56 protein-coding genes (2 of these 56 running past the window's edge) are annotated in these 54585 nt (G+C 73.1%); 34 read left to right on the top strand and 22 right to left on the bottom strand.

Features of this window, described 5'->3' with window-relative positions; translation table 11 throughout:
- From C4T42_RS20970 to C4T42_RS20950, 5 genes are all read right to left on the bottom strand, one after another.
- Positions 1-2872 carry the 5' portion of a CusA/CzcA family heavy metal efflux RND transporter gene (locus tag C4T42_RS20970; RefSeq protein WP_103985820.1) on the bottom strand. 368 nt of this gene lie to the left of the window's left edge, so only the first 2872 of its 3240 coding nucleotides appear in the window; the start codon lies at positions 2870-2872; the stop codon falls past the left edge of the window.
- Between the two features lie 11 nt (positions 2873-2883).
- Positions 2884-4275, bottom strand: a complete 1392-nt coding sequence (locus tag C4T42_RS20965; protein WP_103985819.1) for an efflux RND transporter periplasmic adaptor subunit — start codon at positions 4273-4275, stop codon at positions 2884-2886.
- 134 nt (positions 4276-4409) lie between these two features.
- A complete protein-coding gene (locus C4T42_RS20960; RefSeq protein ID WP_020095104.1) occupies positions 4410-4781 on the bottom strand; it encodes a hypothetical protein in 372 nt (123 codons plus the stop codon).
- 63 nt (positions 4782-4844) lie between these two features.
- Positions 4845-5885, bottom strand: coding sequence for an AraC family transcriptional regulator (locus tag C4T42_RS20955; protein ID WP_103985818.1), 1041 nt, complete (start codon positions 5883-5885; stop codon positions 4845-4847).
- Between the two features lie 276 nt (positions 5886-6161).
- Positions 6162-6341, bottom strand: a complete 180-nt coding sequence (locus C4T42_RS20950) for a hypothetical protein (RefSeq protein WP_020095106.1) — start codon at positions 6339-6341, stop codon at positions 6162-6164.
- A gap of 208 nt (positions 6342-6549) precedes the next feature.
- On the opposite strand from C4T42_RS20950, the gene C4T42_RS32015 reads away from it, so the two are divergent.
- From C4T42_RS32015 to C4T42_RS20935, 4 genes are all read left to right on the top strand, one after another.
- Positions 6550-6726 carry a hypothetical protein gene (locus C4T42_RS32015; RefSeq protein WP_020095107.1) on the top strand — a complete coding sequence of 59 codons (177 nt, stop codon included), beginning with the start codon at positions 6550-6552 and terminating at the stop codon, positions 6724-6726.
- Positions 6727-6762: 36 nt separating this feature from the next.
- Entirely contained in the window at positions 6763-7005 is a 243-nt protein-coding gene (locus C4T42_RS20945; protein ID WP_056530693.1) for a hypothetical protein, read from the top strand.
- Between the two features lie 173 nt (positions 7006-7178).
- On the top strand, positions 7179-7553 hold the full coding sequence (locus C4T42_RS20940; protein ID WP_042671492.1) for a hypothetical protein: 375 nt from the start codon (positions 7179-7181) through the stop codon (positions 7551-7553).
- A 336-nt stretch (positions 7554-7889) separates the two neighbouring features.
- Positions 7890-8150 carry a hypothetical protein gene (locus tag C4T42_RS20935; RefSeq protein WP_091681441.1) on the top strand — a complete coding sequence of 87 codons (261 nt, stop codon included), beginning with the start codon at positions 7890-7892 and terminating at the stop codon, positions 8148-8150.
- 19 nt (positions 8151-8169) lie between these two features.
- On the opposite strand, the gene C4T42_RS20930 is transcribed toward C4T42_RS20935, so the two are convergent.
- Positions 8170-8349 (bottom strand): hypothetical protein, encoded by a 180-nt coding sequence (locus tag C4T42_RS20930; protein WP_103985817.1) that lies wholly within the window; start codon positions 8347-8349, stop codon positions 8170-8172.
- Between the two features lie 222 nt (positions 8350-8571).
- On the bottom strand, positions 8572-9054 hold the full coding sequence (locus tag C4T42_RS20925; RefSeq protein WP_020095112.1) for a DUF2721 domain-containing protein: 483 nt from the start codon (positions 9052-9054) through the stop codon (positions 8572-8574).
- 1009 nt (positions 9055-10063) lie between these two features.
- On the opposite strand from C4T42_RS20925, the gene C4T42_RS20920 reads away from it, so the two are divergent.
- The gene (locus tag C4T42_RS20920) at positions 10064-10894 is read left to right on the top strand and encodes an outer membrane beta-barrel protein (protein WP_103985816.1); all 831 of its coding nucleotides are present in this window, start codon (positions 10064-10066) and stop codon (positions 10892-10894) included.
- Between the two features lie 178 nt (positions 10895-11072).
- Here C4T42_RS20920 and C4T42_RS20915 read toward each other — a convergent pair whose 3' ends face one another.
- On the bottom strand, positions 11073-11666 hold the full coding sequence (locus tag C4T42_RS20915; RefSeq protein WP_103985815.1) for a hypothetical protein: 594 nt from the start codon (positions 11664-11666) through the stop codon (positions 11073-11075).
- A gap of 192 nt (positions 11667-11858) precedes the next feature.
- On the opposite strand from C4T42_RS20915, the gene C4T42_RS20910 reads away from it, so the two are divergent.
- From C4T42_RS20910 to C4T42_RS20875, 8 genes are all read left to right on the top strand, one after another.
- Positions 11859-12074 carry a hypothetical protein gene (locus tag C4T42_RS20910; RefSeq protein ID WP_170855188.1) on the top strand — a complete coding sequence of 72 codons (216 nt, stop codon included), beginning with the start codon at positions 11859-11861 and terminating at the stop codon, positions 12072-12074.
- 41 nt (positions 12075-12115) lie between these two features.
- Positions 12116-13120, top strand: coding sequence for an SDR family oxidoreductase (locus C4T42_RS20905; RefSeq protein WP_103985814.1), 1005 nt, complete (start codon positions 12116-12118; stop codon positions 13118-13120).
- A 156-nt stretch (positions 13121-13276) separates the two neighbouring features.
- On the top strand, positions 13277-13543 hold the full coding sequence (locus tag C4T42_RS20900; protein WP_103985832.1) for a hypothetical protein: 267 nt from the start codon (positions 13277-13279) through the stop codon (positions 13541-13543).
- Positions 13544-13737: 194 nt separating this feature from the next.
- The gene (locus C4T42_RS20895; protein WP_244603250.1) at positions 13738-13965 is read left to right on the top strand and encodes a hypothetical protein; all 228 of its coding nucleotides are present in this window, start codon (positions 13738-13740) and stop codon (positions 13963-13965) included.
- Between the two features lie 165 nt (positions 13966-14130).
- Positions 14131-14673, top strand: a complete 543-nt coding sequence (locus C4T42_RS20890) for a sigma-70 family RNA polymerase sigma factor (RefSeq protein ID WP_020095120.1) — start codon at positions 14131-14133, stop codon at positions 14671-14673.
- Positions 14670-15512 (top strand): anti-sigma factor, encoded by an 843-nt coding sequence (locus C4T42_RS20885; RefSeq protein WP_103985813.1) that lies wholly within the window; start codon positions 14670-14672, stop codon positions 15510-15512. Before C4T42_RS20890 ends, C4T42_RS20885 begins: the two co-directional genes overlap by 4 nt.
- A 70-nt stretch (positions 15513-15582) precedes the next feature.
- Complete coding sequence (locus tag C4T42_RS20880; protein ID WP_103985812.1) at positions 15583-16275, top strand: helix-turn-helix transcriptional regulator; 693 nt, start codon at positions 15583-15585, stop codon at positions 16273-16275.
- Between the two features lie 137 nt (positions 16276-16412).
- Positions 16413-16640 (top strand): DUF1127 domain-containing protein, encoded by a 228-nt coding sequence (locus tag C4T42_RS20875; RefSeq protein WP_042675160.1) that lies wholly within the window; start codon positions 16413-16415, stop codon positions 16638-16640.
- Positions 16641-16688: 48 nt separating this feature from the next.
- Here the strand turns inward: C4T42_RS20875 and C4T42_RS20870 are convergent, their stop codons facing one another.
- Positions 16689-17708 carry an NAD(P)-dependent alcohol dehydrogenase gene (locus C4T42_RS20870; RefSeq protein ID WP_103985811.1) on the bottom strand — a complete coding sequence of 340 codons (1020 nt, stop codon included), beginning with the start codon at positions 17706-17708 and terminating at the stop codon, positions 16689-16691.
- A gap of 214 nt (positions 17709-17922) precedes the next feature.
- On the opposite strand from C4T42_RS20870, the gene serA reads away from it, so the two are divergent.
- Positions 17923-19143: a phosphoglycerate dehydrogenase gene (gene serA, locus C4T42_RS20865; RefSeq protein ID WP_082558002.1), complete on the top strand. Its 1221-nt coding sequence runs from the start codon at positions 17923-17925 to the stop codon at positions 19141-19143.
- A 114-nt stretch (positions 19144-19257) separates the two neighbouring features.
- On the opposite strand, the gene C4T42_RS20860 is transcribed toward serA, so the two are convergent.
- From C4T42_RS20860 to cysE, 3 genes are all read right to left on the bottom strand, one after another.
- Positions 19258-21252, bottom strand: coding sequence for a family 2A encapsulin nanocompartment cargo protein cysteine desulfurase (locus C4T42_RS20860; RefSeq protein ID WP_103985810.1), 1995 nt, complete (start codon positions 21250-21252; stop codon positions 19258-19260).
- Positions 21239-22636, bottom strand: a complete 1398-nt coding sequence (locus C4T42_RS32765) for a family 2B encapsulin nanocompartment shell protein (protein WP_103985809.1) — start codon at positions 22634-22636, stop codon at positions 21239-21241. The genes C4T42_RS20860 and C4T42_RS32765 overlap by 14 nt, the downstream gene beginning before the upstream one ends.
- A 428-nt stretch (positions 22637-23064) precedes the next feature.
- On the bottom strand, positions 23065-23937 hold the full coding sequence (gene cysE, locus C4T42_RS20850) for a serine O-acetyltransferase (protein WP_020095129.1): 873 nt from the start codon (positions 23935-23937) through the stop codon (positions 23065-23067).
- Positions 23938-24577: 640 nt separating this feature from the next.
- On the opposite strand from cysE, the gene C4T42_RS20845 reads away from it, so the two are divergent.
- The 3 genes from C4T42_RS20845 to C4T42_RS20835 all read left to right on the top strand — a co-directional run bounded on the left by C4T42_RS20845 (position 24578) and on the right by C4T42_RS20835 (position 26506).
- Positions 24578-24856: a hypothetical protein gene (locus tag C4T42_RS20845; RefSeq protein ID WP_020095131.1), complete on the top strand. Its 279-nt coding sequence runs from the start codon at positions 24578-24580 to the stop codon at positions 24854-24856.
- Between the two features lie 55 nt (positions 24857-24911).
- Positions 24912-26186, top strand: a complete 1275-nt coding sequence (locus C4T42_RS20840; protein WP_103985808.1) for a hypothetical protein — start codon at positions 24912-24914, stop codon at positions 26184-26186.
- Between the two features lie 98 nt (positions 26187-26284).
- On the top strand, positions 26285-26506 hold the full coding sequence (locus tag C4T42_RS20835; RefSeq protein ID WP_103985807.1) for a hypothetical protein: 222 nt from the start codon (positions 26285-26287) through the stop codon (positions 26504-26506).
- A gap of 27 nt (positions 26507-26533) precedes the next feature.
- Here C4T42_RS20835 and C4T42_RS20830 read toward each other — a convergent pair whose 3' ends face one another.
- Genes C4T42_RS20830 through C4T42_RS20810 form a run of 5 tightly spaced genes read right to left on the bottom strand, consistent with a single transcriptional unit; the run spans position 26534 to position 31624 of the window.
- Complete coding sequence (locus C4T42_RS20830; protein ID WP_103985806.1) at positions 26534-27334, bottom strand: ABC transporter ATP-binding protein; 801 nt, start codon at positions 27332-27334, stop codon at positions 26534-26536.
- A gap of 7 nt (positions 27335-27341) precedes the next feature.
- Entirely contained in the window at positions 27342-28709 is a 1368-nt protein-coding gene (locus C4T42_RS20825; RefSeq protein ID WP_103985805.1) for an ABC transporter substrate-binding protein, read from the bottom strand.
- A gap of 33 nt (positions 28710-28742) precedes the next feature.
- Positions 28743-29756, bottom strand: coding sequence for a branched-chain amino acid ABC transporter permease (locus C4T42_RS20820; protein ID WP_244603252.1), 1014 nt, complete (start codon positions 29754-29756; stop codon positions 28743-28745).
- 27 nt (positions 29757-29783) lie between these two features.
- Positions 29784-30677, bottom strand: a complete 894-nt coding sequence (locus tag C4T42_RS20815; protein WP_042675144.1) for a branched-chain amino acid ABC transporter permease — start codon at positions 30675-30677, stop codon at positions 29784-29786.
- Entirely contained in the window at positions 30674-31624 is a 951-nt protein-coding gene (locus C4T42_RS20810; protein ID WP_103985803.1) for an ABC transporter ATP-binding protein, read from the bottom strand. Before C4T42_RS20810 ends, C4T42_RS20815 begins: the two co-directional genes overlap by 4 nt.
- A 424-nt stretch (positions 31625-32048) precedes the next feature.
- Between C4T42_RS20810 and C4T42_RS20805 the strand changes: the two genes are divergently transcribed.
- Entirely contained in the window at positions 32049-32780 is a 732-nt protein-coding gene (locus tag C4T42_RS20805) for a Crp/Fnr family transcriptional regulator (RefSeq protein ID WP_103985802.1), read from the top strand.
- A gap of 56 nt (positions 32781-32836) precedes the next feature.
- The gene (locus C4T42_RS20800) at positions 32837-33556 is read left to right on the top strand and encodes an HWE histidine kinase domain-containing protein (RefSeq protein ID WP_042675139.1); all 720 of its coding nucleotides are present in this window, start codon (positions 32837-32839) and stop codon (positions 33554-33556) included.
- A gap of 3 nt (positions 33557-33559) precedes the next feature.
- On the opposite strand, the gene C4T42_RS20795 is transcribed toward C4T42_RS20800, so the two are convergent.
- Both C4T42_RS20795 and C4T42_RS20790 read right to left on the bottom strand, forming a co-directional pair.
- On the bottom strand, positions 33560-34339 hold the full coding sequence (locus tag C4T42_RS20795) for a Crp/Fnr family transcriptional regulator (RefSeq protein ID WP_020095141.1): 780 nt from the start codon (positions 34337-34339) through the stop codon (positions 33560-33562).
- A gap of 235 nt (positions 34340-34574) precedes the next feature.
- Positions 34575-34793, bottom strand: coding sequence for a hypothetical protein (locus C4T42_RS20790; protein ID WP_020095142.1), 219 nt, complete (start codon positions 34791-34793; stop codon positions 34575-34577).
- A 325-nt stretch (positions 34794-35118) separates the two neighbouring features.
- On the opposite strand from C4T42_RS20790, the gene urtA reads away from it, so the two are divergent.
- The 7 genes from urtA (at position 35119) to C4T42_RS20755 (ending at position 41735) form a co-directional block, all read left to right on the top strand.
- The gene (urtA, locus tag C4T42_RS20785) at positions 35119-36414 is read left to right on the top strand and encodes an urea ABC transporter substrate-binding protein (RefSeq protein WP_103985801.1); all 1296 of its coding nucleotides are present in this window, start codon (positions 35119-35121) and stop codon (positions 36412-36414) included.
- A 175-nt stretch (positions 36415-36589) separates the two neighbouring features.
- Positions 36590-38161: an urea ABC transporter permease subunit UrtB gene (urtB, locus tag C4T42_RS20780; protein ID WP_103985800.1), complete on the top strand. Its 1572-nt coding sequence runs from the start codon at positions 36590-36592 to the stop codon at positions 38159-38161.
- Positions 38162-38166: 5 nt separating this feature from the next.
- A complete protein-coding gene (gene urtC, locus C4T42_RS20775) occupies positions 38167-39321 on the top strand; it encodes an urea ABC transporter permease subunit UrtC (RefSeq protein ID WP_103985799.1) in 1155 nt (384 codons plus the stop codon).
- Positions 39322-39410: 89 nt separating this feature from the next.
- On the top strand, positions 39411-40121 hold the full coding sequence (gene urtD, locus C4T42_RS20770) for an urea ABC transporter ATP-binding protein UrtD (RefSeq protein WP_042675143.1): 711 nt from the start codon (positions 39411-39413) through the stop codon (positions 40119-40121).
- A 2-nt stretch (positions 40122-40123) separates the two neighbouring features.
- Positions 40124-40819, top strand: coding sequence for an urea ABC transporter ATP-binding subunit UrtE (urtE, locus tag C4T42_RS20765; RefSeq protein WP_020095147.1), 696 nt, complete (start codon positions 40124-40126; stop codon positions 40817-40819).
- Between the two features lie 312 nt (positions 40820-41131).
- Positions 41132-41338, top strand: a complete 207-nt coding sequence (locus C4T42_RS20760) for a hypothetical protein (RefSeq protein ID WP_020095148.1) — start codon at positions 41132-41134, stop codon at positions 41336-41338.
- Between the two features lie 100 nt (positions 41339-41438).
- Positions 41439-41735 carry a hypothetical protein gene (locus C4T42_RS20755; RefSeq protein ID WP_103985798.1) on the top strand — a complete coding sequence of 99 codons (297 nt, stop codon included), beginning with the start codon at positions 41439-41441 and terminating at the stop codon, positions 41733-41735.
- Between the two features lie 15 nt (positions 41736-41750).
- Here the strand turns inward: C4T42_RS20755 and C4T42_RS20750 are convergent, their stop codons facing one another.
- From C4T42_RS20750 to C4T42_RS20735, 3 genes are all read right to left on the bottom strand, one after another.
- Positions 41751-43397, bottom strand: a complete 1647-nt coding sequence (locus C4T42_RS20750) for a hybrid sensor histidine kinase/response regulator (protein WP_103985797.1) — start codon at positions 43395-43397, stop codon at positions 41751-41753.
- Positions 43398-43822: 425 nt separating this feature from the next.
- Positions 43823-44677, bottom strand: coding sequence for a hypothetical protein (locus C4T42_RS20740; protein WP_244603249.1), 855 nt, complete (start codon positions 44675-44677; stop codon positions 43823-43825).
- 79 nt (positions 44678-44756) lie between these two features.
- A complete protein-coding gene (locus C4T42_RS20735) occupies positions 44757-45389 on the bottom strand; it encodes a response regulator transcription factor (protein WP_042671988.1) in 633 nt (210 codons plus the stop codon).
- Positions 45390-45663: 274 nt separating this feature from the next.
- Between C4T42_RS20735 and C4T42_RS20730 the strand changes: the two genes are divergently transcribed.
- From C4T42_RS20730 to C4T42_RS20695, 8 genes are all read left to right on the top strand, one after another.
- The gene (locus C4T42_RS20730; protein ID WP_042671987.1) at positions 45664-46257 is read left to right on the top strand and encodes a hypothetical protein; all 594 of its coding nucleotides are present in this window, start codon (positions 45664-45666) and stop codon (positions 46255-46257) included.
- A gap of 3 nt (positions 46258-46260) precedes the next feature.
- Positions 46261-47361: an AAA family ATPase gene (locus C4T42_RS20725; protein ID WP_091926785.1), complete on the top strand. Its 1101-nt coding sequence runs from the start codon at positions 46261-46263 to the stop codon at positions 47359-47361.
- Positions 47362-47434: 73 nt separating this feature from the next.
- The gene (locus C4T42_RS20720; protein ID WP_056530780.1) at positions 47435-49390 is read left to right on the top strand and encodes an AAA family ATPase; all 1956 of its coding nucleotides are present in this window, start codon (positions 47435-47437) and stop codon (positions 49388-49390) included.
- Positions 49391-49412: 22 nt separating this feature from the next.
- Positions 49413-50774: a hypothetical protein gene (locus C4T42_RS20715; protein ID WP_091926784.1), complete on the top strand. Its 1362-nt coding sequence runs from the start codon at positions 49413-49415 to the stop codon at positions 50772-50774.
- Positions 50771-52213, top strand: coding sequence for a peptidoglycan-binding domain-containing protein (locus C4T42_RS32760; protein ID WP_107491590.1), 1443 nt, complete (start codon positions 50771-50773; stop codon positions 52211-52213). Before C4T42_RS20715 ends, C4T42_RS32760 begins: the two co-directional genes overlap by 4 nt.
- 9 nt (positions 52214-52222) lie before the next feature.
- Positions 52223-53578: a hypothetical protein gene (locus C4T42_RS20705; RefSeq protein ID WP_091926782.1), complete on the top strand. Its 1356-nt coding sequence runs from the start codon at positions 52223-52225 to the stop codon at positions 53576-53578.
- 52 nt (positions 53579-53630) lie between these two features.
- On the top strand, positions 53631-54395 hold the full coding sequence (locus C4T42_RS20700) for a hypothetical protein (protein WP_091926781.1): 765 nt from the start codon (positions 53631-53633) through the stop codon (positions 54393-54395).
- A 67-nt stretch (positions 54396-54462) separates the two neighbouring features.
- Positions 54463-54585 carry the 5' end (the start) of a hypothetical protein gene (locus C4T42_RS20695; protein ID WP_091926780.1) on the top strand. Its footprint extends 681 nt past the window's final position, so only the first 123 of its 804 coding nucleotides appear in the window; the start codon lies at positions 54463-54465; its stop codon lies beyond the right edge, outside the window.

Below are 54585 nucleotides of genomic sequence, written 5' to 3'. Positions count from 1 at the left end.
CGGCCGGCACCGAGAGCGGCATCCCCCGCAGCCACAGGGCCGCGATGCCGCCGGTGAGCGCCAGCGGCACCGCGCTGAACACCAGGAGCGCGTCCCGCGCGCTGCCGAGCGCCGAGGTGAGCAGCAGGAAGATCAGGAAGAAGCACACCGGCACCACCACGGTGAGCCGCGCCTGAGCCGAGGCGAGGTTCTCGAACTGGCCGCCCCAGGTGACGTACGAGCCCGCCGGCAGGGTCACCTGCGCGGCGACCTTCGCCTGCGCCTCCGCCACCAGCGAGCCGATGTCGCGCCCGCGGACATTGGCGGTGACCACGACCCGGCGCCGGCCGTTCTCGCGGCTGATCTGGTTCGGCCCCTCGCTCACCGAGAACTGCGCCACCTGCCGCAGGAGCACGGAGGCGGCCTTGCCGTTCGCGCCCGGGGGCAGGGGGACCGGCAGGTTCTCCAGGGCCTCCCGGTCCTCGCGGACCTGATCGGTCAGGCGCACGACGATCGGCACGCGCCGGTCGCCCTCGAACACGACCCCGGCGTCCCGACCGCCCATGGCGGCGCCGATCACGTCCTGGATCGCCCCGGTGCTGAGGCCGAGCCGGGCCGCCTCGGTCCGGTCGATCCTGATCTCGAAGACCGGCAGGCCGGTGATCTGCTCGACCTTCACGTCGTCGGCGCCCGGGATCCCGCGCAGGATCGCGGCGATCCTGTTGGCGGTCTCCAGCATCGGCTCGAAGGCGTCGCCGAACACCTTCACGGCGAGGTCGCCCCGTGTCCCGGCGAGCAGCTCGTTGAAGCGCAGCTGGATCGGCTGGGAGAACTCGTAGACGTTGCCGGCGAGCTCGCCCAAGGACGCCTCGATCCGCTCCTGCAGTTCGGCCTTCGACAGGCCCGGGTCGGGCCAGTCCGCCTGCGGCTTGAGCATCACGAAGGTGTCGGAGGAATTCGGCGGCATCGGGTCGGTGGCGACCTCGGCGGTGCCGGTCTTCGAGAACACGTAGGCGACCTGCGGGAACTTGGCGATCGCCCGCTCCACCTTGAGCTGCATCGCCTGCGACTGGGTGAGGGAGGTGGACGGGATCCGTGTGGCGTTGAGGGCGATGCTCTTCTCGTCGAGCTGCGGGATGAACTCGGTCCCGAGCCGGGTGGCGAGCAGCCCTGCGCCCGCGAGGAGGAGCAGCGCCGCCCCGACGAACGGGGCGGGCGCCCGGATCGCCGCCGCGAGGACGGGCCGGTAGAGCGCCTTCAGGCCCCGGACGAGGGGGTTCTCGGCCTCGGTGACCCGGCCGGTCAGCGCGATGGCGATCAGGGCCGGCACGAAGGTCAGCGACAGCACGAAGGCCGCCGCCAGGGCGAGGATGACGGTCAGCGCCATCGGCTGGAACATCTTGCCCTCGACCCCCGTGAAGGTCAGGAGCGGGACGTAGACCAGCATGATGATCGCCTGCCCGTAGAGGGACGGCGCGATCATCTCCTCGGCCGAGTCCCGCACCGTCTCCAGGCGCTCCTCCAGCACGAGCGGCCGCCCGAGGGCGTGCTGCCGCTCGGCGAGGTGGCGCAGCGCGTTCTCGGTGATGATCACCGCCCCGTCGACGATGAGCCCGAAATCCAGCGCCCCGAGGCTCATCAGGTTCGCCGAGATCCTCCCCTCGACCATGCCGGTCACGGTCATCAGCATGGCGGCCGGGATGACCAGCGCGGCGATCAGCGCCGCCCGGATGTTGCCGAGCAGCAGGAACAGGACGACGATCACGAGGGCCGCGCCCTCGGCGAGGTTCCTGCCCACCGTGCGGATCGTGGCCTCGACGAGCTGCGTCCGGTCGAGGACGGTCTGGACGACGATGCCGGGGGGCAGGGCCCGCCGGATCTGATCCATGCGGGCATCGACGGCGGCCGCCACCGTGCGGCTGTTCTCGCCGATCCGCATCAGGGCGGTGCCGATGACGGTCTCCTGCCCGTTCTCGCTCGCCGAGCCGGTGCGCAGGTCGCGCCCGATCCGCACCGTGGCAACGTCGCGGATCCGCACCGGCACGCCGCCGCGGCTCGCCACGACGACGTCGGCGATCGCCTCCGGGCTCTCCAGGCGGCCGGCGGCGCGCACGACGTAGCTCTCGCCGTTATCCTCCAGGTAGCGGGCGCCCTGGTTCGCGTTGTTGGCCTGGAGCGCACGGGCGACGTCCGCGAAGGACAGGTCGAGGGCGGTGAGCTTCGTGGGGTCCGGCTGGACGTGGTACTGCTTCTCGAAGCCGCCGATCCCGTCGACGCCGGCGACGCCCGGGACGGACTTGATCTGCGGCCGCACGATCCAGTCCTGCACCGTGCGCAGGTAGGCGACCTGCTCCAGCTCCGTCCTGAGCGCCTGGCCCTCCGGGGTCCGGTAGCTCCCGTCCGTCTGCCAGCCCGGCCGGCCCGCCGGCACGGCCGCGCGCTCAGGCAGCGGCGCGTACTGGACCGACCACATGTAGATCTCGCCGAGGCCCGTGGAGATCGGGCCCATCCGCGGCTCGACCCCGGAGGGCAGCTCCTCCCGCACCTGGGCGATGCGCTCGGCGACCTGCTGGCGGGCGAAGTAGATGTCGAGGGACTCGGCGAAGACCGCGGTGATCTGCGAGAAGCCGTTGCGCGAGAGCGAGCGGGTGTACTCAAGGCCCTTGATGCCGGCGAGCGCCGTCTCGACCGGGTAGGTGACCTGCCGCTCGACGTCGGCCGGCGACAGGGACGGGGCCAGGGTGTTGATCTGGACCTGGTTGTTGGTGATGTCGGGCACGGCGTCGATGGGCAGCCGCGTGAGCGCGGCGGCGCCGAAGGCCGAGGCCAGCAGCACGAGGAGCAGCACCAGCCAGCGCTGGCGGACCGAGACGGCGAGGATGCGGCTGATCATCGTCCGTCTCCTCAGTGGGCGTGGCCGGCGTCGGCCTTGCCGAGCTCGGCCTTCAGCAGGAACGCGTTGCCGACCGCGATCTCGGCACCGGGCTCGAGCCCGGCGGTGACCTCGTAGGCCTCGTCGTCGGAGCGGCCGAGGGTGACCGGCCGCTTCTCGAACCCCTCGGCCGTGCGCGCGAAGACGACGCTCCGGCCCTCGACGGTCTGGACCGCCGCCTTGGGGATCCGGACCGGGACCGAATCCTGCGCGATCTCGACCTCGGCGGTCACGAAGGTGCCGGGCCGCCACGCGAAGTCGGGGTTCGGCAGGGCGACCACCACCCGGGCCGAGCGCGTGTCGGGGTTGAGGAAGGGGCTGACGAAGATCACGCGGCCCTCCGCCCGGCGCTCCGTCTCGCCCGTCCGGCCGGGCGTGACCGTCACGCGGGCGCCTTCCCGGACCTGGGCGAGGTCCACGGTCGGCACCGACAGCTCGATCCAGACCGTGGAGAGGTCCGCCACCGTGTAGAGGTCGGCCGGATCGCCCTCCTTGCCGACCGCCGTGCCGACATCGACCTTGCGCTCGACGATGCGGCCGGCGAGCGGCGACCGCAGGGGATAGCGGCGCAGCGTCGACTGGTTCGGCGTCGCCTCGTCGCGCTTCTGGGCAGCCGCCACCTCGGCGGCGTCGAGGCCGAGCGCCGACAGCTTCTGGCGGGCGAGGTCGACCCGGAGCCGGTTCTCCAGATAGGCGGCCCGGGCGGTCTCGAACGCGGCCTCGGAGGCGCTGCGCGAGGCGAGCAGCTTCTGCTGGCGCTCGAAGTTGATCGTCTGCAGCTCGGCCTGGACCTGGGCGGTGAGGTACTCGCTCTTGGCGTCGGCGACCTCGCGGCTGTCGAGGATGGCGACGACCTCGTTCGCCTGCACGGCGTCGCCGAGGCGCTTGCGCATCTCGGCCACGGTCCCGACCACCCGGGCCGGGACCCGGGCGATCCGGTCGGTGTCGGGCGTGATCGTGCCGGGGACGAGGAGGTGGCGCGCCAGCGTGCCGCCCTCCACTCTGCGCGTGACGATGTCCTGGCCGGCGACCTGATCGGGCCGCATCCGGATCGTGCCCGCCTCGTGAGGCTCGTCGGCGCCGTGCGCGTCGCCGTGCTCGTTGCCGTGCGCGTGGTTGTGCGCGTGGTCGTGGCCGGCGTGATCGTCGCCCGCGTGCGGGTCGGGCGCGGCTTTGGGCTGGTCCGGTGCGGCAGCCGCGTAGCGCTGATCGTGGTCGTCGGCCGGGGCGCGGGCGAGCCCGACGGACGCGAGGGTCTGCCGGAGACGGTCGGGCAGGGTCGGGGCGCCGGGGGCGGCGGCGCCGAGGGCGAAGCCGGCGGCCAGGAGTGCCGCGGCGGCGGCCACGGACAGGATGATGCGCATGGGGAAGCTGCTCGGCCGGGAGGGCGGGGTGCCGCGCGCGGCGGTCCCGGAGGGTCCCGTTCAGGTGTCGCGTGGGGGTGAACCCGGAGCCGGTTCGGCAGCCGGGCGGAGCGCCGCCCGCGGGCGGCGTCAGCTCACGCGCGCGGAGGCCGCGGCAGGCGGTCGGGACTGACGGAGGGGCGGCCCTGGGCGAGGGCGCCCGGCAGCACCCGGCCCGGAGCGGCCGGGGGCGCGATCTCGGTCGCCTCCAGGCGGGCCGCCTGATGGCAGCCGCAATGGAGGTGCTCCGAGAGACCGGGATCGACGGTCGCGGGCGCCGCCGGCGCGTCGAGGGCCGGGCCCTGGCCCCGGTCGTGGTGGCCGCCCGCGTGGAAGGCGAGATCCGCCGCGAGGCCGACGCCCGGAGCGGCGACGGTCAGCGCCAGGACGAGCGCGAGCGCGCGGGCGGCGAGCGCCCACCAGCCCCGCGCCCCGGCCGGGCGCCTATGCCGAACCCCGAAGGTCATCGCGGCCCTTATGAGCCATCCGAGGCCGGGGGCACAAGGTCCGGGGTGCCGGCCCCGGACACCTCAGGCCGCCAGCTTGAGGACCCACTGGTAGAAGTCGGCCCAGGTCTCGGCCTGGGCCGGCGGCTCCGCGGCCGGGGACCGGTCGGGCTCGGCCGCGGCCCGGTCGCGGACGTCCCGGGGGGCGCAGCCGAACTCCGCGCGGAAGGCCTGGGTGAAATGCGCGGGGCTCTCGAAGCGCCAGCGATACGCCACCTCGGAGATGCGGGTGAAGCGCCCGTCGCCGGTGGCGAGGTCGCGGTAGGCGCGGGCGAGCCGGCGCTGCCGGACGTAGCCGGAGACCCCCCCGAGGGGGACGAACAGCCGGTAGAGGGCGCTCCGCGAAACGCCGAACCGCCGCCCGATCGTCTCGGCGGACAGGTCCGCGGAGGCCAGCTCGGCCTCGATGAAGCGCCGGATCGCGACGAGCAGAGGCGCCCGCTCGGGCGGCTGCGTGCCCCCTCCGTCCTCCGGCAGGCCCAGGGTCGCCGCGCCGAGCAGCGCGGCCGTGGCCTCGGCCGCCGCCGCGGCCTCCGGCTCCGAGAACCCGGTCGCGTGCGCGCTCAGGGAGTGCAGGTGGTCGCTGAGCATCCGGCCGAACGGGGTCGCGCCCCGGATCACCGAGCCGTGCAGGGCGTCGAGGCCGCTCTGCCGGGATCCGAAGAGCGGGCGCGGCAGCACCACCGTGATGGCCTCGTAGTCCGTGGACGCGGCGGAGAGCGGCTGCGACAGGTCGAACAGGCAGATGTCGCCGGGGGCGCAGTCCCGCTCCCGGCCGCCGATCGTGACCCGGGACTGACCGGAGACGCGCATGTGGGCGACGATGTGGTCGACGCCCATCCGGGCGGTCAGGGCCCGCGCGCGCACGAACCGGAGCCCGGAAGCGCGGGCGCTGCAGACGATCGCGGTGCCGAGGTGACGGACCCGGGACTGCCCGCGGAAATCGGGCAGGTCCTCCCGGCGGATCGTGAAATCCCAGAACGGCGCGACGGCGTCGCGCCAGTCGTCGGCCTGACGATGACCCGGGCTCTCGCCCCTGAGCTGCAGGATCGGTTTCGGTCGCATCGCCCGTGTTAGTCCTGACCGAGCGCGGCCCGGTCACGCCGACAATATGGCGATTCTGTCTGCCCAGAAAAGTGGCACTCCGTTCCAATCACCGGACTCCGCGCCGTGCCCCGTCCCGGCGCGCTCGGCGAGAGGCCGGCGAGAGGCCGGCAAGGGGCCGGCAAGGGGCCGGCAAGGGGCCGTGAAACAGAACGTCCCGCAGGCCGGGTGGCCGCGGGACGGTGAGTTGCACGGTTGTGAGGATCGAGGACTTCGACCCTTATGGTTAACCGGCGGTTACCGGCCGCTCGGGGCCGCGCCGCTGCCGGTGGCGCCGTTGCCGGTGCTGTTGTCGCCCGCGGGGGCGCCGGGAGACGAGGTGTTGCCGTTGGGCGTGCTCTGCGCGGCGGCCATCCCGGCGCTGCCGGCAACAAGGGCGAGGGCGAGCAGGGCGGACTGAACGGTGCGGCTGGTCATGGCTGTCCTTGGATCCCGAGCGGGGTCTCGACGCGGGTCGTCGCCGTGCCGGCTTGTGCCGGCGTCGGCTGGAGAACCGCACCCCGGCGGCGCCCGTTCCCGCCGGGGCCGGGCCGGCGCGAATCGGCCGCAGCGCGCCCGCCACGGTTCGTCGGGAACACCCGCGAGTCCCCCCGGCTTGTCCGAGGGTCGAGACCGGGAGCGTGGCGTGAAGGTGTTCCGGATCATGCAGGCGGCGACGGGCGCGATTCTCTGGAGCGGCGCGGCGCTCGATCCGATGGCCGCCCTCGACGCGATGGCGCGCGCCGCCGGCTTCCGCGACCGCACGCGGATCCCGAACCACCTGCGGGCCGGCGGCCTCCACGTCGAGGAACTGCAGGCCTGATCCCGCCGCGCCGGCGGACGAGTCCGGAGGGAGACCATGACCAAGCTGTTCATCGCGCAGGTGCGCGACGCGGGCGGCGAGCGGCCGCTCGTGACGGTCCGGGCCGAGGCCGAGGGCGAGGCGCGCCTGTTCCTGGCGGCCGCCTATCCGGACGCCGAGATCGCCCACGTCGCCGAGCCCGGCGACTGGACGAGCGACGCCGATACCGGATCCCGGGCCGGTGACATCCGCGAGCATCCCGGCGTCGCGTGGCAGGCCCCGTCCAGCCTGGCGGACTGAGGCGCGTCCGCCAGGCCGCGGTGCCCGTCCCGGCCGCCGGGGCCGGTGCGTACCGGGAGAACCTGAGGAGAACTTGGAGAGAACCTGGGAATAGCCTGGGGAGAATCCGGCGGCGCCGACAATTCAAGCGATCCCGTTCACGCGTCCCTAGGGCTCCGCACCGACGGTGGTGCATGCGTTCCGCCGATCCGACACCGCGCCTGTTCGCGGCCGCGGCCGCCCTCACCGGCACCGGGATCCTGATGTGCCGGACCGAGCCGTCCTGGGACGGGATCCTGATCGGCCTGTTCTGCCTCGGGCTCTGGGCCCTCGGCACCTTCGGCACCCTCGCGGCACGGCCTGGCCGACCGGTGCGTTCCGCGCCGCGGATGCGGCCCATCGTGCTGGAGGCGGTCGTCGTCGAGACGCCCCGGTTCCCGCCGGAGCTGCTGCCCGCGCCCCGGCCCCCCGCGGCCCGGGACCGTGCCCTGGCGGGCCCCTCCCGCCTGCCGGAGCTCCCGTCGCACCGGCAGCGCGTGGTCGAGCGCTACACCCGCAGGCGCGGTTGAGCGCGGCGAGGTGGCCGACCACACCGCGAGCGCGTCGCGACGGCCGACCGGCGCGACGCCCTCGTGGGCGATCCGGAGACGATCCCGGACGCCGACGACGCGGCGGGTGAGGCGGCCTGGCGGAGCCAGGGCGGCGTCCGACCGCCGGGCAATGCCCGTCCGCGCGGGATGTTGGGGGCGAGCGCGAGAGGCACCGCGCGGGATCGCCCGCGGGCCGGACCGATCTGCTATGGATCGCGCTCGACGCGTCGTACCGAGAGAGGCCGGCGCCCGGGATCCTTGCGCCACGCCGTTCCGGCGGCGCGCGGATCCCGTGATCGGACGGGAGATCGCCACATGGCCACGCCCGAGACCCAGGCGCCCTACCGGCTGCAGTGCATGATCCACCGGGAAAGCGCCGGCGGCATCATCATCCACGACGAGCAGATTCCCGGGCCCCTCGTGGAGGCGGCGGTCGCCGCCGCCAAGGCCCGCTTCGCGGAGCTGCGCGCCGGCCGCGCGGGCTCGGCGGCCCTGCGGGATTCCGCCGGGCGGGTGGTCTGGTCGGCCCGGCAGGACGCCGCGACGCCCGGCACCGGGGGATCGGCAGCCCGGTAGGCTTCGGACCGACGCGCCGTCAGGTGAGGTGGCGCGGCTCCAGATCGATCACGGGGCCGCCCACGTCGAAGAACTCGTCCTCGTACGGGAGCGCCTCGTCCGGCTCCTCGGCCTCGCGCCGCCCGAACGGGATGACCGCGGACAGGATCCCGAGGCAGAGCGCGCCGGCGACGAAGGCAATCAGGATCGCGATGCTCATGACGGAACACTCGGGCGTCGCCGGCGGCGGAGTCGGGCCACCGCGAGACTAAGGCCCGGCTCGCGCACGCCGCAACCGAAATCACCGCCCGTTCGCTCCGGATCGCCCAGCCCGCACGGCGGGCGCGGCCGCAGCGCGCGGCACGGGCTCGCCCCGCGATCTCCGGAAGACCGGGAGGCCGCCCCCGGTCGCGGAGCGCGTCCGGGCGATCCGGGACGGGCCTCACCGCGGCGTCGAAACCTGATCCTGCTGCCGGTCGACCGCGTCGCGGACGCCGCGGCCGGCCATGAGGATCTCGGTCATGAACGCCGCGATCGCCGCCACGGTGCAGACCAGCGCCGCTCCGAAGCAGGCGAACAGGACGGACGCGGTCGCCGCGTCGCGCAGCGCGCCGACGAACAGCGTGAGCACGGCCAGACCGATCAGGCCGCCCGCCAGCGAGGCCAGGACCACCGCCACGTCCAGCACGAAGGAGCGCCGCCGCAGGAAGGTCAGCCGGCGGGCGAGGCGGCCGGCCTCGGCTTCCGTCGCCCGGGCGGCCTCCGCCGAGAGGCTGTCGACCTTGTCGGAGATCCGGCCGAGGCGGGTCGAGAACACGTTGAGCAGCGTCGCCAGCGCCGACAGCAGGAAGGCGGGCGCGAGCGCCACCTGGATGATGTGGGCGATGCTGTCGGGCTCGGTCGCGCTGAGGGAGAAGCCGAACATCGGCGGGCTACGCGGGCGGACGCGTCGCGCCCCGCCTCCGCCGACCGCCGGGACGGACGGCGGCGCGGCTCCGGACCGGGCGGATCACCACAGGAGGCCCTCCGCCTGCAGCCCGGCCACGAGCAGGCACAGCGCCGAGAGGAACGCCACCGCGAGATACGGGGCCGGCGTGTCGGTCATCGAGGCCTCCCGGCCGGCGCGGGGCCGGCATCCCCGATCCCGGTCCGGGCCCGGAGGGCCGGCATCGAAGGCAGCGCGACGGGGTGCATGCGCGTCTCCTGAAATCTCCACCGACGACGAGGCCGGCAGATAGGGCCTGCGGCGCGCCGGAAAAGCCGCGGCCGCCGCGCCGCCCCGGCGCGGCGGCGCCTTCTCCACAGGCCGGGAGACCGGCGCCGCGCCGCCGCCGATCCCCCGCGAGATCTGCCGGTGCCGAGGAGATCGATCCGGCCGCGGCCGCGCGCCAAGACCCGGGGATGCGCGATCAAGACTCGGGCCAGTCGGGCAGCCGGTTTCATCTGTGCAGATCCGCGGCCCGACGTGCGAGTGGTGCCCGCACAGAGGCGCGATGGCGTCCGAAAGCCCCGCAATACGGGACGGGATCGCGCGAGATCTGCGGCGCCGCCCGCACTCGCGCGCCCGGGGATGCGCGGGCACCACCCGTAAATTAATGTTAACCGCTCGCGGGATCGCGATCGGGCTTGCGGGCCGCCGACCGGTAGGATTTATTAAACCTCGAAGCTTCCTGGTTGGTCCTGGGAACGTTCACCGACAAACTGAAGCCCCGTCCGCTCGAGCGCGACGGGGCATTTTGTTTCTGGAAACATTCGGATACCGAAGTTCTTCTCGGGCTAGACCAGTCGATTTCGCGATGTGCTCCAGCGCACCCGGCTGTTTCGGGGTCAAAGACCCGATTCCGAGCTGTTGCAGCGATGCACTATCGCCCCGGCACGTCCTGGCGTTCTGTCCGCCCCGCACACATCCCGCCCAACGGGAGACAGAGGACCAGATGATCAAGAAGCTTCTGCTCGCGAGCGCCGCCACGGCTCTCCTGACCGGCGCCGCCTCGGCCGCCGACCTGCCGCGCCGCGCCGCCCCGCCGCCGGTGTTCACCCCCGTCCCGGTCTTCACCTGGACCGGCGCCTACTTCGGTATCAACGCCGGCTACGCCTTCGACGCCAGCAGCAACAACACCAACAGCTTCGGCGTGCCCGCCCCCTACGGCAACGGCACCACCGCCTTCTTCAGCCAGCGCAACCAGGAAGGCTTCACCGGCGGTGGCCAGGTTGGCTACAACTTCCAGTTCACCCCGGGCTCCGGCATCGTCGTTGGTGTCGAGGCCGACGCCCAGTACCTCGACTTCGGCCGCAGCCGGAACAACGCCTTCCTCGTCGGTCCGCTGGCCCCCGGCTACTACGTCACCGACCCGCGCGGCCTCTCCAGCCTCGACTTCTTCGGCACCGTCCGCGGCCGCCTCGGCTACGCCTTCGACCGCACCCTCGTGTACGGCACCGGCGGCTTCGCCTACGGCTCGGGCAGCGCCGACCGCTCCTTCGGCGGCTTCGCCGGCAACGACAGCTTCCGCACCGGCTACGCGGTCGGCGGCGGCATCGAGTACGCCCTGCCCACCGACTCGTTCCTGAACTTCTTCCGTTCGAACGCCGTGACGCTCAAGGTCGAAGGCCTGTACGTCAACCTCGACCGCAACACCCGCAACCAGGGTGCGTTCGTCATCAACGCCGCCAACAACTTCCCGGTGGTGTACAACAACATCGGCCGCCGCGACGACGAGTTCGCCGTGATCCGCGCCGGCCTGAACTACAAGTTCGGCTCGTACTAAGATCCACCCGCGCGCCGTCCCGGTCACCGGGACGGCGCGCGGGCCTCTGGACAGGCCGCATCCCCTCTCGACCTGAGCATCCCCAGCCCGATCAAACTGGCCGCTTGAGCCGAGGAGCGTCCCGGGAGCCATTCCCGGGACGTCTTGCGTCGGGGGCGAGGGCCCGCCGCGGCGCGCCTCAGGCGTGGACCGCGTGCTCCAGCTGCGCCTTCGACATCCGCGACCGGCCGGGCACGTTCTGCGCCCGGGCCTTGCGCATCAGCGCGGCCTTGGTCGTTTCCACCTTGCCGGACGCCTTGCCGGACGCCTTGGCGGCAGACTTGCCGGTCGCCTTGCCGGACGTCTTGCCTTTTCCGGACGCCTTAGTGGACTTGCCGTCCTCGCGCGCCGCGGCGGCCTTCTCGGCAGCGGCCTTCGGCTGCTTCGAGAACTGCTCGCCCTTCCGGGTATCGGCGCGCTTCTTAGCCGTGCTGGCGGCGTATTCCGTGTCGGTCAGGCTCTCGCGGGCCTTCTTGGGCAGGTAGCGCTCGCCGGTCTTGCCGCTCTCTTTGCCAGACTTCGTCCCCCACTCCTCGTCGGTCCATTGCTGGAGATGGTTGTCGGCCGACTTCTTGCCGGCGTAGCCGCCGCCCTCCTTCTTGTATTCGGCGGTCGCGATCTGCGCCTTGCGCGCCGACCATTGGCCGGGCTTCCCGCCCTTCTCGGACTTCGTGACCTGCGTCTTGACCTTGTCCCACAGTTTCGGGTCGGTCTTCTTGGCGGTTCCTGACATCGGCGCCTCGTGAAAAAGATTTGGCAGACAACACGGGCCCCGCGGCCGTGTTCCTGCGGCGCGTTCGCCCGACCCGCACCCTCCCGCATCTCCACCCGCGCAGCGTCCGCCGTCGTGGCCGGGGCCGCCGGATACGCCGGCCGCCTGACGGGTTGGCCCTCAGGGGATCAGGCCCATCGCGAGGGATGCAGCATGGCGGACACGCCGGACGACACCCAGGCCGAGCGGATGCCGCACGGCGAGCCGGAGCGCGCGGGCCTGGCCGACAGCCCCCGCGACACCGCAACCGGCACGGTCAGGCCGCAGGACGGCCCGATGGAGCGGGCCGGCACCGAGAAGGAGGAGGCGCGCCGGGGCGGGACCAGCCTCGGCGCGGAGCGCGACCGGCCGGGCGGAGGCCGGGGCTGAGCACCGCCATCGAGACAGCACGCGAGAGAGGAAGACGCAGCATGCAGATCCGGCACAAGCCCCTGCGCGAGCAGGTGATCGTCATCACCGGCGCCTCCAGCGGGATCGGCCTCGCCACGGCCCGGGCGGCCGCCCGCCGCGGCGCCCGCGTCGTGCTGGCGGCCCGGAACGGCGCCGCCCTCGACGACATCGTCCGCGACATCCAGGAGCGCGGCGGCGAGGCCCGGGCCGTCGTGACCGACGTGTCCCGCCGCGAGGATGTCGAGGCGCTGGCCGCAGAGACCGTGCGCGCCTACGGCGGCTTCGACACCTGGGTCAACAATGCCGGTCTCTCGATCTTCGGCCGCCTCGAGGAGGTTTCGGACGAAGACCATCGCCGGCTGTTCGACGTCAATTTCTGGGGGATCGTCTACGGCTCGACGGTGGCGCTGCAGCACCTGAAGCGGACCGGCGGCGCGCTGATCAACCTGGGCTCCGTCGCCTCCGACCTCGCCTTGCCGATCCAGGGCATGTACTCCGCCTCCAAGCACGCGATCAAAGGCTTCACGGACGCGCTCCGGATGGAGCTCCAAGTGGAGGGCGCCCCGGTCTCGGTGACGCTCATCAAGCCGGCCTCGATCGACACGCCGTTCCCGGAGCATGCCCGGAACTACATGGCGCAGGCGCCCAAGCTGCCGCCGCCGGTCTACGACCCTGCCGACGTCGCCGACGCGATCCTGTACGCCGCGGAGCACGGGCCCCGCGACCTCTACGTCGGCGGCGGCGGCAAGCTGATGAGCGCGCTGCGCAAGCGGGTCCCCGCGGCGACCGACTGGATGGGCGCCCAGGTGATGTCGCGGAGCCAGACGGCGGGCGCGGCCGGCAAGCGGCGGGACGGCGCCCTCCACGCGGCCGGCCGCGACGGGGCCGTGCGGGGCGGCTCGCCCCACCACGTCATGCGCAGCGCCTACACCCGGGCCTCGATCAACCCGGTCCTGACCGGGATCCTGCTGGCGGGGGCCACCGCGGCCGCGGCCTCGCTGCTGGGCCGCGCCGACCGCCGCTAGAGCCCCGCCGCGGCGCCCGCCCCCGCGCGGGCGCCGGCCGGACTGTTTGTTTCTAGACGATGATGGCGGAGGTCAGCCGACATTCAGGGCCGATGACCATTCTGACCGGGTCTTGCGCCGGGCCGACCGGCGCGGAACCGAACAGAAGGTCTGATGATGATGCACGTGAAGATGATCGCGGCCGCCGCGGCTGTCGTCGGCGGCCTCGGCCTGGCCTCCGCCAGCGCGGCGCCCCTGGCGCCCGCCGGCGCCGATACGCTCACCGGCCCCGCCGCGGTCAGCACCGTGGCGTTCGGCTGCGGCCCCGGCTGGGCGCCCGGCCCGTACGGGCGCTGCCGGCCGATGTACCGGCGGCCGCGCTTCTACGGCCCGCGCTGCTTCTTCCGTCCGACCCCGTGGGGACCGCGGCGCGTCTGCCGCTAAGGTCGCGGAGGCACGCGTCCCGACGCGCGGGTCCGGCGCCGAACCGTGGCCCGACCCGCGGGTTGATCCAGGGGCAGGTCCCGTCTCCGAGGAGGCGGGGCCTGCCCCTTTCCCGTTGGCGGTGATGCGGGCCGGCAGCGCCGGGGATGCCACGACCGGGACCGCGGACGGTCCCGCTCCGGTTGGACATGGCCATGGCCCAGGATCAGAGCGGCGGCGCGAACCCCTCGGCGGCGGAACGGGCGGCGGCCGAGCGCGTCGCCCGCAAGCGCCTCGGTCCGGACGGCTGCCCGGAACCGGCACCCGACCGGCGATCGCCGTCCGGACAGGACCGCGGGAGCGAGGCCGCGGCGCCGGACCGCCGGGCGCCTCCGGGGCGGCCGGTCGCGACGCGCCACCGGCCCGAGAGGCTTCCCGAGTAGCGCCCCGAGTAGCGCCCCGAACATTCGCGTGCCCGGACGCGGGAATAAAGCCCGCCGCCGCCCGGTTCCCGATTGTGTGGCACAAGGCTGCAGGCAGGAGCACGAGGGCAGGGACCCCATGGCTTCGCAGGCTCTCGACGGGGCGGGCCCGGCCCGGCCGCCGACATGACGACCCTGGCGCGCGCGCGCTTCAGTCAGCTCGTTCTCCCGCGCCTGGACGAGGGCTACCGGCTCGCGCACTGGCTCACCGGCAACGCCACCGACGCCGAGGACGTGATGCAGGAGGCGTGTCTGCGCGCCTACCGGGCGATCGAGGGGTTCGCCGAGGGCAATGCCCGGGCGTGGTTCCTGACCATCGTCCGCAACACCGGCTATTCCTGGCTGCAGCGGCACCGGCCGCGGGCGGTGGTCTTCGCCGACGACCTCGCCCCCGAGGCCCGCGCCGAGCTGGAGATCGGGGGCGCCCTGACCGAGGTCCCGGAGACGCCCGAGGCGACCCTCATCGCCCGCGACGACGCGGGGCAGCTCGCCCGGGCGGTCGAGGCCCTGCCGGTGGCCTTCCGCGAGGCGCTGGTCCTGCGCGAGTACCACGGCCTCAGCTACCGGGAGATCGCCACGGTGACGGGGGTCCCGATCGGGACCGTGATGTCGCGCCTCGGCCGCGCGCGGCAGCACCTGCTTGCACGGCTCGCGAAGGACGGGCGATGACCGACGACGAGACCCTCCTGCTCCTCAGCGCCTACGCGGACGGCGAGCTGTCGCCCGGCGAAGTCCTGGCCATGGAGCGCCGTCTCGCGGCGGATCCCGACGCGCGGGCCCTGGCGGAACGCCTCCGCGACCTCTCGGCCACCCTGCGCGGGCCCCTCGCGGGGCCGCCCGCCCCGGAATCCCTGCGGGCGCGCGTGATCGAGCAGATCGGCTTCACCGACCCGCCCCCGTCGCGCGGCCGCCTCGGAGGCCCGCTCGGGACCCGGCTCGGGTCCTGGGTCGAGGCCTGGGTCGAGGCCTGGCTCGAGTCCTGGCGCAGATCCCGGCAGGCGCTGGCCGCGACGCTGCTCGTCGGCCTCGTCGGCGGGGCCGCGCTCGGCAGCGGGATCGTATATCTCGACCGCCCCGACGGCGCCCCGGATACCGGCGCGGCCGTGCTAGCCGGCCATCTCCGCGGCCTCGCGGCGCCCCAGCCCTTCGACGTCGCCTCCTCGGACCGGCACGTGGTGAAGCCCTGGTTCAACGGCCGGACCACCCTCGCGCCCGAGGCCCCCGACCTGTCCGACAAGGGCTTCCCGCTGGTCGGCGGCCGGGTCGACATCGTCGGCGGAACCCCCGTGCCGACCCTGGTCTATCGCCGCGACAGGCACGTCATCAGCGTCACGGTGGTCCCCGCCGCCGACGGCCCCGGCGCCGGCGAGGAGCGGCGCGACGGGTCCACGATCGAGCGCTGGCGCCTCGGCGACCTCACCTACTGGGCGATCTCGGACCTCAACCGGCGCGACCTGCGCGCCTTCGCCGACCTGTTTCAGTCCCGGACCGGGGGCCCGCCGGGATAAGGCGGGAATAAGGGACGCCAGTTTCGGGTTATTACTGATATCGTGATGTCGATCCGGCGAGGATCCCAGCGTGATCAGTCAATCCCACCTGCACACCCGCAGAGCCGCAACGATATCCGGGATCGGCTCCGCCCAGGACCGGCGGGTTCAGGCCGACGGCACCCCGGCCTTCCCGGACTCGACCCTCGTGGAGGCGGCGCTCCATCTCCTGGCTGAGCATCTCGAGCAGGGGCTGGCGGTGACCGACCGGTACGGGCGGGCCCATTTCCTGAACCGCGCGGCGCAGGCCTTCGTCTCGCGCGGCCTCCTGTGCCTGGAGCACGGCGGCCTGCGCGGCGCGACGCCCGAGGACAGCGCGGCGCTGCGCCGGGTCATCGCCCGCTGCGCCGCGGGCCATCGCGGCGGCTCGGTGCGATTGGAGGGCGCGGGCGGGACGCTCCTGGTCGCCGCCTCGGCGATTCCCGGGACGCTCGGCCCGATCGGCGAGGGCGCGGTTCTCCTGCGTCTCACCGACCCCGGGACCCCGCGCCTGCCGGATCCCGGCATTCTCCAGGACCAGTTCGGCTTCACGCCCGCGGAGGCGGCCCTGGCCGTCGACATCCTGGCCGGGAACGACCTCGCGGCGAGCGCGACGCGCCGCCGGATCACCCGGAACACGGCGCGCGTGCACCTGCGCCACCTGTTCGAGAAGACGGGGACGCGCCGCCAGGCCGAGCTGGTGCGCCTGCTCCTGCTCTGCCCGCAGCCGATCGCGGACGCCTAGCGCACTCCGGCAAAAATATTCGCGCCGCGCGCCACCCTTAATCCGAACGGAGGATGCGCATAGTCCGCATTAAAGCGACGCTGATCCGGCCGATCGTGGACAAACCACGGATCTTTCGGCGCAACGGAGGCTGGATCATGATCCTCTCGTTCCTGAAATCTGCCCGGAAGAGCCGTGTCGCGGCGCGAAATCTTCGCATTCTCTCGGCCCTCGACGACGAGATGCTGAGCGACATCGGCCTAGACCGGCGCACACTCCGCACGTTCTGCGAGAACGGCTGCGCGCACGTGCCGCCGCCGCCGAGCCAGGCCGAGACGCCCCGGGCCCTGATGATACCCGGTGGGCTCGGGATCGCCTTCCGCTGAACGCCCGCCGCACCGCCCGCTGCACCGCCTCGGGCCCGGCCGGACCGCTCAGATCTCGACGCAGATCTTGCCGAAGTGGCGGTTGCTCTCCTGGTGGCGGAACGCCGCGACGAGTTCGTCGAGGGGGAAGCGGCGGTCGATGACCGGCCGCAGCCCGCAGGCATCGATGCCGCGGATCATCTCGATCTGGTGGCGCCGGCTGCCGACCAGCACGCCCTGCAGCCGGATCTGCTTCAGGAGCGCCGGCACCAGCGGCAGCTCGCCCGCGACCCCTGAGAGGATGCCGATCACCGAGACGTGGCCGGCGACCCGCGCGGCGGCCATGGACTGCTCCAGCGTCGCCGGGCCGCCGACGTCGAGGACGTGGTCGACACCGCGCCCGTCGGTCAGGCGCCGGGCGGTCTCGCCCCAGGCCGGGTCGGTGCGGTAGTTGATGACGTGGTCGGCGCCGAGACCGCGCAGGCGCTCCAGCTTGTCATCGCTGGAGGAAGTGGCGATCACCGTGGCCCCCGCCGCCTTGGCGAATTGCAGGCCGAACAGCGACACGCCGCCGGTGCCCTGCACCAGCACCACGTCGCCGCTTTTCAGGCCGGCATCGGCGTGCAGCGCCCGCCACGCGGTGAGCGCGGCGGTGGTGAGCGTCGCCGCCTCGGCGTGGTCCCAGCCCCGCGGGGCGCGGGTGAAGGCGGTGGCGGGCGCGGTGACGCCCCCGCGGGCGTAGCCGTCGACCCCGTCGCCCGGCACGGTGGCGAAGCCCTCGACGCGCGGCGCGCCCTCCAGCCAGGTCGGGAAGAACGTGCTGACCACCCGGTCGCCCACGGCGAACTCGGTCACGCCCGGCCCCACGGCCTCGACCTCTCCGGCTCCGTCGGACATCGGGATGCGCGGCTCGCTCGGGCCCCACATCCCGCTGACCACCGCGTAGTCGTGGTAGTTGAGGGAGCTCGCCCGCAGGCGGACGGTGATCGCGCCGGGCCCAGGCTCCGGCACGGGCCGCTCGCCGAAGGTCACCTTGTCGAAGCCGCCGCCGGGCTGGACGATGACGGCCCGGGCTGTCGATCCGGTCATGGTGCACCTGTCGCTCCGCGGCCTCGGCCGCCGGGAGGCGGACACTGGCAGGCCCCGCGCGCCGCGTCGAGACGACGGGGCCGGGCCGTCCGCCGCGGGGCGGGGGAGGGCGGCCCGCGCCCGCAACCCCTTCCTGCCCGCGCCGCCCTTGCCGCCGCGCCGCGCCGGCGCCAAGGTCGCGGATTGCACCCCGTCCGTGGAGGGAGGACAGACCGTGTCGACCGAGCGCGTCGTTCTGACCGAAAGCATAGCGCCGACAGCGTCCAGGATCTTCACCCAGGCCGGGATCGGCGCCATCCGGCAGCTGTCGCGCGCGGTCAGCCCCGGGGACGCCGGCGAACTGGCCGACGTCACCGTCCTCGGCATCCGCTCGCGCACGCAGGTCACCGCCGCGCTTCTCGACGCCCTGCCCGACCTCGCCGCCATCGGCTGCTTCAGCGTCGGGACCAACCAGGTCGACCTCGAGACGGCGCGCGCCCGCGGCCTGCCGGTGTTCAACGCGCCGTTCTCGAACACGCGCAGCGTCGCCGAACTGACGATCGGCGAGATCGTGATGCTGCTCCGGCGCATCGTGCCGCGCTCGGTCGCGGCCCATGAAGGCGGCTGGGACAAGTCGGCCACCGGCGCCTTCGAGGTGCGCGGCAAGACGCTCGGCATCGTCGGCTACGGCAATATCGGCGCGCAGCTCTCGAACCTCGCCGAGGCGATGGGCATGCGCGTCATCTTCTACGACCTCACCGACAAGCTGCGCCACGGGAATACCGAGCCGGCCGAGAGCTTCGAGGCCCTGCTCGCCGTGAGCGACGTGGTCAGCCTGCACGTCCCGGAGACGCCGCTGACCCACGGGCTGATGGGCGCGGAGCGGATCCGCGCGATGAAGCCGGGCGCCTACCTGATCAACAACAGCCGCGGCACGGTCGTGGACCTGGACGCCCTGGCGGCGGCTCTGCGCGACGGTCACCTCGCCGGGGCCGCGATCGACGTCTTCCCGGTGGAGCCGACCTCCAACGCGGAGCGCTTCGTCTCGCCCCTGCAGGGGCTGCCGAACGTGATCCTCACCCCCCATGTCGGCGGCTCGACCGAGGAGGCCCAGGACCGCATCGGCGCGGAGGTGGCCCGCAAGCTGGTCGACTACGTCCAGACCGGCTCGACGCTCGGCGCCGTGAACTTCCCGCAGGTCCAGCTGCCGCCGCGCCTGTCCGGCGCGCGGTTCCTCCACGTGCACCGGAACGTGCCCGGCGTGCTCGGGCAGATCAACGCGATCTTCTCGGGCCGGTCGCTCAACATCGACGCGCAGTACCTGCAGACGGACGGCGAGTTCGGCTACGTCGTGGTGGACGCGTCCGTGCCGCCGGGCGAGGCGGACGCGGTGCTCCGCGCGCTGCGGGCCATCGACGGCACGGTGCGGACGCGGCATCTCCGGCCGGCGGCGTGAGGATCCGCGCGCCGCGCCGGACGTCGGCGACGGGTCGCGCGGATCCTCACGCCCGCAGGGCAGGGTTCAGCGCGGACACGACGCCCCCGCGCCCGCCGGCCGGCGACGCGCCGGTCACGGTCGCGGCAGGGTGTGCAGCGCCCGCAGGAAGGCGTCGACCTCCGCGCGGGTGTTGTAGAAGGCCAGCGAGGCCCGCACCGACTGGTCGACCCCGAACCGGCGCAGGGCCGGCAGGGCGCAGTGGTGGCCCGAGCGCACCGCGATGCCGTGACCGTCGAGGTGGTGGGCCACCGCCGCGTTCGTCTGCCCCTCGATCACGAAGGACATCACGCTCGCCTTCTCCCGGGCCGTGCCGATCAGGCGCAGGCCCTTCACGTCGGCGAGCCCGCCCTGCGCGTAGCCCAGGAGGTCGTGCTCGTAGGCGGCGATCGCCGGCATGCCGATACCCGCGAGGAAGTCGAGCGCCGCACCGAGACCGACGGCCCCGGCGATGTCGGGCGTGCCGGCCTCGAACTTCTCGGGCGCGCCCTTGTAGACGGTCTTCGCGAAGGTGACGTCCTCGATCATGTGGCCGCCGCCTTGCCAGGGCGGCATCGCCTCCAGCAGGTGCGTCTTGCCGTAGAGCGCGCCGATGCCCGTCGGCCCGAACACCTTGTGGCCCGAGAAGACCAGGAAGTCCGCGTCGAGGGATTGGACGTCCAGCGGCATGTGCGGCGCGGATTGCGCCGCGTCGACCAGCACCGGCACCCCGTAGGCGTGGGCGAGCTGGATGATCTCCCGCACCGGGTTCACGGTGCCGAGCGCGTTGGCCACCTGCGTCACCGAGACGATCTTGGTGCGGCCCGACAGCAGCGCCGCGTACTGCTCGAAGATGATCTCGCCCCGGTCGTTGACCGGGATCACCCGGAGCGTCGCCCCGGTCTGCTGGGCCAGCAGCTGCCAGGGCACGATGTTGGCGTGGTGCTCGATGGTCGAGACGATGATCTCGTCGCCCGGGCCGACATGCGCCCGGCCGTAGGAATTGGCGACGAGGTTGATCGCCTCCGTGGTGCCGCGCAGGAAGACGATGTCGTCCTTCGACGGCGCGTTGAGGAAGCGGCGCACCGCCGCGCGGCCGCCCTCGAACAGGTCGGTGGCGCGCGCCGCCAAGGTGTGGGCGGCCCGGTGGATGTTCGAGTTGTGCCGGGCGTAGAACTCCGAGGTCGCGTCGATCACAGCCTGCGGCTTGTGGGTGGTGGCGGCGTTGTCGAGCCAGACCAGCGGGTGGCCGTTGACGCTCTGGTGCAGGGCCGGGAAGTCCCGGCGGACATGCTCCACGTCGAAGGGCGCCGCCACCGGGCTCGACCCCTGCGCGGCCAAGCGCGGCGCCGGGCCCGGGTCGCGGGCCGGCTCCACCCGGGGGCTCGCCGGCGCCCTGCGGGCCGGCCCGGGGCCGAGGTTCAGGAAGTAGTAGTCGGACGGCGGTGCCTCGGGCGCCCGGGACAGATGGCCGGTCCGGGCGAAGCGCTCCTGCGCCGCATCGCGGCCGACTTTCGACGGGTCGGCCGGCACGAGAGCCGGGGCGAGGGCGTGCGCGAAGGCGTTGGCGCGCGGGTGGTCCGCGGCGATCTGCCGGTGCAGCTCCGGACCGCCGGGCAGGGCGGCCGCCAGCGCCGGGGCGCTGGCGAAGGAGAAATCGGGCAGCACGGGGCGCGGGCTCGCCGGGTGGACCGGCGGGATCGCAGCCACGTCTGCGAAGGCCGGGCTCGCGGGTGCGAGGTTCGGCAGGGTCGGCCCGTAGAGACCCGGCAGGCAGACCGGCGGCGCCCCGAAGGAGCGCGCCGCCAGCGCGGAGGCGTCGGGCGGCAGGCCGGCGGGCTGGCCGCCCGCTGGGGCGGAAGGGACGCCCAGGGGCGCACTCGGCAGCGGCGCGCCGCCCGGGCCCTGGGGCAGGCTCTCGAGGGCCTGCGGGACCTGGGGGCCGGCGGGGAGCGCCGGCGCGAAGGGCCGGCTCGCGGCCTGACCCTGCCCGTAGATCTCCCGGGCGAGGCGTCCGACCAGATCCGCGTGGGCCAGCTCGCCCGGGCTCGCCCCGGGCAGCCCGAGGGCGACAGCCTCAGGCGTAGTCATGGTAGTTGCCCAGCAGCACGTTATCGAGGCGGGCGATCGCGTCCTCGACCAGCACAGCGGCCGAGAAGTAGCGGGTCACGAGGTGCGAGGCGATCGAGTGGTCGTTGGTGCCCATGTAGCGCACCGACAGGCCGGGCTCGATCTCGCCGGTCACGCCCGACTTCTGCAGGCCGACCACGCCCTGCTCGCCCTCGCCGACGCGCAGCAGCAGGATCGAGGTGGTCTCGGCCCCGGTCACCGGGTCGAGGTCGATCGGCAGCTTGTCGCTCGGCACCAGCGGCACGCCGCGCCACGTGATGAACGGCGCGCCGAACAGGTGGACGACGACCGGCGGCACGCCGCGGCGGGTCGCCTCCCGGCCGAAGGCCGCGATGGCGCGGGGATGGGCCACGAAGAAGGCGGGCTTCTTCCAGACCAGGGTCAGCAGCTCGTCGAGGTCGTCCGGGGTGGGCGGGCCGCCGCGGGTGGGGATGCGCTGGCGCGGGCCGACCTCGCCGAGAAGGCCGAACTGCGCGTTGTTCAGAAGCTCCCACTCCTCGCGCTCCTTCACGGCGTCGACCGTGAGGCGGATCTGCTCGCGGAGCTGGTCGATCTCGTTGGAGTAGAGATCGGTGACGCGGGTATGGGTGTTGAGGATCGTCTGGATGGTCGAGAGGTGGTACTCGCGCGGATCGACCTCGTAGTCGACGAAGGTCGTCGGCAGGCGCGGCTCGCCGGTATGGACCGCCAGCAGCTCGATCCCCTGCTCGCCGTAGGAGTTGGTGTGACCTTTGAGGCGGTCGCGCTCCTCGCGGTACTGCGCGATCTTGGCGCGGATCTCCTCGCTCTCCACCGCGGCGGCGTCGAGGGTCAGGAGGGTCACGGCCGACAGGGCCTTCACGGCCGGGGCGGGCGCGCGCTCACCGGCGAGGCCCGCATCGCCGAAATAGTCGCCCTTCGTGGCGAGCCCCTGGCGCAGGCGACCCTTGTAGGGGCCCGACAGGGTCAGCTCGACGGTGCCGTCGGCCACCACCGTGAGGCTGCGGCCGGCGGAGCCCTCCTCGTGGATCACCGTTCCGGCCTTGTGCTGGCTCTCGGTGAACTTGGCCGCCAGCGCCGCCAGCTCGGCATCGCCCAGCCGGCTGAACAGCGGCACGGCCCGCAGGGAGGCGGGACGGATCACCTTGCCGTCCCCCTTGTCCTCGGCGACGAGATCGATCCGGCCGGGGCGGGCCAGCACGACGGCGCGGCGGTTGACGCGGTAGACCCCGCCCGCCACGTCCACGAAGGGCAGGAGCCGGAGCAGCCAGCGCGGCGTGTTGGCCGCGTTCTGGACCGAGGTGACGGTCGCCGTCGCAAGATTGCGTGCCGCCGTGGCGCTCACGCTCAGACCCGGTCCGCTCATCGTTCGTCCTCACTCCATCCAGGATTCAGGCGCGCCGCGCCGATCCGCGCGGCGGCAGTGCGCCCCGCAGCCTGTGCGGGGCGGGCGCAAGTCGTTCCGATCAGAACGCGACGACGATCGCGACCCGAGCGGCCGCATCGTCAATCAAATCATGTATTCTCTAGCAGTCCGACAGCCATCGTCGAACGCTCGGCCGGGCCGACTTCATCGTTGTTCCGGCGATGTCTGGATAAAGTCTGATTCGCCCAAGGGTCAACGGAATGATGTCCCTATTTTTCGCCGATTCGTAGAAATGGATCCCGTGGTATGCACGACGAACAGGACACGACCGTCCTCAGACAGGCAGGTCAGAGAACTTAATTCTACGGAATCGCGCCCGGCGGCGGCGCCCGGACGACTTTGTTGTCAGGAAAAATCTTTCGCGCGTCTCAGATGCCGTCCCCGTAGCCGAAGGACTGGTCCATGCTGAGCGCCGGCTCCTCGTCGACGGGCAGGCGCGAGACGACCCGGGCCGGCACGCCCGCCACGGTCGTGTGGGGCGGCACGTCCTGCAGCACCACCGCGGCGGCCGCGACCTTGGCGCCCGCCCCGACGCGGATGTTGCCCAGCACCTTGGCGCCGACGCTGAGCAGCACCCCGCGCTCGATCTTGGGATGCCGGTCGCCGCTCTCCTTGCCGTTGCCCCCGAGCGTCACCGACTGGAGGATCGAGACGTCGTCGGCGATCACCGTGGTCTCGCCGATCACCACGCCGGTGGCGTGGTCGATGAACACCCCCGAGCCGATCCGGGCCGCCGGGTGGATGTCGCAGCCGAACACCTCGGAGATCCGGCTCTGGACGTGCAGCGCCAGGGTCGCCCGGCCCCGGTGCCAGAGCCAGTGGCCGACCCGGTACGCCTCGAGCGCGGCGAGTCCCTTGTAGAACAGGAACGGGTCGAGGTAGCGGCGGCAGGTCGGGTCGCGCTCGCGGATCGCCACGAGGTCGCGCACCGCGTGGGCGCCGGCCTGCGGGTCGGCCTCGAAGGCCGAGAGGCACAGGTCGCGCATCGACAGGCGAGCGAGGTCGCCGTCCCCGAGCCGGTGGGCGAGGCGGTAGGCGAGGGCCTGGGCCAGCGAGCGCTGGTCGAGGATCGTCGCCTGGATGATCCCCGCATAGAGGGGCTCCTCGATCAGGGCCGCCTCGGCCTCGGCGCGCAGGGCGGCCCAGACTTCGGCCTCCGCGGTGCTGCGGCTCGTGATGCGCAGGGGCGGCTGGACCACGGCCATCGTGGCACCCGCGGCGGGCAGGGCAGCGTGATGCATCGGTCGTCGCCGATCACGGCAGGGGGCGGAACGGGCCGGGCCGGCCGCGCTCCAGGGCGTCGTGCCCCTGGACCGTCACGCCCACATTGGCCGGGGCGTCGCCCCGCATCATCGTCCCCGGGGCCATGGTGTCGTCTCCCTCGAATCGGTCGCGGTGGCGGCCCGATTCCGCCGTCGGCGGCGCCGGCGAGAAGTCTCTTCCGGATGCCCCGGTCCGGCGGAGAAGGTTTCGACCGCACGAGCGCGTTGCCGGAGCATTGTTTCGCTAAGTCGTTGTTACAGAATGATATTCAGGCATCGCGCCGGCTTTGGCAAGTCCCGGGAGCCGGCCGTCGCCGACCGGCACCGGCGATCGATCGCGGCCGCGATCCCGGCATATCTCCGCCGACCCCGTGCTTCTGCTCCGGCTCGCGGCTTCGACGAACAACCTGCGCTGCAAGTCCTCGCCAATTTGGCAGCACATTCTCGGGCCCGGCGTCTACATTGACGGTGTCGACATACAGTCGATGCGGAGCTCAACGGAGGTTTGCCGTGATCACCAGCAAGGAACGGTTCGCCCGGATGACTGCGCCGTGTCTGCCGTGTTGCCGCGTCCAAGAGGAGGAGAGCGCACGACATCAGACACGCGAGGCGACCACCGATGCTGACCTATGACACGACCCGGAACACCCGTCCCGACCTGAGCCCCGAACCGGCCGCCGCCCTCGGCCGGGCCCTGTCCCGGAGCGTCCGCTCCCACCCCTCCCACGAACGCGCCGCCCTCGCGAGCGCCCTCGACGACGGCCTGATGCCCGACGAGGTCGCGCAGATCCTCGCCGGCCGCCCGGTGGCCGAGGCCTTCCCGATCCGCTGGGGCGAGAGCCCGGAAGCCTACGCGTCCCGGGCCGTGTCCGAGATGTTCGTCGCCTACCTCCAGTAGGCGCGTCGCTGCCGGCCGCGCCGGCCTCTCCGACCACGAACGATGGAAACCTGCCATGTCGGTCTTCCCCCGCGGGTGGAGGCGCCGGACGGGGACGGCCGCCTGCGCGCTCGCCCTGGCGCCCGCCCTGGCGCTCGGTGCCGCCGGCCCGGCCGCGGCCGGACACCCGCCGAAGGGCCGCGGCGCGGCCGCCAGCGCAGCCGCTACCGCATCCGGCGTGCCGGACGTCCCGGCCCGGCTCACGGTCGGGCCGGGCGGACGGGACCTGAGACTCGCGGGCGATCTCGCGGCCGGGGTCGCCGCGCGGGTCCGGGCCATCCTCGCCGCGCACCCGCGGATCGCCCGGATCCATCTCACGAGCGACGGCGGCCTCGTGGAGGAGGGGGCGGCGATCGGGGCGCTCGTGGCGGCCCGCGGCCTCGCCACCTACGTCCCGGACGCCTGCGCCTCGGCCTGCACGCTGATCTTCGTCCGCGGCCGGACGCGCTACCTCGCGACCGGCGGGCGGCTCGGCTTCCACGCCCCCTACGAGATCGGGGCGCGGGGCCGGATGCGCCCGGTGGATTCCGCGCCGGAGCGGGCGGCCTACCGGGCCGCCGGCCTGCCGGCGGCCTTCGTGACGCGGGCGCTGGCGGTACCCCCGGCCGGGATCTGGATCCCGACGGACGGGGAGCTGCGCGCGGCCGGCATCGTCACCGAGGTCGTCGGACCGGACCGCTTCCCCGATTCCACCCTGGACGCGGATCCGAGCGCGGCCGGGGCGCGGGCCGCGATCCTGCGGAACCTGCCGATCCTGCGCCAGGCCGAGGCGGCGGGGCTCGACCCGATCGCCCGGTGGTACCGGGACGGCTACGCCGCCGGCCGGCCGGAGGCGGAGGCCGCCGCCGGGTTGAGGCGGATGGCCGCCGGCTACCTGCAGCGGCGCTTCCGGGCGGCCGACGACGCCGTCGTCCGCGCCCTGGGCCAGCGGATCCTGGCGACGCTTGAGCGGGCCGGCGCGGGGGACGCGGCGGCCTGCGGCCTCCTCGCGGCCGGCGACCTCGTGGCGCTCGACGCGCGGCTGCGGGCCGAGCGGCCCGCGTCGCACGGGCTCGCCCCGCTCCTCGCCCGGACACGGGCCGCGCGGCCGGACGGGGCGGCCGCGCCCGCCGCGGACCCGGGCACCGCGCGGTCGATGGCCGCAGCGGCGGCCCCCTCGGGCGACTGCGCCGCCCGGATCGCCGCGACGCGGCGCGCCCTCGATCTTCCGGCCCGCGAATCGGCCGCCGCGCTGCGGGCCCTGTTCCTCACGGAGCCGCAGCGGATCCTGGCGAGCCGCGACGGGCCGTAGCGGCCCGCCGACCCTCGACACGCCGCGCCGGCGCCTATCTTCGCACCCGCGGCACGCCCCGGACGGGCGCCGGCCGCGGGGAGACGGGGGTTCGACGGATGCCGGATTATCACCTGCGCGGGGCGGTCCGTGGCGAGGATGGCGAGATCGGCGCGCCGCGCGTCGACGAGGTGCTCACGGCCGCGGACGCGAAGGAGGCGGTGCGCCTCGCCAACAGCCGCTCGCTAACGATCGAGGACGACGCGGTGAACGCCCTGTGGCTGGTCGACGCCCACGGTACCCTGCTCTGGTCCCTGCGCCGGGCCGACCGGGACTCCTGACGCGAGGCCTGACGCGGGCCGGCACCGTCAGCCCGATGCGCGGCGGCCCGTCTCCGGCAGCGCGGCGGCCCCGGCATCGTCGCCGCCCCCGAGATACAGGGACCGGACGTCGTCCCGCGCCCGCAGGGACGTGGCGGTGCCGGCCAGCGCGCTGCGCCCGTTCTCCAGCACCACGGCGTGGTGGGCGTGGCGCAGGGCGAGGCGGACGTTCTGCTCGGCCACCAGCAGGGTCAGACCCTCGGCGCGGTTCAGGCCGGCGAGCACCCGGTAGATCTCCTCGACCACGCGGGGGGCGAGCCCCATGGACGGCTCGTCGAGGACGAGCAGCCGGGGCCGCCCCATCAGCGCCCGGCCGATCGCCGCCATCTGCTGCTCGCCGCCCGAGAGCAGGCCGGCGGCTACGCCCCGCTTCGCGGCGAGCCGCGGGAACAGGCCGTAGACCCGGTCCAGATCGGCGCGCACGCCGCCGCGGCCCGTACCGCGCCCGAGCCCGCCCGCCACGAGGTTCTCCTGGACGCTCAGGCTCCGGAAGCAGTGGCGCCCCTCCAGCACGCCCACGAGCCCGGCGCGGACGAGGACGTCGGTCCGGGTCCGCGTCACGTCGCGCCCGTCATAGGCGAGGCGCCCGGCCGTGACCCGGCCGCGCAGGGCCGGCAGCAGGTTCGACACCGCCCGCAGCAGGGTCGTCTTGCCGGCGCCGTTGGCGCCGACCAGGGCGACGATCTCCCCCGCCCGGACCGCGAGGTCGACGCCGTGCAGGGCGTGCACCGCCCCGCCGTAGACGACCTCCAGGGCCTCGACCTGCAGGAGGGGCGGCGCGGTGCTCACCGGGCGCTCACCGGGCCGCCGCGGCGGCCTGCTTGCCGGCCGCGTCCGCGGCCTCCTCGGCCGCGCAGTCGCGCGGGGTGATGCCGCGCTCCTTGGCGTAGGCGGTCGCGGAGGCCTCGATGATCGGGCGCAGGCTCGCCCAGTCGGGGGCGATCCAGTCGGACACGACGGTCCACTTCGCCCCGTCCCATTGCTGGAAGGTGACGCGGCCCTCGCCCTCGTGGTTGGCGCAGGTGACGTTGATCGAGTGGAACAGGCCCTTGGCGCCGAGCGCCGCCACCCGGGCCTCGTCGAGGCGCAGGTGCTCGAAGCCCCAGCGCACCTCGTCGCCGGTGAGCGTCCGCTGGCCGAACCGCGCTTGCGCGATCCGCACCGCCTCGACGTTGAGGATGCCGTTCAGCACCCCGAGATTGTGGTAGACGCTGCCGATCCGCTTCCGGTCGGCGAGGTTGCCGTTGCCGGCCCCGTAGACCCTGCCGACGACCTCCTGGATCACCGGGTAGGCGGTGCCCGAGGCCTGGGTCGTGATGGCGACGTAGCCCTTGGCGGCGTCACCCGCCGGGATCACGTCCTCCTCCGAGTTCGACCAGACATTGCCGACGATGCGGTCGGCCGGGAAGCCGGTCTTCTGGGCGGTCTTCAGGGCCACCGGGTTCATCACGCCCCAGCCGCGCAGCACCACGAAGTCGGGCCGCAGGCGCCGGATCGTGAGCCACTGCGACTGCTGCTCGTTGCCGGGATGGGGCACCTCGATCTGCGCGACGGTGAAGCCGTACCGCTCGGCGAGCCGCGCGTAGATCGGGATCGTCTCCTTGCCGTAGGGCGAGCCGTGGTAGAGCACCGCGACGGTCTTGCCCTTCAGCTTGTCGAGGCCGCCCGCGCGGCTGCCGAGATACTGGATGATGCCGCTCGTCTCGCTGTAGGGGTTGAGCAGCAGCGGGAACACGTAGGGGAAGACGCGCCCGTCGGTGGAGTCGGTGCGGCCGTGGTTGATCGTGATCAGCGGCACCTTGTCGGCGGTGATGCGGTCGATCATCGCGTAGGCGATGCCCACCGAGAGCGGGTTCCAGGCGGCGATGCCGGGCCGGGACTTCAGCCGCTCGTAGACCTCGACGCCGCGCTCGACCTCGTACTGGGTCTCGCCCTCGCTCCAGGTGAGCTTGACGCCGTTCACCCCGCCGTCGCGGGCGTTGATCAGGTTGAGATAGTCGATGAAGCCCCCGAAGAAGCCGGTCCCGCCGGCCGCGTAGGGGCCGACCCGGTAGCTCTGGAGCGGGAAATACTGCTCGTCGGCCCAAGCGGCCCGGGGGGCCGCGCCGGCGAGCGCGACGGTGCCGGCGAGGAGCGCGGCGCGGAGACGAGGCGTCAGGGGCATGGTCGTCCTGGGGTTGGTCGGGCGGGGAGGGGATCAGGCAGCGCGGCGGCCGAGGCGGCGGCCCGCCCGGTCGAGGAGGGCGGCGAGGCCGGCGGGCTCGCGGATCAGCACGGCGACGATCAGGGCGCCGAGCACGACGCGCTGGACCATCTCCAGGGTGCCGGAATCGAACCCGTCGCCGAGCAGCGCCGCGCCGAGGCGCGACAGGAGCAGGGGCAGCACCACGATGAAGCCCGCGCCCAGGAAGGCGCCGCGCAGGGTGCCGAGGCCGCCGATGATGACGATGAACAGGATCTGGAAGGAGCGGTCGAGGTTGAACCCCGCCGGCTCGACGGTGCGCAGATACGCGAAGGCCCAGAGCGCCCCGGCGATCCCGATCACGAAGGACGAGGCCGCGAAGGCCAGGAGCTTGGTCCGGGCGACCCGCACGCCGACGAGGCGGGCGGCGGTCTCGTTGTCGCGGATCGCCACGAGGTTCCGGCCCGTGGGCGAGGTCACGAGCCTCCAAGCGACGAAGGTCAGCAGCGTGACCACCGTGAGCGTGACCAGGTAGCGGCCGCGCGGGTCGTCGAAGGACAGGCCGGCCACCACCAGCCGGGGGGCGGTGACGATGCCCGATGGGCTGTCGTCGGAGATCCAGCCGATCCGGTTCAGCGCCCAGGCCACGAAGAACTGCACGGCGAGCGTCGAGACCGCGAGGTAGAAGCCCCGAAGGCGCAGGGCCGGCAGCCCCGCCACCAGCCCGGCGAGCGCCGCCACGAGGCCGGCGAGCAGGAGCGACGCCGGGAGCGGCAGGCCGGGCAGGCGCAGCGACAGGTTGAAGGCCGCGTAGGCCCCGACCGCCATGAAGGCGGCCGAGCCCAGGGAGAGCAGCCCGGCATAGCCGGTGAGCAGGTTGAGCCCGAGGCCGGCCAGCGCCAGGGCCAGGAACGGCGTCAGCAGCGCCTCGAACAGGTAGCTCGTTCCGGTGAGCGGTACGATCCCGTAGGCGAGGACCAGCAGGGCGCCGAGGCCGAGGGTCCCGGCGGGCAGGTGCGGGCGCGGCACGGCGCGGAGGAGGGCCACCACGGCGGCTCAGACCCGCTCGACGGCGCGCAGGCCGAGCAGGCCCGACGGCCGGACCAGCAGGAAGCCCAGGGCCGCCACGTAGGCGATCCAGCCCTCGATGCCGCCGCCGATGACCGGCCCGAGATAGACCTCGGACAGCTTCTCCGCCGCGCCGACGATCAGCCCGGCCACGATCGCCCCGGCGACGGAGTCGAAGCCGCCGAGCACGAGCACCGGCAGCGCCTTCAGCACCACCAGCGACAGGGAGAACTGCACGCCGAGCCGCGCCCCCCAGAGCAGCCCCGCCACCAGCGCGACGATCCCGGCGGCGATCCAGACCGCCGACCAGATCCGGGGCAGGCGCAGGCCGGTGTTGAGGGCGGCGAGCGGATCGTCCGCCACCGCCCGGAAGGCGAGGCCGGTGCGGGTGTAGCGGAAGAAGGCGGCGAGGACCGCCACCATCAGGCCCGCCACCGCGGCGGCGAACAGGTCGAACCGGCTGACCAGCACGCCGCCGAGATCGATCGGCGTGTCGTCGATGCCGAGGTCGAGGCCGTGGACCTGGGTGCCCCAGGCGAGCTGGGCCGCGCCCTCGATCACGTAGGCGACGCCCAGCGTCGCCATGAACAGGGTGATGGGCGGCTGGTTGACGAGCGGCCGCAGCACCAGGCGCTCCACGCCGAGACCGACCACCACCATCGCGGCGAGCGTCGCGGCCAGGGCCGCCGGGACGGGCAGGCCGCGCTCGGTCAGGCTCACGAAGGTGAGGGCGGCGAACAGCACCATCGCGCCCTGCGCGAAGTTGAGCACGCCCGAGGTCTTGTAGATCAGCACGAAGCCGATCGCCACGAGGGCGTACATGACGCCCGACAGGAGGCCGCCGACGACGACCTCGATCAGGAAGGCGAGATCCGGGCTCATGCGGCGGCCGCGTCCCCGTCTTCGGCCGCGTCTCCATCCGCGGCGGGATCAGCGGCGGCATCCGCCTCCCCGTCCGCGAGCCCCAGATAGGCCGCGATGACCGCCGGGTCCGCCCGCACCTCCGCGGGCGTGCCGGTGGCGATGCGGCGGCCGTGATCGAGCACGGTCACCCGGTCGGAGAGGCGCATGACGACGCCGATATCGTGCTCGATCAGGACGATCGCGGCCCCGGACCGATCCCGCGCCGCCCGGATGAAGCCGGTCATCTCGGCCTTCTCGGTCGCCGTCATGCCGGCCATCGGCTCGTCGAGGAGCAGGAGCCGCGGCCCGGCCACCAGGGCCCGGCCGAGCTCGACCCGCTTCTGGAGCCCGTAGGGGAGGCTGCCGGCGGGGCGGTCGGCCACCGCCGCGAGGCCGAGGCGTCCGATCACCGCCTCGGCGGCGGCGCGGTGCGCGCGCGCCTCCCGCCGGGCGGAGGGCAGGCCCAGGATCTGGGCCGCGGGCCCGGCGCGCCGCGCGGCCGAGAGCCCCGCGAGGACGTTGTCGCGCACGCTCAGGCCCGCGAACAGGGCGAGGTTCTGGAAGGTCCGGGCGACGCCCAGCGCGGCGAGCCGCCCGGCCGGCACCCGGGCGAAGCTCTCCGCGCCGAGCCGCACCCGCCCGGCCCGCGGTGCGTAGAGGCCGGTGATCGCGTTGATCAGCGAGGATTTGCCGGCGCCGTTCGGCCCGATCACGGCGTGGATCTCGCCGGCCCCGACCGCGAGGTCGATCTCCGCGAAGGCGACGGTGCCGCCGAAGGCGAGGGACAGCCCCTCGACCGACAGGACCGCGTCCGCCCGGTCCCGGTGCGGGCCGCCGCCGGGGCCTGCCGCCGGGCGGGCGGCGGGCCGGGGGAGGGGGCCTCGCCCGTCCCGGACCGGGCGGACGAGGCGCAGCGCAGGCTGCATGGGCAGGAATCCGTCCACGATAGGCCGTCCGCTGCGGCGCGAACCGGCGGAACCCGTTGAGAGAAGGCGAGGAACAGGACGACGACGTGTCCCGAGCCGATATTCCGGCATTCCCGCCCGTCAAATCGTGCTCCGCCGGGTCCACGAAGTCAAAAGCACAGTCTTTTCAATTTCGACACGACGCGCGAACATTCTCCCTCAGGGAGAGGCCGGCGCGGGATCACTGCTCTGGTACTGACGACGGGCCGCCCGAACCGCCGAGATCTTGCCGCCTCGCGACGGTGACGGGCCCGGATCCGGGCGATTCGGCCGGGTGCGGTGGGCGGAAAGACACCTTACGGTAGCACAAACTAATCTGCGTAAGTATTCATGGCTTGAAACAAAATGTAGGTTCGCGCCCCCACGCCGTCGTGGAGACGCCGCCATGCCAAACCCGCTCGTGCACAAGCTAAATTGCTATATCGGGCTCTCCGAAGACGACCGGATGTGCTTGGCCGACGCCATGAGCCCGAGCCGCATGGTCGCCGCGCGCACCGACATCATCCACGAGGGCGACGATCCGCGCGCGATCAACGTGATCCTCGAGGGCTGGGCCTGCCGGTACCGGCAGTTCGCCAATGGGCGCCGCCAGATCGTCTCGCTCCTGCTCCCGGGCGACCCGTGCGACCCGCACATCTTCCTCCTCGACGAGATGGATCACGCGATCGGCGCGATCACGCCCGTGCTCCTCGGCCAGATCTCCGGCCCCGCGATGCGGGACGTGACCGCCCGCAGCCCGCGGCTCGACATGGCCTTCCATCGCGAGGCCCTGGCCACCGCGGCGATCCAGCGCGAGTGGACGGTCAGCCTCGGCAGCCGCACCGGGATCGAGCGCCTCGCCCACCTGTTCTGCGAGGTGCACGCGCGCCTGGCGGCCATCGGCCTGAGCGACGGGAATACCTGCGCGATGCCGATGACGCAGAACGATCTCGGCGACGCGATGGGGCAGACCAGCGTGCACATCAACCGCACGCTCCAGGAACTGCGCGGCATGGGGCTGATCACCCTGCGCAGCCGGCGCCTGACGATCCACGATCCGACCGCGCTCGCCCGGCTCGCGCATTTCGACACCGCGTATCTCCATCTCACCGAGGCCGGCCACGCCGCCGCGCGCTGAACCCTGCCCGCCCCGCGGTGATTGAGCCAGGTTGAACACATCCGGAGTGGCCCGGCATGACAGACCCTCGCGATCCGGCGGAGCGACTCGCGGCCCTCGAGGCCGACAACGCGCGCCTGCGCCGGCTGCTCGACGCGGCGGGGCTCCCGGACGGCCTGCGCCACGGCATGCGCAACACGATGGCGATGATGCGCACCGTCATGCACCGCTCCGCCGAGAGCGCCGCGGATGTCGAGAGCTACGTGGCGCATCTCGACGGCCGGTTCGGGGCGATCATGCGCGTGCAGGCCGCCACCGACGCGTTCGGCGATGCGGACCTGCACACGCTGATCTCGGACGAACTGATGTTCCACCTCGCCCGCGAGGGCGAGCAGGCCAGCCTCGCGGGCCCGCGGGTGCGCCTCCGCCCCAAGGCCGCCCAGGTCGTCGCGCTGGCCCTGCACGAACTGGCGAGCAACGCGGTGGAGCACGGATCCCTGGCGCTCCCCCAGGGCCGGATCCGCGCCGCGTGGCGGGTGACGGACGCGGAGGCCGGACCGCCCGTCCTCAGCCTCGACTGGGCCGAGACCGGCGGCAGCGGTGTCCAGGCCTCCGGACGGCGCGGCTTCGGCACGGACGTGCTGACGGAGATGCTGGCCTACGATCTCGGCGCGGCGGTCGACCTGCGCTACGAGCCGGACGGGCTGCGCTGCGCGATCCGCGTGCCGCTCACGGCCCAGATCGGGCGCCGCGTGGCCGAGGATCCCGAGACGGACTGGGACGGCGACGGCCGGTGAGCCTCACGAGCCGGACGCCGCCCGCACCTGCCCGGTCATCTGCGGCAGCGCGCCGAGCGCCTCCACGGGCGGGTTCGGGCCGGGCAGGAGCAGGTAGTCGGGCGTGAACCCGGAAAACTCCCGCAGACGCTCGAGATTCGGCACGCGCACGCTCTTGCGCCCGCTCTCGATCAGGCCGGCCCTGCGCAGATCGGAGAGGACGCGCGAGAGGTGGACGTTCGAGAGCCCCGCCGTGTCGGCCAGTTCGGACTGCGCCAGCGGCAGGCGGTAATCGGGCTCCAGGCCGAGGCCGACGGCGTTCAGGCGCGCGAAGAGCTCGCAGATGATGTGGGCGACCTGCCTGTCGGCGGACCGGCGCCCCACCCCGACGAGCCATTCCTGCAGGACGGCCTCGTCGACCAGGATCGACCACCAGAGGGCGCGGTAGATGTTGGGCCGGAGGGCGGCGAGTTCCTTGATCGTCCGGTAGGGGACCGAGGCGACGGTGCAGGGCGTCAGCGTCGCCACGGAGTGGATCGCCCGGTTGAGCAGGGACGCGTGCAGGTCGCAGCCGTCGCCGGGCACGAGGTAGGCGAGGATCGAGCGCCCCCCGTCGGGCACCAGCTTGTAGCGGCAGGCGAACCCGTCGAGGATCACGTAGGCGGCGTCGGGCCGCACGCCTTCCGAGACCAGGTCGCGGCCCGCCTCGACCTGCGCGACATCGCTGGTGGCCGCTGCCAGGGCGGCCACGTCGCCCTCGTCCAGGTTCGCGCGCAGGGCCAGCTTCCGAAGGAAGGGGTTCAAGGGATCTCCCGGACATCCTGCCCCGCGCGCGGGGCCGCCTCTGCGTAAACGCGCGACGGCTTATCCTTACTCCGCGAACGCATCAAATGATCGCCACGCCCGGATGCGGCTCTCGGCGCGATCGGACCGGGGCCGCCTCCCGGCATCGGCCGCGAAGGTCGCGACAAGTCGCGCTGGGGTCGCGCTGGGGTCGCGCCGCGTCGTGCCCGTCGGGGCATGGGGCCGGGTCGGCGTATCAGGAGAGCGGCAGCGTGCGCAGGACGGTGCCGTTCGCATCGTGGATCTCCATCCGCCAGCCCGCCGCGGCGTCCGGCAGCTCGCCGGCCTTCCGGAACTCCTCGATCAGCACCAGCGCCTCCGCCTCCGCGTGCGCGACCGACGCGGCGAGGACGCCGGTCTCGTCCTCGATCGTCTCGCCGTCGCTCCTCAGGCGGAAATAGTAGCGCTCTGCCATGACAGCCTTCAGCCCAGGACCCCCTCCCGCCCCGGCGGACGGGCGCCGCCCGCCCCGCGGGCTGAGGTAAGTGGCATCGATCCGCATCCGTTCAACGTGCTGGCGAGATTGCGGTCGCCGGTGCCCATCGCTTGGTCCGCCCGCCCCCCGACGCGCCCCCCGACGCCGCAGGACGCGGCACGGCTTTGCCGCTCCGGCGGGCGAAACGCCGTCCTTCTGGGCGCCGGCGCGCCCCGAGCAGCCTCCCGGCGCGCCATGCCTAAATAATTGGCACACGATTTGCGAAGCCCGCCCCGTCGCGAGGAAGACGACGCAGGGGACCGCCATGAAGGCATTTGGAACTTGGGCCTCGGCCGCCGCGCTGGCCGCCGGGCTGGCGATGGGCACGCTGGGGGCGGGCGCCGCCCGGGCGCAGGAGACCATCAAGGTCGGGATCCTGCACTCGCTGTCGGGCACGATGGCGATCTCGGAGACCACCCTCAAGGACGCGATGCTGATGCTCATCGCCGAGCAGAACGCCAAGGGCGGCGTGCTGGGCAAGAAGCTGGAGCCGGTGGTGGTCGATCCGGCCTCGAACTGGCCGCTCTTCGCCGAGAAGGCCCGCGAGCTGATCAGCAAGGACAAGGTCGCGGCCGTGTTCGGCTGCTGGACCAGCGTGTCGCGCAAGTCCGTGCTGCCGGTCTTCAAGGAGCTCGACAACATCCTGTTCTACCCCGTCCAGTACGAGGGCGAGGAGAGCGAGCGGAACGTGTTCTACACCGGCGCCGCCCCGAACCAGCAGGCGATCCCGGCGGTCGACTACCTGATGTCGGAGGATGGCGGCGGCGCCAAGCGCTGGGTGCTCGAGGGGACCGACTACGTCTACCCGCGCACCACCAACAAGATCCTCGAAGCCTACCTCAAGTCCAAGGGGGTCAAGGACGAGGACATCATGATCAACTACACGCCGTTCGGCTTCTCGGACTGGCAGACGGAGGTGTCGAAGATCAAGGCATTCGGCTCGGCCGGCAAGAAGACCGCCGTGGTCTCGACCATCAACGGCGACGCCAACGTGCCGTTCTACAAGGAGCTCGGCAACCAGGGTATCAAGGCCACCGACATCCCGGTCGTCGCCTTCTCGGTGGGCGCGGTGGAGCTCGCCGGCATCGACGCCAAGCCGCTGGTCGGCCACCTCGCGGCCTGGAACTACTTCGAGTCGATCAAGACGCCGGAGAACGAGGCCTTCATCAAGAAGTGGCAGGCGTTCAAGAAGAACCCCAAGGCCGTCACCAACGACCCGATGGAGGCCCACTATATCGGCTTCAACATGTGGGTGAAGGCGGTCGAGAAGGCCGGCACCACCGACCCCGACAAGGTGATCGACGCGCTGCCGGGCATCGAGCAGAAGAACCTCACCGGCGGCACCGCGAAGATGCTGCCGAACCACCACATCACCAAGCCGGTCTTCATCGGCGAGATCGAATCGAACGGCCAGTTCGACGTGGTGTGGAAGACCGAGGGCCTGATCCCCGGCGAGGCGTGGTCGAAGCAGCTCGAGGGCTCGAAGGACCTCGAGGCCGACTGGGTCAAGCTCAAGTGCGGCAACTACAACACCAAGACCAAGTCCTGCGGCGGCGCGTAAGCCGCCTTATCCCCTCCCCAGACGATCCCGGGCCTGCCCGGGATGCGCTCAAGCTTGCGGGGAGGGGTAGGGGTGAGGGTAGTGCAGGAGGCACCGCCACGCTCGATCCTGAACCACCCCCACCTCCGGCTCCTCCCCGCAAGGGGGAGGAGAGTTCCGCTGCGCCAGAAGTGCCATGCTCCGTCTCCTGACCCTCCTCGTCCTGCTGCTCTGCGCCCCGGCGCTCGCCCAGGCGCCCGATCCCTACGGCCAGCTCGCCGGCGACGGCTACGCCGAGATCGAGGCCGGCGTCTCCGGCCTCGCCGCCTCTGGCGACCCGCGCGCCGACGCGATCCTCTCGGCCCTGTCGGACGGCCGCCTGCTGCTGGGCCCGGACAAGTCGCTGCTCATCCGGCAGGGCGGCGCCGTCGTGGACGCGAGGACAGGCGCCCCGGCCGCCGACAGCCCCGACCTCAAGCCGGTGCGGGCCAACAACCGCGTCCGCCGGGCGATCGAGGCCGCCCGCGGGCAGCTCGACCTCGCGAGCCCCGACCCGGCCCGGCGCCGGGCCGCCGCCGACGCGGTGTTCAAGGCGCGGGACGCGGCCGCGCTGCCGGCCCTCGACGCGGCGCTCGCCCGCGAGACCAGTCCGGGCGTCCGGCAGGCGCTCACCGAGGCCCGCGCCGCCGTGCTGCTCGCGAGGCCCGGCACCGCGGAACCCGACCGGATTGCCGCGATTCCAGCCATCCAGGCCCGGGGCGATGGCGACGCGATGGGCATCCTGCGCGGTCTCGCGGCGGATCCGAGCGAGGCCGTGCGCGCCGCCGCCGCCCGCGGCATCGCGGCGATCGAGACGCGGCTCGCGATAATCGGCGCCCTCCAGAACGTCTGGTACGGCATCTCGCTCGGCTCGGTCCTGCTGCTCGCCGCCATCGGGCTCGCCATCACCTTCGGGGTGATGGGCGTGATCAACATGGCCCACGGCGAGATGGTGATGCTCGGCGCCTACACGACCTACCTCGTGCAGGAGCTGATCCGCACCAAGGCGCCCGTCCTGTTCGGCTGGTCGCTGGCGATCAGCATCCCCTGCGCGTTCCTGGTCGCCGGCCTCGTCGGGGTGCTGATCGAGCGGTTCATCATCCGCTTCCTGTACGGGCGCCCGCTGGAGACGCTGCTCGCCACCTTCGGGGTCAGCCTCGCGCTGCAGCAGGGCGTGCGCTCGATCTTCGGCCCGACCAACCGCGAGGTTGGCGCCCCCGCCTTCATGAGCGGCGCCTTCGACTTCTACGGCCTGTCGATCACCTGGGGCCGGATGTGGATCATCGTGTTCGCGTTCGCCGTGTTCCTGGGCCTCCTGTTCGTGCTGCGGAAGACGTCCTTCGGCCTGAAGACCCGGGCGGTCACCCAGAACCGCCGCATGGCCGCCGCGATGGGCATCCGCACCCCCTACGTCGACGCCCTGACCTTCGGGCTCGGCTCCGGCATCGCGGGGATCGCGGGCGTCGCCCTCTCGCAGATCGACAACGTGTCGCCCAATCTCGGCCAGGGCTACATCATCGACTCGTTCCTCGTGGTGGTGTTCGGCGGCGTCGGCAACCTCTGGGGGACGCTGGTGGCGGCGCTGACGCTCGGCGTCGTGAACAAGCTCGCCGAGCCGTATATCGGCGCGGTGCTCGCCAAGATCGGCCTCCTGATCTTCATCATCCTGTTCATCCAGAAGCGCCCGCGCGGCCTGTTCGCGCTCAAGGGCCGGGCGGTGGAATCGTGAGCCCCATGCCGCCTCGCACCCCCCTCATCGACCTGAAGGGCTGGATCTTCCTCGCCGTCCTGGCCGCCTTCTGCCTCGCCGTGCCGGTGCTGAATCTCGCGGTGCCGGAGGGCTCCGGCCTGCACCTGCCGACCTACCTCGTCTCGCTCTTCGGAAAATACCTCGCCTACGCGCTGCTCGCGGTCAGCCTCGACCTTGTCTGGGGCTATTGCGGCATCCTCTCGCTCGGCCACGGGGCGTTCTTCGCCCTCGGCGGCTACGCGATGGGCATGTACCTGATGCGCCAGATCGGCGCCCGGGGCGTCTACGGCAACCCGGTCCTGCCCGACTTCATGGTGTTCCTGAACTACAAGGCGCTGCCCTGGTACTGGTACGGCTTCGACCACTTCGCCTTCGCGGCCCTGATGGTGCTGCTGGTGCCGGGCCTGCTGGCCTTCGTGTTCGGCTGGCTCGCCTTCCGGTCGCGGGTCACGGGCGTCTACCTGTCGATCATCACCCAGGCGCTGACCTACGCGCTGATGCTCGCCTTCTTCCGCAACGACATGGGGCTGGGCGGCAACAACGGGCTGACCGACTTCAAGGATTTTCTGGGACTCTCGGTTCAGGCACAGAATTTCCGCGTCGGCATCTTCGTGGCCACCGGAGTCGCGCTGGCTTTGGGCTACCTGATCGCCCGGGTCATGACGGTCTCGGCCTACGGCAAGATCCTGATCGCCGTGCGCGACGCCGAGAGCCGCACGCGCTTCCTCGGCTACCGGCCGGAGCACTTCAAGACGCTAGCCTTCACGGTCTCGGCCATGATGGCGGGCGTCGCCGGCGCCCTCTACGTGCCGCAGGTCGGCATCATCAATCCGGGGGAGTTCGCGCCCACCAACTCCATCGAGACGGTCATCTGGGTGGCGGTGGGCGGTCGCGGCACGCTGGTCGGCGCGGCGCTCGGCGCCGTGCTGGTCAACTACGCCAAGACCGTGCTCACCGGCGCGATGCCGGACGCGTGGTTGTTCGCGCTCGGCGGCCTGTTCGTGTTCGTGACGCTGTTCCTGCCGCGCGGCCTCGTCGGCACCGCGATCGAGCGGTTCGGCGGCCGGCGCGCCGCCGCCAAGCTGCCGCCGGAGCCCGCCATCGCCCCGAAACTCGCCGAAGAAGGGCAGGGCTCGTGAGCACCGACCTCCTCGAACCGCCGGATGCCGCTGCCCGCGGCCCCGCCAACCGGAAGCGCGAGACGGACGCGCTCCTCTACCTCGACGACCTGCGGGTGACCTTCGACGGCTACAAGGCCCTGCGCGGCCTGTCGCTGACGCTGGCCCGCGGCGAGTTGCGGGCGATCATCGGCCCGAACGGCGCCGGCAAGACCACCATGATGGACTGCATCACCGGCAAGACGCGGCCGGACAGCGGCATCGCGCTGTTCGACGGCACCCACGACCTGCTCAGGAGCGACGAGCCGGCGATCGCCGACCTCGGCATCGGCCGCAAGTTCCAGAAGCCCACCGTGTTCGAGAGCCACACGGTCGCCGACAACATCCTGCTCGCCCTCAAGGGGCCCCGCGCCGCCTTCGCGTCCCTGTTCGGCTGGCGCAACCGGGTGGAGGCCGCGCGGATCGATTCGCTGCTGGAGACCGTCGGCCTGCTGGCCCACCGGGGCCGCCCGGCGGCCGATCTCAGCCACGGCCAGAAGCAGTGGCTGGAGATCGGCATGCTGCTCGCGCAGGACCCCAAGCTCCTGCTGGTCGACGAGCCGGTGGCCGGCATGACCGACGCCGAGACCGCCGAGACCGCCCGCCTGCTGCGCCGCATCGCCGGCGAGCACGCCGTGCTGGTGGTCGAGCACGACATGCACTTCGTCCGGGACCTCGGCTGCCGGGTCACCTGCCTGCACGAGGGCGCGGTGCTGGCCGAGGGCTCGATCGACGCCGTCTCGGCCGACCCGCGGGTCGTCGAGGTGTATCTGGGACGATGACCATGCTCTCCGTCGACGGTATCGACCTCTATTACGGCGCCGCGCAGGCGCTCCGCGGCGTCTCGCTGACCGCCGAGGCCGGGCGGGTCACCACGGTCCTCGGCCGCAACGGCGTCGGCAAGACCTCGCTGCTGCGGGCGATCGTCGGCCAGCAGCCGGTGCGCTCCGGCGCGATCCGTCTCGACGGCCGCCCGATCCAGGGCCTCGCGCCCTACGACCGGGCGCGCGCCGGGATCGCCTTCGTGCCCCAGGGCCGCGAGATCTTCCCGCTGCTCACCGTCAAGGAGAACCTTGAGACCGGCTTCGCGCCGCTCAGGCGCCGCGACCGCCATATCCCGGGGGAGATCTACGACCTGTTCCCGGTGCTCAAGGACATGCTGCACCGGCGCGGCGGCGACCTCTCGGGCGGCCAGCAGCAGCAGCTCGCCATCGGCCGGGCGCTGGTGACGCGGCCGAAGCTCCTCGTGCTCGACGAGCCCACCGAGGGGATCCAGCCCTCGATCATCAAGGATATCGGCCGGGCGATCACCTACCTGCGCGGCAAGGGCGAGATGGGGATCGTGCTGGTCGAGCAGTATTTCGAGTGGGCCCGGGACCTCTGCGACTCCTACGCGGTGATGGATCGCGGGCAGGTGGTGCTGGCCGGCCCCCGGGCCGGGATGGTCGAGGCCGACGTGCTCCGCTGGATGTCCGTCTAGCGCGCCCGCCGCACGTCCCGCCGCACGTCCCGCCGCACGTCCCGCCGGCGCCGGGCCCGGGAATACCGCACTTCGATCTGGATATTGGGACGGATAATCAACAATCGGAGCGCGGCCTGGGCCGACATCGACCGCCAAATCTGTGCACACGGCCCCGGTTGGCCAATGTTAAAACACAATTCAGGTCCGCCATGGGGCACAACCACGGGGGGCCCATGACGATCCTGGATCCGATCACCGGCGAGCTGGTCACCATCGCCGTTCCGCGGCCGCGGCCGCAGGCCGGCCCGCGCTGACGGGCGGCGCGCTGTCATGACGAACGCGACCGATCGAAGGGCCGGCCGCCGCGGCGTCCGCGGCGGCCGTGCCCAGGTCCGGACGGTGCCGCCGGGCCTGCTGCTGGCCGGCGGCGTGGGGGCGAATGCCCCGCTGACGGCCGTCGACCTGATCGCCCAGGCCCGCGCGGCCCGGCGGGAGGCCGAGGCCCGCGACGGCGCGGACCGCGCGGAGCAGGGCTGACGCGGCGACCGGGGCCGCCGAGCCGGCCGCCCGCCTCTTGAGATCACCCGCGCGGGATGGTCAGAAGGCCGGCAGTCTCGCGGCAGCCGGCGGGTGAGTGATGAAGTTCGGCGTCCTGATCCTGGCCGGCGCCTGCGGCGTCCTCGTCGGGATCGTCATCGGATACGTCGCGGGAACGCGACTCAGCCAAGCCTTCGCGCAATTGCCGGTGACGGACCGCTCCCCCGCCGCGCAGGGGCTCCGGATCGTGGACCGCATCGCGACCGAGCACGGCCTCGCGCGGGACGCGCTGCTCCGGGCGATGCTCGACCAGCAGGGCGGCCGGACGGGGACCGCGCGTCCCAGCGAGGAGCCGGGCAGGGAGCCGGGCAGGGCCCCGGGCGAACCGGCCCGGTAGGGCGCCGACCGCGCCTCACGCGGCCGGCGCCGGCCGGGGGCGCAGCCGGAGGCTCGCGGCGGTGAGCACGGAGCGCAGCTCGGCCGGCCGGACCGGTTTCGAGAGGATCGGGATGTCCGGCGCCCCCAGATCTTCGCGCACGCGCGCCTCGTCGTGGCCGCTCATCACCACCGCCGGCAGCGGGCGGCCGGCGAGCCTCCGGACCGCCGCGATGCAGTCCGTCCCCGTGACGCCGTTCCCGAGCTCGAAATCGGTGATGAGGAGGTCGATCTCCGGCACGGCGTCGGGGATCCCGGTCTCGGGCCGGACGCGGCAGCCCCATTTCTCCAGCAGGCTGGCGGTCGCCCGCAGCACGGCAGCGTCGTCCTCCACCAGCAGCACGCGCAGGCCGCCGATCGTCGCCGGCGGGTCGAGCCGGGCGGGGAGGGCCGCGGGCTGCGGGGCCCGGGCGAGGGGCAGGTCACCGATCGTCACGCAGGTCCCGCGCCCCGGCGCCGAGCGCAGCGTCACCGTCAGGTCCAGGAGCGCGCCGAGCCGCCGGACGATCGGCAGGCCGAGGCCCACCCCCTCGACGTCCCGGTCGCCGCGGCGGCGGACTTGGTAGAACTCGTCGAAGACCCGCTCCTGATGCGCGACCGGGATCCCGGGGCCGCGATCGTAGACCTGGATGGCGAGCCGGTCGCCCCGCCGGCGGCAGGCGATCAGGATCGGCCGGCCGGGCGCGTACTTGATCGCGTTGTTGACGATGTTCTGGACCATGGTCGTGAGCAGGGCCCGGTCGGTGCGCACCACGACCGCGCAGGCGCGGCTGCGCAGGGCCGTCCCGGCGATCTGGGCGGCCTCGGAGTTCTGGCGCCGGACATCCTCGAGGATGTCGTTGATCGCGACGGGCTCGGGCCGGGGCTCCACCCGTCCGCTGTCGAGGGTCGAGATGTCCAGGAGCGACTTGAACAGGCGCGAGACGCTCTGCAGCGACCGGTCGATGTTCTCGACCATCTGCAGCTCCTCCGGCCCCAGCCGGGCGCCGCGCAGGCAGGCGGTGAACAGGCTGATGGCGTGGATCGGCTGGCGCAGATCGTGGCTCGCCTGCGCCAGGAAGCGCGACTTGGACAGGCTCGCCTCCTGCTCGCGCTCGTAGGCGCCGCGCAGGCGCTCCAGCAGGCTGTAGATGTAGGTCGGCACGAGGACGGTGATGGCCGTCAGCGTCAGGACGAGGAACGGGTTCGCGCGCCAGTACGCGTTGAAGTACGTGGTGACCGCGATCGAGACCAGGGCCGCCGCCGTGGACGCCTTCAGGGCGGTGACGCCGTAGCGCAGGCCGTTGCCGACGATCAGCCGGATGACGATCGCGTAGAGCGGCAGGAACGGCGCGCCGCCCACCGCCATCGTGTAGGTCATCCCGCTGAGGTCGAGGAGGAAGGTGACGACGCGGCGCGGCGTGTTGCTGCCGGGGTTGCGGCTAATCCAGCCGTACAGCGCCACGGCGAAGACCCAGTGGCACGTCACCAGATAGGCGACGAACCGGGCCTCCGGCGGGGCGATCCCGCCGTAGATCTGGGGCAGGAGATACAGGCAGGCGAGGCCGATGACGACGGCCCGGATCAGCGCCTGCGCCTTCTCGTTGTCGTACGCCTCGTCCCGCCGGCGCCGCGACCCGAACATCGTCGGCTCAGGCCCGGCCGGCTGCGACGCCGAGACCGAGGCTGGGCACCCGCTCCGCCGGGGCCGATCCCGCGGCGTCCGCCCTGAATCGCGCCGTGCCGGCCCCGGTCTCCCGCTGTCGCTTCATCGTGCAGTCGCCCTGCCGCGTCGCCGCCCGGGATCCGGGCAACGGCGCGCCGCCGTCGCCGACCGCGGACAGATCTGACAAGTCTACCTGAAGGTGATCGACGCCACCAGACGCGACGGGAGCCCGCGATGTGGCGGCGCGGACGAGTCTTCGGTGCTAGAACCGCTTATTCAGTCTCCGCTACAATGGTCCCCGTGCTGCAGCGAGACGTTCCTGCGGAAAATATGCGGCAGATTATTTTTTACTTCACTGCAGGTCTGATCTCGTCGACCGGCCGCACGCACGGTCGCGGGCGCCGTCAGCGGTAGGTGCCGGCGCCCGGATCGAATCGATAGACCCGGGCATCCCGGTCCGTGGCCGGACGCAGCACCCCGTCCGCGCCCAGCACGGTGCCGCTCAGGGCGACCCGGACCGGGGGCCACGCGGCGGGGTCGCGCGGATCCTCCGGCAGGATCTCCAGCCGTCCCGCGCTCGATCCCAGCCGGCAGGGATCCTCCGCGCAGCCGGCCGTCTCGTCGGCGCCCGCCGCGACCTCGCCCGCGAGCGTCCAGTGGGCCGGCGCGTCGCGGAACTGGAGGAGGAGGAACGAGAAGCCCTGCGATCCGGCCGTCCCGTAGACCGTGAGGCGCAGGCCCATCAGGAGGCGGCCCCGGCTCAGCGGCCTGAACACGGCGCCGAGCCGCTCGTCCACCTCCGGGGCGGCGCCGTTGCGGTTCCCGGTCCCGATCCGGCCGGACAGGACCTGCACGTCTTCGAGGCGCCAGCGCATATCCTTGAGGACGTAGGTGGCGGCCGCGACGCTCAGCCGGTCGGGCGCCGCGGCGTCCGCGCCCGGGGCCGGCATCGTGACGAAGCCGGTGAACCGGCTCCCGGTCTCGGTGGAGAACATCGCGGCGGTCCAGAATTCCGCCGTGCGGCCGTCCTTCATCCGGCAGGTCTCGGCCTCCTTGTCGGCGGGCCGCCCGCAGATCGCCGCCAGCACCGTGGCGCGCGGCAGCATGGCGAGGTCGGGATCGGCCGCGGCGGGCGCGGCAGCGAGCCCGGCAGCCAGTCCGGCCGCCAGCACCGGCAGCACCGGCAGCACCGCCAGGGCCGGGCCCGTCAGAAAACGCCCGCGGGCCGCGCGCCCGTCTCCCCGTCCCGCCCGTCTCATGCGCCGGGCTCTGCCACGGAGCCCGGCACCGGGCCATTCGGACAGGTGTACGATCGGCCCCGCCGCACGGTCCGCCTCCTCAATCCCCGACGCCGGCCGTGGCGGCCTTCGCGGCCGCGGCGGACCGGGAGGTCACGTCGAGGGCGCGCAGCAGCGCCGAGACGTGGATGCGGACGGTGAAGGGGGAGATCTCCAGTTCCCGGGCGATCTCCTTGTTGGTGCGTCCCAGGGCGACGAGGCGCAGCACGTCGCGCTGGCGCTGCGTCAGGGGCGGGAGCGGGCCGCGCGGCGCGGCGAGACCCGAGACCGGGCTGCGCCGGATCACGAACTCGCCGTCGCGGATCGCCGCGATCGCCTGGGCGATCTCCGCGGCGGGCAGCGCCTTGCCGATGAAGCCGTCGGCACCCTCGGCCATGACGGTCCGGATCAGGCCCTCGTCCTCGATCATCGACACGACGATGATCGAGGCCCGCTCGAACTCGACGCGCAGCGCGCCGATGGAGTGGCGGGGATCGAGGCCGGGGAACAGGAGGTCGAGGAGGAACGCCCGCGGGGGCGCCCCGGCGCGGGCCATCGCCAGGACCTGCTCCATGGTGGCGGCCTCCCGGACCAGGGCCTGCGGGTAGAGCCGCTCCGCGATGCGCCGCATGCCCTCGCGGAACAGCGGGTGGTCGTCGGCAACGATCAGGGTCTCTCGCGCGGAGCCGTTCATGCCACTCCCGGTCGCAGCATCGGAATCTATCCCCATGACGTCGCGGCGCGGAGCCATGCCGAGGAAAATCCCCGGCGTGTCAAGGCTGCGACGATAGGTCATATACACTAGTAGACCGGTTTTTTCCGCCTGCCTAGAAGTCGGCCGGTCATGGTGACAGGCATCGGCCCGCTAATTTCTTCGAATCTTTCCAAAAAGAGCGAGGCTGCAGGTCATGTCGTGCGCGCCGACGCGACGCACGAATTACGTCGTTCCATGTTCGGGGGCCCGCTGGATGTCGGAAGTCGAACACCAGAATGCTGAGCGGCAGGCTCAGGATAGGCTTTCCGAGCCCCGCGCGGCCCCGAGCGCCCCGCCCGCCGCCAAGCCGGGCCTCTCGCCGAGCCTCATCGCGATCGTGGGCGGCCTGGTGGCGGCGGGCGCCGTCGCGGGCGTGCTGCTCTCGGGCGGCGGCGAGACCGCCGGGACGGCCGCGCGCCCGGCCCTGACGCTGGTCAAGGCGGGCGAGATCGACAAGGCCGCCGAGACCCTGCCCTCCGACGAGAAGGACAAGATCGTCGCGGAGGCCAAGGCCTGCCGGGCCCCGCTGGGCCAGATGCGCCTGTCGAAGATGGCGGCCGATGCCGGCGGCGTGGTGCGCATCCGGGCCGGGAACTACCTGTCCCCCGCCTTCAACGTCGCCGACGGCCCGATCAACATCGCGGTCCCGTTCCCGGCGCCCTACGAGACCGGCAAGGGCGAGATCACCATCGAGGGCGCCGCCAAGGACGTCTTCGTCGAGCTGACGCCGGGCCTGAAGATCGACACGACCGGCGGCGTCCAGCGGATCCCCGTGATCTGGAATACCAGCAAGCCCTGCGGAGGCTGACGGATGTCGAAATCCGCCATCCTCCCCTTCGTCGTCTCCGGGCTGGTGGTCGCGGTCCTCACCCCGCTCCTGCTGAGCACCGATTACGGCCCGATCGCCTGGTGGAACGCCGCCGGGCCGGAGCTGCGCTGGAAGGCGGCGATCGGGATCGCCGTCGCCCTGCTGGCGGCTCTGGGCCTCGCCGCGACCGCGACGGCCGCGCGGAAGGCGGAGGCCGGCCTCGGGCAGCCGGCCGGCGGCCTGCTGGCCCTGCCGCGCCTGATCGTGGCGCCGCGCCGGGTCGTGGAGGCCCGGTCCCCCGAGGCCGTGATCGCGAATCTCGAGGCCATGGTCGGGCTCGCGCCGGTCAAGCGCGAGGTCAACGCCCTGATCGCGCGGCTGGAGCTGGAGCAGCGGCGGCGCGCCGAGGGCCTGCCGGTGGCGGCGATCAGCCAGCACATGGTGTTCACCGGGCCGCCCGGCGTCGGCAAGACCGAGGTGGCGCGGGCGATCGGCGAGATCTACCGGTCCCTCGAGGTGCTGCGCCGCGGGCATCTCGTGGAGGTCGACCGCGCGGCCCTGGTGGCGGGCTATGTCGGCCAGACCGCGGCCAGGACCCTCGAGAAGTGCCACGAGGCCCTCGACGGCATCCTGTTCATCGACGAGGCCTACACCCTGGCCGCCGGCGGCGGGGGCGGCGGCGACTTCGGCAAGGAGGCGATCGACACCCTCCTCAAGTTCATGGAGGACAACCGCGACCGGATCATCGTGATCGTCGCCGGCTACACCAACGACATGCGCCGGTTCATCGACACCAATCCCGGTCTCGCCGGCCGGTTCACCAAGACCGTCGAGTTCCCGCCCTACAGCCCGAAGGATCTCTGCGAGATCCTGAGGCGCATGGCGGCCCGGCAGCAATTCACGCTCCCCGAGGGGTTCGAGGCGGCGCTGACCCCCTGGCTCGCGCAGCGGTCTCGTGCCGACGACTGGTCGAACGCCCGCGAGATGCGGACCCTCTTGGAGAAGGCCCGCGAGGCCCAGGCCGCCCGGGTCGCCCTCCAGGGCGGCGACCTGCGCCGCCTGGAGATCGTCGACCTGCTCCGCGCCACCGGCGAGGACGCCTGAGGGCGGCCCAAGGGGCCACGCGCGCCCAGCACCCAGGCCATCACCAGGGCCAGCACCAAGGTTCGCCACGTCCATGGAACGCCTCGACAAGCATCCGGTCGCGCTCTTCGCGGTCATCGTGCTGGGTGCCACCGGCCTGCTGGTCGCCCTGCGGCCGGACGTGCTCGGGTCGCTCGCCGCGACGCCGTCGGCGCTGCTGCGCAACGGCCTGATCCTCGGCGGCCTCGTCGGCGGCCTGCTCGCGGCGAGCTACATCCCGGCGCGGATCGAGGCGACGCGGCGCGCCCTGGACCGGGCCCGGGCGAGCCGCAAGATCCGCCCGATCCGCTTCGTCGACGACGGCGCGGCCGCGGAGAAGAAGGACCTCCTGGCCACCGCGCTCGCGACCCTCGACGGCATGGTCGGCCTCGACCCCGTGAAGCTGGAGGTGAAGGGCGTCATCGCCCGGATGCAGGTGGAGCAGCAGCGCCGCGCCCAGAACCTGCCGGTGGCGGCCATGAGCCAGCACATGGTGTTCACCGGGCCACCCGGCGTCGGCAAGACCGAGGTGGCGCGGGTCCTCGGCAGCGTCTTCAAGGCGCTCAAGGTGCTGCGCAAGGGCCACCTCGTGGAGGTCGACCGGGCCGGGCTGGTGGCGGGCTACGCCGGCCAGACCGCGATCAAGACCCTGGAGCGCTGCAAGGAGGCCCTCGACGGCATCCTGTTCATCGACGAGGCCTACGCGCTGGCTCCCGGCGGCGGGAGCGGCGGCGAGTTCGGCAAGGAGGCGATCGACACCCTCCTCAAGTTCATGGAGGACAATCGCGACCGGATCATCGTGATCGTCGCCGGCTACACCAACGACATGCGCCGGTTCATCGACGCGAATCCCGGCCTCGCCAGCCGGTTCACCAAGACCGTCGAGTTCCCGCCCTACAGCCCGCCGGAGCTCGCCGAGATCCTGAAGCGCATGGCCGCGGGCCAGGGCTTCGTCATGCCGGAGGGGTTCGAGAAGGACCTCGCCGCCTATGTCGGGGCCCGGTCGAAGGCCGAGGACTGGGCCAACGCCCGCGAGATGCGCACGGTCCTGGAGAAGGCCCGCCAGGCGCAGGCGCTGCGCCTCGCCGCCAGCCCCGGCGGCGACATCAACCGGCTCGAACCCGCCGACATCGCCGCGGCCCTCGGCCGCCAGGCCGGCGGCGCGGTCGACATGGACGCGGCCCGGAAGGTCATGGCCCGCCTCGACGCGATGATCGGGCTCGCGCCGGTCAAGGAGCAGGTGAAGACCGTGGCGGCGCGGGTGCTGGTCGATGCCCGGCGCCGCGCCGAGGGCATCGAGGTCGGCGCGGTGAGCCAGCACATGGTGTTCACCGGGCCGCCCGGCGTCGGCAAGACCGAGGTGGCGCGCATCATGGGCGACATCTTCCGGACGCTCGGCGTCCTGCGGAAGGGGCACGTGGTCGAGGTCGACCGGGCCGGGCTGGTGGCGGGCTACGTCGGCCAGACCGCGGCCAAGACCCTGGAGCGCTGCCGCGAGGCCCTCGACGGCATCCTGTTCATCGACGAGGCCTACACGCTGGCCGAGGGCGGCGGGGGCGGCAGCGACTTCGGCAAGGAGGCGATCGACACCCTCCTGAAGTTCATGGAGGACAACCGCGACCGGATCATCGTGATCGTCGCCGGCTACACCGGCGACATGGCCCGGTTCATCGACACGAATCCCGGCCTCGCCGGCCGTTTCACCAAGACCGTCGCGTTCCCGGCCTACGACCCGTACGACCTCGTCGAGATCCTGCGCCTGATGGCGTCGCGGCAATCGTTCCGGCTGCCGCCGCGCTTCGAGACCCTGCTGATCCCGTGGGTCGAGCAGCGCGCGCAGCGGCACGACTGGGCGAATGCCCGCGAGATGCGCACGCTCCTGGAGCGCCTGCGCGAGGCCCAGGCGATGCGCCTCGCCAGCGATCCCCTGGGCGATTACGGCCAGTTCGAGCTCGTGGATGTCGAGCGGGCGCTCGGCGGCGGGGCCCCGCGCCCCGCCGCCCTGTCGTGACGGCCCGGGAGCCGTCGCAGCCATGAGCATCGCCCGCGAGGACTGGCTGCGCGCGCACGCGGCCCTCTGGTACGACGATCGCCGCTACCGCCTGGCCTGGCTCGCCCTGCCACAGGCCGTGACCTGCGCGGTGGCGGGCCTGTGCATGGCGCTGGCCGCGCAGGGTGTCTGGGGTCAGCCGGCCACCGCCTCGAAGGCGCGGCTCGCCGAGCTGAGCGCCCTGCGCGACCGGGCCGGCAAGGACGGCGACCGCAAGGCGTTCGACGCGCTGACCGCCGCGGCCACCCAGGGCCAGATCGACGCCGCGACCAAGCTCGGGACGCTCTACGACCCCCTGACCGCCGCCTACTTCCCGAACAAGCCCGCGCCGAACGATTTCGTCCGGGCGGCCGCCCTCTACGGACCGGGCGCCGCGATCGGCGATCTCCTGGCGGTCACGCGCCTCGCGGACGTGCTGCTCGACCCGGCCAACCCCAACCGCGACCTCCGGCGCGGCTGCCGCCTGGCCCAGACCTGGATCGACGCCCCCGAGACGCTCGAGCGCACGATCACCGGCGAGGAGCGGCTGACCGTCAAGCTCGCCACCTGCTACGTCGAGCCCGAGAGCGGCCTGCCGCAGGACCCGGTGCGGGCCGGGGGGCTGGTGACCGCGGTGCTGTGGCGCCGCCACCGGCCGACGATGGACGCCTTCATCAACAATCTCGGGCAGCAGAACCCCGCCCTGGTGTCGGGCATCCAGCGGCACCTGGCCGAGCAGCGCCGGTACATCGGCCCGGTGGACGGGCGGCCCAATCCCGGGATCATCACGGCCCTCCAGGTGGAGGCGGGGATCACCAACACGGTCGCGACCCCGCGGCCCGAGCCGCGGCGGGTGACGCCCAAGGGCCCGGATCCGGAGGTGCTGGCCCTCCAGGCCGCCGCCCGGACCGGCGACCGGCGGAAGATGGCCGACCTGAAGAGCCGCGCCGAGGCCGGGGACGCGGACGCGCTCACCGCCTACGCGCGCCTGTTCAACCCGGTGATGAACAAGGGCGACGTCTTCGCGCCGGACGCGCAGGTCGCCGTCGCCGCCTACGAGCGCGCCGCGGCCGCCGGCAACGGCATGGCGGCCGGCGAGGCGGCGGTGCTGTACGATTCCGGCTACGGCAACGTCGCCAAGGATCCCGGGAAGGCGGCGGCCCTCGCCCTGCGGGGCGTCGACCTCAAGGACGACCAGATCACCTTCTGGCTGCTGTTCCCGGAGGCGGGCAACTGGAGCGACGGGTTCTGGGGCGCGATCCAGGCCGCGCTGACCGCCCGCGGCTTCTACACGCTCCCGGTCGAGAACAAGCGCAATTCCGCGGTCATCACGGCCCTGCGCGCCTACATGAAAGCCAAGTCATGAGCGGCGCCACGATCGGGACCGACCGGCTCCGGGCGCACGCGACGCTCTGGTACGCGGACGCGCGCTACCGCCTCGCCTGGCTGGTCCTACCCCAGGCCGCGGTCGCCCTCCTGGCCGGCCTCGCCCTCGCGCTGCTGAAGCCCGCGGGCGAGTGGGGCAAGCCCGCCGACAGCAAGGAGAACGAGAAGCTCTATCTCGACCTGCTCGACAAGGCCGGCAAGGACGGCGACAGGGCCGCCTTCGAGAAGCTGCGGACGGCCGCCGAGGCCGGCGACGTCAGCGCCCGCTCGTTCATGGGCGCCCTCTACAATCCCGAATGGGCCGCGGTCTACGCCAAGAACCCGGTCAAGCCCGACGCCGCCAAGGCGCTGACCTACTACCAGAAGCCCGCCGACCTCGGCTTCCCCGGGGCCCAGCGCGGCATGACCGAGCTCCTGCTCGACCCCGCCCGCGGCCAGCACGATCTCAAGCGGGGCTGCCGCTACGGGCTGGCCTTCCAGGCGAACCCGGTCGCGGCCCGGAACAACTACCTCGATTCCTGGTCGACGCTCTACTGGATCGCCGGCTGCTACACCGATGCCGCGAGCGGCGTCTCGCGGGATCCGCAGAAGGCCGCCGACCTCTACATGGACACGGTGGCGGCCAAGCTGCCGCGGGCGGTCACCGCCTTCACGGACGAGCTCGGCCGGCAGCCCCCCGACCTCGTGGCGGCGATCCAGCGCGACCTCGCCAAGCGCGGCTTCTACACCGGGCCGGCCGACGGGACGGCGACGCCGCAGACGCGCGCGGCCGTGCAGGCCCTGGCCGGCCGGGGTGCCGGCCCGCAGGGCAACGCGGGAGCTGGCAGTGCGGGGGCGGGCAACACCGGAGCCGGCAACCCCGGAGCCGGCAACCCCGGCGCCGCGAAGCCCGCCGGCCCGCCGCCTCCGGCACCGCCCGCGGCGACGCCGAGCGTCGAGGAGCTCATCGCGCTGTCCAAGAGCGCGGTCTCCAATGCCGCCGACGCGGCGAAGCTCCGGGGCCTGGCGGAGAGCGGCGTCCCGGTGGCGCAGTACCTCTACGCCGCGATGCACCTGTCCCCGGCCAACAAGGAGCAGCGGGTCACCGCGCCGGACGGACCCCTGGCGGCCCGGTATCTCGAGCGCCTCGCGGTCGAGCGCTCCTTCGCCCCCGCGGCGGCCTCGGCGGCCTTCCTGTACGACCTCGGCGGCGCCGGCCTGCAGCGGGACCCCGCGAAGGCGGCCGACCTGACGATCCGCGCCCTCGAGCTCAAGTCCACCGAGATCCTGCAGAATCTCGAGCAGGACCAGTGGGGCGCCGGCTTCTGGGCCGCCCTCCAGCAGCGCCTCGCCGACCGGAATCTCTACCAGGGCCGCGTCGTCGACCAGCGCAACGACCGGACCATCCAGGCGGCGCGCCGCCTCCTCGGCAATCCATAGGAGACGGCCATGGGCCCCCGCCGCAAGGATCCCGCGCGGTTCCCGGACCCTGGGGCCGGGCGCCGCACCGCCCACCGCGCCGCCGCCCTGCTGGCGGGCCTGATGGCGGGCCTGCTGGCCGGCCTCCTCCTGCCCGCCGCCGCGCAGGCGCAGATCAAGGTCCGCAAGGCCGACTGCTTCTTCGCGGCCGACGGCAGGACCGTCATCGACGGGGTCTGCGAGTTCCTGACCGACGCGCGCAGCTACGGCGTGGGCGGGTTCCGCCTCGCCACCTACACCAACGGCTACCTGCGCGACGGCGTGGTCGTGTCGGTGACGGCGCCCGGCCAGGGCACGGCGACCTGGAACCGGGAGCCCGGCGGCAAGCCCGAGGACGGCCCCGCCGACAGCGTCACCGCGGAGGGCGCCTGCTGGACCGGGTCCCGGAGCCGGATCTGCGCCTGGAAGGTCGGCGAGGGCCGCCCCGGCTTCGGCGGCGCCCCCGCGGCGGCGCCCGAGGCCGGCGCCCCGCGGGCCGCCGACTGCTACCTCGAGGTCGCGGGCGATGTCCGCCTCGACGGGGCCTGCCAGTTCCGGTCGGAGACCGGGCAGACCGGCGCCCGCGGCTTCGAGATCCGCTCCTACGCCGCGGGCAAGCTCGACGTCGTGGCGCAGCTCGTCCGCGACCCGCAGAACCCGCTGAAGGCCACGGCCTTCTGGAACGGGTCGTCCGGGGGCCTGCGCGCCGCCGAGGCCCTCGGCGCCCTGTCGCCGAGCGGCCCCTGCTGGGACAATGACGGCGCCCGTCTCTGCGTCTGGCAGCCCGGCCAGCCCCGCGGCGGCTGGGACCGGCGGGCCGAGGCCCGCGCTCCGGCCACGCCCGAGACTCCACCGTCGCCGCCGCCGTCGCCGCCACCGGCACAGGCGCCGACACAGGCGCCGCCTCCGCCGCGCGACGGCGCGGAGGGGCGCGATCCGCCGCCGGGCACGTTCCTGAAGCTGTCCTTCAAGGGCCGCTGCGAGTCCCTGATGATGGACGGGGAGGACCTCACCGCGACCTGCGCCCCAGAGGCGGTGAACACCTCCGTCGTCGGCAGCCCGAAGGCCGGGTTCATCTTCGGCACCACCGACGGCAAGGCCATGGCGTTCATGGCCTCGGCCAAGGGCTTCGTCGAGGGCGGCACCCTGCACCAGCCCGTCGACGAGCTGATGTACGCCGAGCGCGACCAGTCCACCTTCAAGGTCAAGGGCACCTGTGAGATGCCCAACCCGATGGGCGGCCCGGTGGTCATCACCTGCAACGCCCAGTCGGCGAACAGCACCTACGCGGTCCGGTTCCGTACCGACGGCGGCAAGCCGGTCCTGACGCGCGGCGACGCGAAGTGAGGCTCTCGCCGCGGACCGGAACCGCCCGACCCGCGAACCCGAGGAGGATCCCATGGCACGACGCGTTACGACGGGAGGGGCCGGCGGCACCGGGATCCTCGTCGGCCTCCTGGGGCTCTGCCTCGCGGGACCGGCGCTCGCGGGATCCACGAGCGTGACCGCGCGGCCCGGGGAGCGGGTCCGCCTCGACGGCTACGCCACCCACGAGACCCGACCGGGCTGCCCGTCCGTTCCGGCGGCCGCGATCGAGCTGGTCACGCCCCCGCGCGGCGGCCGCATCGAGCAGCGGCGCGAGTTCCTGGTCCTCGGCCAGAACATCGACGGCACCCCGTCGCGGGACGGCTGCCAGGACGTCGAGCGGGACGCGCGGACGCTCTACTACACGGCCCGGCCCGACTTCGCCGGCCACGACACGGTGTCGGTGATCGTCACGTTCGTCACCGGCGAGGAGGCCACCTACACCTACAGGATCACGGTGCCCGAGGGCGAGGGCCGGCGGGCGCCGGCGGTGTCCCAGGCACCCGCCCCCCGCGACGCGGGCCTCGCGCGGCCGGCCCCGGCGGCGCGCGCCGCTCCCGCCGAGCGGGCGACTCCGGCCGCGACTCCGGCTGCGACTCCGGCTCCGGCGCCCCGGGAGGCGAGCACCGGCGACTTCCTGCGCGACGCGGTCCGGGGCGCGGTCCCGGCCACCCGGCCGGCGCCGGCCGCGCCACCCCCGAAGGCCGCCGAGGCCGCGGCGCCCGTGTCCGGCACGCCCGCGCCGCCGCCGCAGCAGCAGCTGGCACCGCCGCGCCCGCCCGCCGCGCCGCAGCTCTGACGCAGCTCCGGCGCGGACGGCCGGACCGGCCGCCCGCGCCCCCACCGCCAAGCCGAGGACGAGTCCCGTGCATCAGCGCCTCCCGAACGCCCCCCGATCCGCGGCACCGACCCGACCGCGTCGGCGCGCCGGCGTCCTCGCCCCCGGATCGGCGCTCTGCCTGCCGCTCTGCATTTCGCTCTGCCTCGCC

Source organism: Methylobacterium sp. 190mf (assembly GCF_900107945.1).
Taxonomy (GTDB): domain Bacteria; phylum Pseudomonadota; class Alphaproteobacteria; order Rhizobiales; family Beijerinckiaceae; genus Methylobacterium.
This window is presented reverse-complemented; position numbering and strand designations above follow the sequence as displayed.

What these genes read in the sequence shown, in the direction of transcription:
- C4T42_RS20875 (WP_042675160.1), top strand. Translation starts at nt 16,413, where the DNA reads ATGATCCTCTCGTTCCTGAAATCTGCCCGGAAGAGCCGTGTCGCGGCG.
- urtE (WP_020095147.1), top strand. Translation starts at nt 40,124, where the DNA reads ATGCTCTCCGTCGACGGTATCGACCTCTATTACGGCGCCGCGCAGGCG.
- C4T42_RS20925 (WP_020095112.1), bottom strand. Translation starts at nt 9,054, where the DNA reads ATGTTCGGCTTCTCCCTCAGCGCGACCGAGCCCGACAGCATCGCCCAC.
- C4T42_RS20940 (WP_042671492.1), top strand. Translation starts at nt 7,179, where the DNA reads ATGCGTTCCGCCGATCCGACACCGCGCCTGTTCGCGGCCGCGGCCGCC.
- C4T42_RS20895 (WP_244603250.1), top strand. Translation starts at nt 13,738, where the DNA reads ATGGCCCAGGATCAGAGCGGCGGCGCGAACCCCTCGGCGGCGGAACGG.
- C4T42_RS20840 (WP_103985808.1), top strand. Translation starts at nt 24,912, where the DNA reads ATGTCGGTCTTCCCCCGCGGGTGGAGGCGCCGGACGGGGACGGCCGCC.
- C4T42_RS20725 (WP_091926785.1), top strand. Translation starts at nt 46,261, where the DNA reads ATGTCGAAATCCGCCATCCTCCCCTTCGTCGTCTCCGGGCTGGTGGTC.
- C4T42_RS32760 (WP_107491590.1), top strand. Translation starts at nt 50,771, where the DNA reads ATGAGCGGCGCCACGATCGGGACCGACCGGCTCCGGGCGCACGCGACG.
- C4T42_RS20845 (WP_020095131.1), top strand. Translation starts at nt 24,578, where the DNA reads ATGCTGACCTATGACACGACCCGGAACACCCGTCCCGACCTGAGCCCC.
- cysE (WP_020095129.1), bottom strand. Translation starts at nt 23,937, where the DNA reads ATGCATCACGCTGCCCTGCCCGCCGCGGGTGCCACGATGGCCGTGGTC.
- C4T42_RS20870 (WP_103985811.1), bottom strand. Translation starts at nt 17,708, where the DNA reads ATGACCGGATCGACAGCCCGGGCCGTCATCGTCCAGCCCGGCGGCGGC.
- C4T42_RS20815 (WP_042675144.1), bottom strand. Translation starts at nt 30,677, where the DNA reads ATGAGCCCGGATCTCGCCTTCCTGATCGAGGTCGTCGTCGGCGGCCTC.
- C4T42_RS20885 (WP_103985813.1), top strand. Translation starts at nt 14,670, where the DNA reads ATGACCGACGACGAGACCCTCCTGCTCCTCAGCGCCTACGCGGACGGC.
- C4T42_RS20825 (WP_103985805.1), bottom strand. Translation starts at nt 28,709, where the DNA reads ATGCCCCTGACGCCTCGTCTCCGCGCCGCGCTCCTCGCCGGCACCGTC.
- C4T42_RS20800 (WP_042675139.1), top strand. Translation starts at nt 32,837, where the DNA reads ATGACAGACCCTCGCGATCCGGCGGAGCGACTCGCGGCCCTCGAGGCC.
- C4T42_RS20790 (WP_020095142.1), bottom strand. Translation starts at nt 34,793, where the DNA reads ATGGCAGAGCGCTACTATTTCCGCCTGAGGAGCGACGGCGAGACGATC.
- C4T42_RS20920 (WP_103985816.1), top strand. Translation starts at nt 10,064, where the DNA reads ATGATCAAGAAGCTTCTGCTCGCGAGCGCCGCCACGGCTCTCCTGACC.
- C4T42_RS20755 (WP_103985798.1), top strand. Translation starts at nt 41,439, where the DNA reads ATGAAGTTCGGCGTCCTGATCCTGGCCGGCGCCTGCGGCGTCCTCGTC.
- C4T42_RS20965 (WP_103985819.1), bottom strand. Translation starts at nt 4,275, where the DNA reads ATGCGCATCATCCTGTCCGTGGCCGCCGCCGCGGCACTCCTGGCCGCC.
- C4T42_RS20700 (WP_091926781.1), top strand. Translation starts at nt 53,631, where the DNA reads ATGGCACGACGCGTTACGACGGGAGGGGCCGGCGGCACCGGGATCCTC.
- C4T42_RS20705 (WP_091926782.1), top strand. Translation starts at nt 52,223, where the DNA reads ATGGGCCCCCGCCGCAAGGATCCCGCGCGGTTCCCGGACCCTGGGGCC.
- C4T42_RS20905 (WP_103985814.1), top strand. Translation starts at nt 12,116, where the DNA reads ATGCAGATCCGGCACAAGCCCCTGCGCGAGCAGGTGATCGTCATCACC.
- C4T42_RS20900 (WP_103985832.1), top strand. Translation starts at nt 13,277, where the DNA reads ATGATGCACGTGAAGATGATCGCGGCCGCCGCGGCTGTCGTCGGCGGC.
- C4T42_RS20835 (WP_103985807.1), top strand. Translation starts at nt 26,285, where the DNA reads ATGCCGGATTATCACCTGCGCGGGGCGGTCCGTGGCGAGGATGGCGAG.
- C4T42_RS20805 (WP_103985802.1), top strand. Translation starts at nt 32,049, where the DNA reads ATGCCAAACCCGCTCGTGCACAAGCTAAATTGCTATATCGGGCTCTCC.
- C4T42_RS20735 (WP_042671988.1), bottom strand. Translation starts at nt 45,389, where the DNA reads ATGAACGGCTCCGCGCGAGAGACCCTGATCGTTGCCGACGACCACCCG.
- urtA (WP_103985801.1), top strand. Translation starts at nt 35,119, where the DNA reads ATGAAGGCATTTGGAACTTGGGCCTCGGCCGCCGCGCTGGCCGCCGGG.
- C4T42_RS20910 (WP_170855188.1), top strand. Translation starts at nt 11,859, where the DNA reads ATGGCGGACACGCCGGACGACACCCAGGCCGAGCGGATGCCGCACGGC.
- urtB (WP_103985800.1), top strand. Translation starts at nt 36,590, where the DNA reads ATGCTCCGTCTCCTGACCCTCCTCGTCCTGCTGCTCTGCGCCCCGGCG.
- C4T42_RS20950 (WP_020095106.1), bottom strand. Translation starts at nt 6,341, where the DNA reads ATGACCAGCCGCACCGTTCAGTCCGCCCTGCTCGCCCTCGCCCTTGTT.
- C4T42_RS20960 (WP_020095104.1), bottom strand. Translation starts at nt 4,781, where the DNA reads ATGACCTTCGGGGTTCGGCATAGGCGCCCGGCCGGGGCGCGGGGCTGG.
- C4T42_RS20890 (WP_020095120.1), top strand. Translation starts at nt 14,131, where the DNA reads ATGACGACCCTGGCGCGCGCGCGCTTCAGTCAGCTCGTTCTCCCGCGC.
- C4T42_RS20715 (WP_091926784.1), top strand. Translation starts at nt 49,413, where the DNA reads ATGAGCATCGCCCGCGAGGACTGGCTGCGCGCGCACGCGGCCCTCTGG.
- C4T42_RS20930 (WP_103985817.1), bottom strand. Translation starts at nt 8,349, where the DNA reads ATGAGCATCGCGATCCTGATTGCCTTCGTCGCCGGCGCGCTCTGCCTC.
- C4T42_RS20750 (WP_103985797.1), bottom strand. Translation starts at nt 43,397, where the DNA reads ATGTTCGGGTCGCGGCGCCGGCGGGACGAGGCGTACGACAACGAGAAG.
- C4T42_RS20935 (WP_091681441.1), top strand. Translation starts at nt 7,890, where the DNA reads ATGGCCACGCCCGAGACCCAGGCGCCCTACCGGCTGCAGTGCATGATC.
- C4T42_RS20915 (WP_103985815.1), bottom strand. Translation starts at nt 11,666, where the DNA reads ATGTCAGGAACCGCCAAGAAGACCGACCCGAAACTGTGGGACAAGGTC.
- C4T42_RS20810 (WP_103985803.1), bottom strand. Translation starts at nt 31,624, where the DNA reads ATGCAGCCTGCGCTGCGCCTCGTCCGCCCGGTCCGGGACGGGCGAGGC.
- C4T42_RS20860 (WP_103985810.1), bottom strand. Translation starts at nt 21,252, where the DNA reads ATGACTACGCCTGAGGCTGTCGCCCTCGGGCTGCCCGGGGCGAGCCCG.
- C4T42_RS20720 (WP_056530780.1), top strand. Translation starts at nt 47,435, where the DNA reads ATGGAACGCCTCGACAAGCATCCGGTCGCGCTCTTCGCGGTCATCGTG.
- C4T42_RS20740 (WP_244603249.1), bottom strand. Translation starts at nt 44,677, where the DNA reads ATGAGACGGGCGGGACGGGGAGACGGGCGCGCGGCCCGCGGGCGTTTT.
- C4T42_RS32765 (WP_103985809.1), bottom strand. Translation starts at nt 22,636, where the DNA reads ATGAGCGGACCGGGTCTGAGCGTGAGCGCCACGGCGGCACGCAATCTT.
- urtC (WP_103985799.1), top strand. Translation starts at nt 38,167, where the DNA reads ATGCCGCCTCGCACCCCCCTCATCGACCTGAAGGGCTGGATCTTCCTC.
- C4T42_RS20945 (WP_056530693.1), top strand. Translation starts at nt 6,763, where the DNA reads ATGACCAAGCTGTTCATCGCGCAGGTGCGCGACGCGGGCGGCGAGCGG.
- C4T42_RS20760 (WP_020095148.1), top strand. Translation starts at nt 41,132, where the DNA reads ATGACGAACGCGACCGATCGAAGGGCCGGCCGCCGCGGCGTCCGCGGC.
- C4T42_RS20955 (WP_103985818.1), bottom strand. Translation starts at nt 5,885, where the DNA reads ATGCGACCGAAACCGATCCTGCAGCTCAGGGGCGAGAGCCCGGGTCAT.
- C4T42_RS20730 (WP_042671987.1), top strand. Translation starts at nt 45,664, where the DNA reads ATGTCGGAAGTCGAACACCAGAATGCTGAGCGGCAGGCTCAGGATAGG.